This window comes from Thalassobellus sediminis (assembly GCF_044386045.1).
GTDB lineage: Bacteria > Bacteroidota > Bacteroidia > Flavobacteriales > Flavobacteriaceae > Thalassobellus > Thalassobellus sediminis.
Window position 1 is genome coordinate 57,672 of the sequence record NZ_JBISCD010000037.1, and the last position, 57,671, is coordinate 115,342.

General features: G+C 31.2%; 33 protein-coding genes (2 of these 33 cut by a window edge). 13 read left to right on the forward strand and 20 right to left on the reverse strand.

What is annotated here, in order from left to right; genetic code table 11:
• The 15 genes from ACH5TW_RS02275 to ACH5TW_RS02345 form a co-directional block, all read right to left on the reverse strand.
• Positions 1-575, reverse strand: the 5' portion of a protein-coding gene (locus ACH5TW_RS02275; protein WP_439334857.1) for a site-specific integrase. It extends 727 nt beyond the left edge of the window; the window shows 575 of its 1,302 coding nt (coding positions 1-575); it begins with the start codon at positions 573-575; its stop codon lies off the left edge, out of view.
• A gap of 353 nt (positions 576-928) precedes the next feature.
• Positions 929-2,251 carry a sugar porter family MFS transporter gene (locus tag ACH5TW_RS02280; RefSeq protein WP_439334858.1) on the reverse strand — a complete coding sequence of 441 codons (1,323 nt, stop codon included), beginning with the start codon at positions 2,249-2,251 and terminating at the stop codon, positions 929-931.
• A gap of 13 nt (positions 2,252-2,264) precedes the next feature.
• A complete protein-coding gene (locus ACH5TW_RS02285) occupies positions 2,265-3,491 on the reverse strand; it encodes a glycoside hydrolase family 88 protein (protein WP_439334859.1) in 1,227 nt (408 codons plus the stop codon).
• A gap of 379 nt (positions 3,492-3,870) precedes the next feature.
• Positions 3,871-5,487: a glycoside hydrolase family 43 protein gene (locus ACH5TW_RS02290; RefSeq protein ID WP_439334860.1), complete on the reverse strand. Its 1,617-nt coding sequence runs from the start codon at positions 5,485-5,487 to the stop codon at positions 3,871-3,873.
• Positions 5,488-5,512: 25 nt separating this feature from the next.
• Complete coding sequence (locus ACH5TW_RS02295; protein ID WP_439334861.1) at positions 5,513-6,676, reverse strand: BT3233 family polysaccharide utilization protein; 1,164 nt, start codon at positions 6,674-6,676, stop codon at positions 5,513-5,515.
• Positions 6,677-6,716: 40 nt separating this feature from the next.
• Positions 6,717-8,132, reverse strand: a complete 1,416-nt coding sequence (locus tag ACH5TW_RS02300) for a glycosyl hydrolase family 28 protein (RefSeq protein ID WP_439334862.1) — start codon at positions 8,130-8,132, stop codon at positions 6,717-6,719.
• A 2-nt stretch (positions 8,133-8,134) separates the two neighbouring features.
• On the reverse strand, positions 8,135-10,927 hold the full coding sequence (locus ACH5TW_RS02305) for an endo-acting ulvan lysase-like protein (RefSeq protein ID WP_439334863.1): 2,793 nt from the start codon (positions 10,925-10,927) through the stop codon (positions 8,135-8,137).
• A gap of 177 nt (positions 10,928-11,104) precedes the next feature.
• Positions 11,105-13,069 carry a glycoside hydrolase family 97 protein gene (locus ACH5TW_RS02310; protein ID WP_439334864.1) on the reverse strand — a complete coding sequence of 655 codons (1,965 nt, stop codon included), beginning with the start codon at positions 13,067-13,069 and terminating at the stop codon, positions 11,105-11,107.
• 261 nt (positions 13,070-13,330) lie between these two features.
• The gene (locus ACH5TW_RS02315; protein WP_439334865.1) at positions 13,331-14,191 is read right to left on the reverse strand and encodes a DUF4979 domain-containing protein; all 861 of its coding nucleotides are present in this window, start codon (positions 14,189-14,191) and stop codon (positions 13,331-13,333) included.
• A 246-nt stretch (positions 14,192-14,437) separates the two neighbouring features.
• Positions 14,438-15,703, reverse strand: coding sequence for an alginate lyase family protein (locus ACH5TW_RS02320; protein WP_439334866.1), 1,266 nt, complete (start codon positions 15,701-15,703; stop codon positions 14,438-14,440).
• A 219-nt stretch (positions 15,704-15,922) separates the two neighbouring features.
• Positions 15,923-17,551 carry a DUF4979 domain-containing protein gene (locus tag ACH5TW_RS02325; protein WP_439334867.1) on the reverse strand — a complete coding sequence of 543 codons (1,629 nt, stop codon included), beginning with the start codon at positions 17,549-17,551 and terminating at the stop codon, positions 15,923-15,925.
• 40 nt (positions 17,552-17,591) lie between these two features.
• On the reverse strand, positions 17,592-19,367 hold the full coding sequence (locus tag ACH5TW_RS02330; protein ID WP_439334868.1) for a RagB/SusD family nutrient uptake outer membrane protein: 1,776 nt from the start codon (positions 19,365-19,367) through the stop codon (positions 17,592-17,594).
• Between the two features lie 17 nt (positions 19,368-19,384).
• Positions 19,385-22,591, reverse strand: a complete 3,207-nt coding sequence (locus ACH5TW_RS02335) for a SusC/RagA family TonB-linked outer membrane protein (protein WP_439334869.1) — start codon at positions 22,589-22,591, stop codon at positions 19,385-19,387.
• Between the two features lie 330 nt (positions 22,592-22,921).
• Positions 22,922-27,139, reverse strand: coding sequence for a hybrid sensor histidine kinase/response regulator transcription factor (locus ACH5TW_RS02340; protein ID WP_439334870.1), 4,218 nt, complete (start codon positions 27,137-27,139; stop codon positions 22,922-22,924).
• Between the two features lie 494 nt (positions 27,140-27,633).
• Entirely contained in the window at positions 27,634-30,618 is a 2,985-nt protein-coding gene (locus tag ACH5TW_RS02345) for a LamG-like jellyroll fold domain-containing protein (RefSeq protein ID WP_439334871.1), read from the reverse strand.
• Between the two features lie 546 nt (positions 30,619-31,164).
• On the opposite strand from ACH5TW_RS02345, the gene ACH5TW_RS02350 reads away from it, so the two are divergent.
• Together ACH5TW_RS02350 and ACH5TW_RS02355 are read left to right on the forward strand one after the other, a co-directional pair.
• Positions 31,165-39,051 carry a DUF8693 domain-containing protein gene (locus ACH5TW_RS02350; protein WP_439334872.1) on the forward strand — a complete coding sequence of 2,629 codons (7,887 nt, stop codon included), beginning with the start codon at positions 31,165-31,167 and terminating at the stop codon, positions 39,049-39,051.
• 164 nt (positions 39,052-39,215) lie between these two features.
• A complete protein-coding gene (locus tag ACH5TW_RS02355) occupies positions 39,216-40,046 on the forward strand; it encodes a DUF8693 domain-containing protein (protein WP_439334873.1) in 831 nt (276 codons plus the stop codon).
• A gap of 83 nt (positions 40,047-40,129) precedes the next feature.
• On the opposite strand, the gene ACH5TW_RS02360 is transcribed toward ACH5TW_RS02355, so the two are convergent.
• The 5 genes from ACH5TW_RS02360 to ACH5TW_RS02380 all read right to left on the reverse strand — a co-directional run bounded on the left by ACH5TW_RS02360 (position 40,130) and on the right by ACH5TW_RS02380 (position 44,627).
• Entirely contained in the window at positions 40,130-40,465 is a 336-nt protein-coding gene (locus tag ACH5TW_RS02360; RefSeq protein ID WP_439334874.1) for an L-rhamnose mutarotase, read from the reverse strand.
• 96 nt (positions 40,466-40,561) lie between these two features.
• Positions 40,562-41,902: an L-fucose:H+ symporter permease gene (gene fucP, locus ACH5TW_RS02365; RefSeq protein ID WP_439334875.1), complete on the reverse strand. Its 1,341-nt coding sequence runs from the start codon at positions 41,900-41,902 to the stop codon at positions 40,562-40,564.
• A gap of 74 nt (positions 41,903-41,976) precedes the next feature.
• Complete coding sequence (locus ACH5TW_RS02370; protein ID WP_439334876.1) at positions 41,977-42,768, reverse strand: SDR family oxidoreductase; 792 nt, start codon at positions 42,766-42,768, stop codon at positions 41,977-41,979.
• A gap of 5 nt (positions 42,769-42,773) precedes the next feature.
• A complete protein-coding gene (locus ACH5TW_RS02375) occupies positions 42,774-43,604 on the reverse strand; it encodes an amidohydrolase family protein (protein WP_439334877.1) in 831 nt (276 codons plus the stop codon).
• Between the two features lie 12 nt (positions 43,605-43,616).
• Positions 43,617-44,627, reverse strand: coding sequence for a zinc-binding alcohol dehydrogenase family protein (locus ACH5TW_RS02380; RefSeq protein ID WP_439334878.1), 1,011 nt, complete (start codon positions 44,625-44,627; stop codon positions 43,617-43,619).
• 128 nt (positions 44,628-44,755) lie between these two features.
• Between ACH5TW_RS02380 and ACH5TW_RS02385 the strand changes: the two genes are divergently transcribed.
• The 11 genes from ACH5TW_RS02385 to ACH5TW_RS02435 all read left to right on the forward strand — a co-directional run.
• Positions 44,756-45,787, forward strand: a complete 1,032-nt coding sequence (locus ACH5TW_RS02385) for a LacI family DNA-binding transcriptional regulator (RefSeq protein WP_439334879.1) — start codon at positions 44,756-44,758, stop codon at positions 45,785-45,787.
• Positions 45,788-45,861: 74 nt separating this feature from the next.
• Positions 45,862-46,743, forward strand: coding sequence for an AraC family transcriptional regulator (locus ACH5TW_RS02390; RefSeq protein WP_439334880.1), 882 nt, complete (start codon positions 45,862-45,864; stop codon positions 46,741-46,743).
• Positions 46,744-46,905: 162 nt separating this feature from the next.
• On the forward strand, positions 46,906-47,688 hold the full coding sequence (locus ACH5TW_RS02395) for an SDR family NAD(P)-dependent oxidoreductase (RefSeq protein ID WP_439334881.1): 783 nt from the start codon (positions 46,906-46,908) through the stop codon (positions 47,686-47,688).
• A gap of 19 nt (positions 47,689-47,707) precedes the next feature.
• Positions 47,708-48,565: a fumarylacetoacetate hydrolase family protein gene (locus ACH5TW_RS02400; RefSeq protein ID WP_439334882.1), complete on the forward strand. Its 858-nt coding sequence runs from the start codon at positions 47,708-47,710 to the stop codon at positions 48,563-48,565.
• A 10-nt stretch (positions 48,566-48,575) separates the two neighbouring features.
• Positions 48,576-49,313: a (Fe-S)-binding protein gene (locus tag ACH5TW_RS02405; protein ID WP_439334883.1), complete on the forward strand. Its 738-nt coding sequence runs from the start codon at positions 48,576-48,578 to the stop codon at positions 49,311-49,313.
• Positions 49,314-49,323: 10 nt separating this feature from the next.
• Positions 49,324-50,700: a lactate utilization protein B gene (locus ACH5TW_RS02410; RefSeq protein ID WP_439334884.1), complete on the forward strand. Its 1,377-nt coding sequence runs from the start codon at positions 49,324-49,326 to the stop codon at positions 50,698-50,700.
• A gap of 3 nt (positions 50,701-50,703) precedes the next feature.
• Entirely contained in the window at positions 50,704-51,294 is a 591-nt protein-coding gene (locus tag ACH5TW_RS02415) for a LutC/YkgG family protein (RefSeq protein WP_439334885.1), read from the forward strand.
• A gap of 105 nt (positions 51,295-51,399) precedes the next feature.
• Positions 51,400-53,505: a bifunctional aldolase/short-chain dehydrogenase gene (locus tag ACH5TW_RS02420; RefSeq protein WP_439334886.1), complete on the forward strand. Its 2,106-nt coding sequence runs from the start codon at positions 51,400-51,402 to the stop codon at positions 53,503-53,505.
• Between the two features lie 172 nt (positions 53,506-53,677).
• Positions 53,678-54,958: a sugar isomerase gene (locus ACH5TW_RS02425; RefSeq protein ID WP_439334887.1), complete on the forward strand. Its 1,281-nt coding sequence runs from the start codon at positions 53,678-53,680 to the stop codon at positions 54,956-54,958.
• A gap of 1 nt (position 54,959) precedes the next feature.
• A complete protein-coding gene (locus tag ACH5TW_RS02430) occupies positions 54,960-56,330 on the forward strand; it encodes an FGGY-family carbohydrate kinase (protein ID WP_439334888.1) in 1,371 nt (456 codons plus the stop codon).
• Between the two features lie 56 nt (positions 56,331-56,386).
• Positions 56,387-57,671, forward strand: the 5' portion of a protein-coding gene (locus tag ACH5TW_RS02435; RefSeq protein ID WP_439334889.1) for a purine-cytosine permease family protein. It continues 128 nt past the right edge of the window; the window shows 1,285 of its 1,413 coding nt (coding positions 1-1,285); its start codon is at positions 56,387-56,389; the stop codon falls past the right edge of the window.

A 57,671-nucleotide genomic window follows, 5' to 3' on the forward strand; every position in this document is an offset into this window, starting at 1 on the left:
TTACCTACTGTACCTAAATTAATCTTCTGGTCTTGGGTTAAATAGTTTACAAACCTATCATAAAAGGTTAGATTTAAATCTGTGAATTTTAGTTTTGTTTTGAACTTCTTTTCATATTCGATTATTTTATTCTTAGTAGTTGTATATTTTGTAATAGTTCCAGAACTTACTGGCTTATTTTTACCCTTAATAATTCTTGATGGTGCTAACTCAATAAACCTTTCTACAAATGGGAGGAAAAATACCTGATCAATCGCATCATCATTTACAGGTCTGTTAAAATGATTAGCTATTTTAGTTTGAAGCCAATCTCTATCAATATAAACACCTTTAGAATTATCTGAATTAAATTCTGTAATTATAAAGTTTTCGAGTTCAAATAGATGTTGGTTTACTTCATCTTTGTAAGCTGCATCATTAGAGTTTTTTACTTTTTGCTTTGCAGAACTCCAATGATTTGGCAAAACTTTTAAATCTGTTGAAGCTGTATAATCAAATTTTCTTCCGTTTTTAAAACGTAATAGGACATTAGAATATCCTTTTGTACCTTTTACAAGGTAATTAATAGTAGCCATAATGTGATAACATTTTAAAAGTGAGCAATATAAAGATACAAAATTATCCCCACATTATCCCCACAATTACTATATTTATACATTATTCACTTAATTAAATTTTAATTATAAAAACAGTAAAAACCTTTATTAACAAGGGATTACAAAGGTTTTAGATAAGTATGTAATATATAGAAAAAGGGTTGGTGGGTTCCTCTTTCTCCGCGAAAAAACCCATAGCGAAAGTTATGGGTTTTTATTTTTATAAGATTGTTAAATGTTTTGTATTTCTATATTGTGTATTACAATATTTATAGTATTCTGAAAACTATACATTTTCTATTAACAGAAAAAATAATATAAAAAACTAAAAACTAGTCTTTTAAAACAACTCTTTGCAATTCTTCTAGAGTTTTTCTTTTGGTTTCAGGCATTAAAATTATTACAAACAATAATTGTAAAATCATCATGAATGCAAAAAAGGCAAAGACCCATCCTGCACCAATTGTAGAAAATAAAACAGGAACAAAAGAAGGTACTATAGCAGCTAAAACCCAATGTACCGAACTACCAAATGATTGGCCTGCACCCCTTAAATGGTTTGGAAATATTTCTGAAATAAACACCCATATTACAGTCCCTTGACCAATGGCATGTGCAGCAACAAATAAAAACAAAAATATAGGCATATAATTACCTTCCCAATTAAAGAAGAATGCCATGGAAACTAATGTTAAGGAAACAATATATCCAATAGACCCTATATACATTAGCTGTTTTCTTCCTAATTTATCAATAAGATTTATTCCTATTAGAGTAAAAATCATATTAACAACTCCAACACCTATACTACTTAAAAGCGCAGAGCTTTCTTCTAAACCTGCTTCTGCTAAAATTCTTGGAGCATAATACAATAATGCATTTATACCTGACAATTGATTGAAAAATGCAATTAAAAATGCTAAAATTATTGGAAACCTATATTTTTTTATAAATATATTCTCATTTAGAACAGTATTATCCATCTCTACTTTAATTTGAGCAATTAACTTATCTGAATCCTCATTAGGATTAATTTTTTCTAAAACCTGTTTTGCTTCTACTACCTTCAATTTTGTTAATAACCATCTAGGACTTTTTGGTAATGTAAATGACAATAACACATATATTAACGCAGGAATTGTTTCTATCCCTACCATCCAACGCCAATCATTATCACCTATTCCGTTAAACAAATAATTAGATCCAAAAGCTATTAGAATTCCAAAAACAATATTAAACTGATACAAACCAACTAACTTCCCTCTGTCTTTTGCTGGAGCAATTTCTGAGATATAAGCTGGAGCAGCTATAGTAGAGGCACCAACTCCTAAACCTCCTATAAATCTAAATATTGCAAAAGTAATAGCATCATTGGCAACACAAGAACCTATAGCGGAAACGGTATAAAAAACACCAATCCAAATTAAAGTATTTCTTCTTCCTAGTTTATTTGCAGGAATACCCCCAAAAAAGGCTCCTATTACTGTTCCCCAGAGCGCCATGCCTATAACTACTATACCATGAAAAGCATCGCTAGATCCCCAAAGTAGTTGTAACTTTTTTTCGGCACCAGATATAACAACGGTATCAAATCCAAATAAAAAACCAGCTAATGCTGCTGTTATAGACCAGATTAGTATTTTTTTATTATTCATAATCTACTTCTTTTTATTTTAATGGTGTTAATAATGGCTTACCCTCTATTATTTTTTTATACCTTAATAAAGCTTCTACATAGTAATAATCAGCATATATAATTGAATAATCTATTTCAGACCCTGCAGGTTTATGACCTGTTGAGTGCAATAAACAAGATGAGTTTACATTTTTACTTTGATAATTTTCAGAAAGTTCCATCAACATTTTTTCAGCTTTTTGAAAATATTCTTCTGATAGTTCTTTATCTTTTGTAAACGTTGACAACTCTAACAAAGCAGAAGCAACAATTGTTGCTGCAGAAGCATCTCTTTCTGTGTTTGGAATATTAGGTGAATTGAAATCCCAATAAGGAATTAAATCGTTTGGTAAATTTTCTAAATATACCTTAGTTGCCTTATGAGTAAAATCTAAAAACTTTAGATCCTTTGTTTCTCTATATACCATTGTATATCCATAAATGGCCCAAGCTTGACCTCTTGCCCACATACTATCATCACTATATCCTTGATGTGTAACACCTTTTATTTTTTTTCCTGTGTCTTTATCGTAAACAACAACATGGTAGGATGAGTAATCTGGTCTAAAATGATTTTCCATGGTAACATTAGCATGACTTACTGCCATATTATATAATGATTTATTACCACCATTTTTAGAAGCCCAAAACAAGAGTTCTAGGTTAATCATATTATCCATAATTGTATTATGTTGTGGCCACTCCATATTAGGGACTTCTCTAGGCCAAGATAAAATGGTCCCTACATTAGGATTAAAAAGAGTTGCAAGCGTATCTGCTGTGTTAAGAATTACATCTTTATATGCTTCGTTATGAGTTAACCTATAACCATTACCATAACTATTAAATACTTGAAAGCCTAAATCATGATCTAATGCCGGTGTTACTGACAAAGGCTTTAAATACATTGTAAATTTATCAGCCTCTTTTTTTAACTTTTTGCTTTCTGTAAATTCATATAAATACCAAAGTTCACCAGACCAAAATCCACTAGTCCAATCTTTATAATCTACATATCTCCAGTCTTTAGAATTGGGAGCGATATTTCTTGGAATATTACCTTCTGAAGAAATTAATTTTAATGCTTTAGAAGATTGATCAACACAATATTCTAATTGTTTATCTACATTAAAATTATTTGTTTGCGATTTAGACGTATTACACCCAGATATAAAAATTGCTAAAAAAATTACACCTAAAAATTTTAATTTAATATTCATATTGCACTTCAGTTTCATCAAATTTTTATTAATTTTTATGTTGGTAAAAATTGTATTTATAACTATTACCTTACAAGTATATTTGATAGTGTCAATATTATTAAGAATAAATCCACAAGCACATAAATTATGATTCAAACCATATAAATTATAGGTATAACTCCCTTAAAAAATAATTACAACCTGAAAAACAGCTATTTAGAAGACAACCTTTATTAATCATTAATCTTAATAATTAGATGTTTTTTATAAAACTTACATTCTATAAAATTTGCAAGTTTTATTTTTCCATAAAAAAAAGCACATATTAAATAAATATGCGCTTTTACTTTTATAATATCACCAAATTATTTTTTAGCAATACAAAACTATTAAGGTTTTATAATTTGTCTACTCTATACCAATCAAAATCTGCATAACCACCCATTCTCACATTTTTTTCACTTATAGCGAAAAATCCCACTTTAGCACTTATCCAAAGATCTTTTTCTGCAATAAAGCTAGTTCCAATTTTATTAAACTTTTCACCTTTTTCACTATAATAAAATAAACATGTTGCATCAGGAGCAGATACTTCCATTCTTAAATAAACAGTATTTGATTTTAATTCTTTTTCTGAAACTACTTTTTCTTCTATACCATTAATAGCATCTCTACATACTACTTGTTGAACCCAATATTTCTCATCATGATATGCAATTCCGACATATGCATAAGACTGTCCCATCATCAACAATCCTGCTCTTTTACCCGGTGTATTCCATTCTGTATTTAATGTAACTTTAGTTGTTGCTTTAAAATTTGGAGCAGGTAATTTTTGCAACAATAAACTTGGAACATTCCAAAGGTTAGGTTCTTCTTTTTTACTAATAGTAAACAATCTTAAATAGTTACTTCCTGGTATTTGAGCACTCCATTTTACAGAAGAATTAGCATACCATTGCCATTGTAAACCTGGTTTACCGTTTTTAAACTCATCACTTTCTTGTGGAGAAGATATAGCCATAGCTTGAACTGGCTTTTTATATGTAATTATAGGTTCTCCTACCCCATTTTCATCTATATCTTTTCCCATATTCGGCCAATTATTTTCCCACGATATTGGAGTTAACCAAAGTACTCTTCCATAAACAGCCTGATCTTGAAAATGAACAAACCAAGATGCTCCATCGGGAGAAATTACCCAAGCGCCTTGATGTGGTCCATTAATAGTTGTACTTCCTTGCTCTAATACAATTTTTTCTTCGTAAGGACCATAAATATTTTTAGATCGCAATGCTAACTGCCATCCAGTTTCTACACCTCCTGCTGGTGCTAAAATATAATAGTAGTCATCTTTTTTATATAATTTTGGTCCTTCTACTGTATGATTATTTTCATGGCCATCAAACACGTTTCTTCCTTCATCTAAAACTTTTGTTCCTTCGTTATTCATAGTTCGCATGGTTAACATGCTATTAATTCCTGCACGACTTCCTGCCCAAGCATGTATTAAATAGGTGTTTTCTCCATCCCATAAAGGACAAGGGTCTATAATACCTTTTCCTTCTAAAACTAATATAGGTTTTGACCACTTTCCATAGATATCACTTGTTTTAATCATGTATACACCAAAATCTGGATCGCCCCAATAAATATAAAACTCGTTGTTATGATACCTTAAGGAAGGCGCCCAAACACCTTTACTATGCTGAGGAACATCAAAAACTTCTTCTGGAATTAGCTTTTCTAAAGCATAACTTACAATTTTCCAATTTACCAAATCTTTAGAATGTAATATTGGTAAACCAGGAGTACAATTAAAACTACTCACAGTCATATAAAAATTATCCCCTACTCTAATTACATCTGGGTCTGAGTAATCTGCATATAATACAGGATTTGTATATGTTCCGTTTTCATTATCTGACTGCCATACTTTAGAGACATACTGTTGAGCAACAATAGACTGTATTGATATTACTAAAAGCAGAAAAAAAACTTTCCTTATTATCATTTTATTTTTTGTTGTCATTATTTACTTAATTATTTATAACAGACAAAACCAATGGAGATTTTACAATTTCTTTTTGTCTTTCTAACATATGATACCAATCATTAACATTAGCAACCTGACCACTTTTTGTCCAAGCAAAACCTGCATAATAACTAAGTGTATTACCTTTAGGGTGTGTAATAATTAATACCTGGCTTTGATCGGGTGTATTTGAATTATGATTTATTGATTCCTTTACCAATGCAGCATCTATAATTATGCCTTCACCTACAAAAGCATCATTAATAGGTTCCCAATGCATAAACAACCCTTTTTGGTTATTAAGTTTAACATCTCCTTTACCTTCATGTTTTGCTATTCCAATGGTATAATTTGGAACTTCATTTTCTGAATTTAATTTGATATTAAATTTCGAAAAATTACTACCTAAGTCTAAGGAAATTCTTTTGGTTTCTTTTACGTTATAATCACTCCATGATGCATAGTTTAATTCAAAAACTGTTCTTAAAGGTCCTGTTGCTATGGTTCTATAAGAAACAAAATTTTTAGAAACATATAAACTATCGTTTTCCCAAATACCAGTACCTCCAGCTCCTCTACTTTTCCCTACATGATAAGGATCATAACCTTCACCATGATCAATATGATAATACCCTTCTGATTCTAGATTTTTTGAATACCATTTATCAATAATAGAATAATCTACGCGTTTTAACCAAAGGTCTATACCACTAGATAATGTTCCTCCATATTCATTCTGTTCAATTCTTCGCTGTGCTTCAGGTCCATATGTTCTAAAAGCTACTTTGTCGTTTTCCCAAGTATAATCATCTGTTCTTTCTGGAACCAATCTAGAAAAGGTAATTGCTTTTGTTTCTTTAGGGTTTTGCAAACTATCAACAACAACCACATATTCTACAGAGGAATTTGCTGTTGTTTCTGCTTGAAAAAGTAATTGATCCATTACACCATCTTGATTGTTATCTATCCACTGCGTAGTTACATACTCTTGAGTTTCTTGCTTTTTTACTTTAAGGTTTTCTTTAGCAGTGTTTTTTAACAATACTGAAAGATTTTTAGCATCTAGACCAACAACTTCTTTTCTAAAAAAATCTAAATTGTTTTCTACTTTAACAATCACTTCTTGTTTTGTTAATTGGTTTTTACATGAAAAAAGTATCATTATCATTAAGAATACTGATATTTTAAAAGACATATTTTTAATCATTTTATTTTATAATTTTTATATTTTCAACAAAGTCTCCAACCATAATATTTTCAGATGAAAAATCTTTAAGATTTTCTTCATTTAAACTAATGTTTTCAAAAGAAACACCATCAATCATTCTGGTTGCATCATATCCTTGGATAATAGATGAATTGATACTACCTCCTGTATAACTAATGTTTTTAAAGATTATATTTTGAATTCCTTTACCTGGAGCAGCACTGTATTTATCATTATATAAAACCCTTAAATTAAAAAGCTGACCTTCTTGAATTGACTCAATTCTAATCTCTTCAAAGGTTACATTTCTTACCAAATTTTTGTCTGTAGCTACAATACTCATACAGCCTTGATAATTACGATCATCTTCATCATGCTCTAAAATATCAATATTATAGAAATGCATGTTTTCAATAATTTCACCTTCCTTTTCTGCATTTCCATGAATACCTATATTTATTGGGTGTGCTATATCTGCCCAAAGAATTGAATTTTTAATTTCGTAATTTCTAGCATCTCCGTAAAAATCCCAACGATGGCCGTAAATAGCAATGCAATCATCTGAATTCCTCATAAACACATTATCAATTTCTACATTAGAACAAGACATTAAATCAATACCATCACTCCATCCTTGATTGCTAAATGATTTTATGTTTTTAATTATTAATCCTTTTGTTTCACCACCATATATAGTATAATGTTTAGGATTTATAAAAATTAAACCATCTACCTCTATATTTTTAGAATGCCTTATTTCAACCCCTCTTTCTGGTTGCATTACAATACCTCTGCCTATAATTTTTACATCTTGAGCTTTATTAACTAAAAACTTTGCTTTTATAATGGCACCTCCATGCACATAAACCGTTTTTCCTGATGGAATATGATATACATCTCCTGGTTGATCTTTGGGTTTATGTATTCCTGGTCCAAAATAAATAACATTTGGATCTTTAGGATCTGGTCTGTTTTTTTCTATTGAGTTAGCAAAAACATGTAAGTTTTGCAATTTATCGCTGTTAAGTTCTAAGGAAATGTTTGTTGGTTTATCCAACATAAATGTGATTTCATTTCCATTCACAATAGGAATAACTCCAGATGATTTTGGTCTTATCTCAGCCTTATTTATCAATCCATTGTTCTTTCTAACCTTTATTTCTACTTTTTTATTAAAATCGAAATGAACCATAGAAGCTTTAGATTTTGTATCTAAATCTACTTCTACATTATATTCAAAAAGGTCTTTCCATTCTCCGTTTACTTCTCTAACTTGAACAGTAAAATCATCGTTATGAGCTGAATACTTATAGCCTCCAGGAACTTCATAAATAATGAGGTTTTCTTGTGCTGAAATTTGGTAGCATATAAATACAAAAATAATTCCTACTAGTTTATTTATTTTAACTATCCTCATTTTTAGTTTATAACCATTTTAATAGCTTGATAAGAAAGTACAGGAAGATTAAAAACTACCGATTTAGATTTTCTATCGTACTTACCAATATATTCTTTACCTGAAGCATCTGTTAACAATGCTTTTTTAATTTTATTCGATACTTTAACTTTTAAATCTGTTACACCTTCAGTAGAAAGAAACCATTGGTTATTTTCCTTTTTTAAGGAAGCTGAAGCTGGATTACCTTTAACTTCAAGTGTATATGTGGCATTAGAAATTGATTTTCCTTTTCCTAAAAACAAAGTAAAACCCTTGTTTTGACGGCTAATAACGGCATAAGTTCCTTTTACAAATAGTTGTTTTGTTGCCAATATATCATTAGTATCTGTATTAGAAAATACAAAATTTTCTTTACCAGTTTTTTCTATAACATGAATTCCTACGTTCTCTTTATTTCCAAAATAATCAACAGTTTTTATAGCTGTATCTCCATTTTCAGCTGGCTCATAAATGGCTACAAAAGGACGAGACCAAGCTTCTCCATTTTGTTTTACTACCAATGTTGGAATTGGATTATTATTCATTTCTTTTGGAAGTGGACCGTGACGAAAAGCTGTAGATTTTGGAGACATTACAGAAAATACTTCTCGGTTTTCCTCACCTTTAAACCATAAATTCATATTTACAGTACGATTTTCCATTTTTAATGAAAATTGTCCTTTAAAATCGGCATTGGTTTTGACTGATTCTTTATTCCACATATAATCATACGCCATTAAATCGCCATCTCCAAAAGCCAAAGAGGATGTTGGTTTTAATTTAAAAGGTTCATTATTAGCATTGGTTAAACTTAATTTATGTCCTAAATTATGGAAGAAATATTCATGTTTAACATCTTTATTTTCTTTTTGTTTAGAACGGAATATATCAATATAAAACCCACCTTCTTTGTTCTTAATAATTCCCAATACTCTACGTTGATCACTATGGGTTTCTGGTTCTAAAAAAACAACATCAGAAAAAGTGTATCCATTAAGATTTCCTTCTTTATTTTTACTCTTAGGATACATTCCTAACACTTTAAAAGCATGATTGCTTTTCATTTCAGGATATTTCGATTTTCCATTTACAATAACTGTGTTATGAGCGGGAAACTGTGTGTAATATTCAGCATATTCAATAGAAAAATAACTTGAACCATGTCCCATTTCTGGAGCTAATGGCAATCCTTTTCCATATAACTCCATGGCTATACCATTAGAATGCATATGATTACCTAAAGAACCTATTTGACTAATCATTAAGGCATCATTTTCTATATTTCCTTGACGTTGTACTAACCAACTTGTATTAGGAGCATAAAATAAAGGAGATGTAAAATCTGTTAATTTACCAATTTCAATATCTTTATCTAATTTTAAACCCTCATGTGAAAATAAATCTGAAATTTTTCTGCCTACAAAATCGCTTTCATATTCATGCTCATCATAAATTGTTTTAAGCATTTTAGTAAAGTAAATCTCGTCTTCTTGCTTGTTATACTTTTGAGCATTTTCTATTAAATACTTTATAGGTTCTGATCTAAGATGCTTATAATGCCCATCTCCAAAAGCTACTTTAAATTTATTAGGATATAAGTACTCTGGAGCCGTTATTACCGATTGTTTTAAAACAGGCATTTCTTTAATTAAATCGATATTAAAGTTACGGTCATAAAATTCAGCAAAATGAATAAAATCATTTAAAACATTCATTGAATAGCCAGGGCTTTCATTCCAAACACCAGTGTTATAATCATAACCATAATCCATCATTTTTTTCATTGACCACTGTCTCGTAGAAGTTTTATTCATAACCAGATTTAAATAGTAAGGTCCACCCTTACCATTTTCATAGTAGTCATTATTTTCTAATACTAATGCAATATTTGAAATATGAGCAGCTTGTAATAAGTTCCAATTGTTAAAACTTACCCCGTTTTTAATTATTAAATCTGCCCATTTTTGAAGTGTAGCAGCGAAAATTTTCAAACCATTAGGGTGACTCGTTTTGATATATTTATGCAAAAAATCATAGCACTGTGTCACTTCATTCAAAACATGTTCTTGTATGACTTCAAATTGCGTATAACTTACTAATGTTTGATGGTGGCCGTGACTTAAATCAATAGGTTCATTTAAATAATACACTCCTTTTAAATAGGTGTTTAATACATTATATGCTAAATCTGCATATTTTTTATCACCTTGATACCAATATAAAAAAGCAGCATCTCTTGCAATACTTAAAATTTCTCGGTTAATAGAAGCTGTAATCCCACTTGTCGAAGGTATAGCAGCCCATTCCCATGTATTAGTAGTCTTGTTATGAAGGTATAATCCTCTTGGATCATCCATATAAGGCTTTACATCTTCTAACTTGGGTCTTTTATAATCTGAAGGTGTACCTCTACCTCCAATAAATTTAACTGTAGGCACAGGCGCTTTTCCTTCGGCATGATCGTATTTCCCGCCGTTAATATATACTTGTGTTGATTTCGTGTTCCAATACATTTGCAACCTTGAAACCAACCATGTTGAATCTTTTTCAATTAAATTGATATATTTTTCTAACCTATTTTTTGTTTTATTAATAATCTGATAAGCCCATTTTTTATTTTCGACAAGTTTTTTAACATCATCTAACTCCATATTTTGTCCAAAAACACGAGGATGCAATTCTCCCATACTTTCAGGAACTGGTAATTCTTGAGCATTAGAATCTATATTAATTATTAATATCAATAATCCAATTAAAACAATAAGTCTTTTCATTATTATAAAATTCATTTTTACATTAAAAATAACAGCTGCTAGTAAAAACTACTAACAACTGCTATTAATTCTAAACAAAAACTCAAACAAAATAATATTATACTAACATTTTGTTTGAAAAGTAAACTCTAGCAAACTACTCTAGAACTTACAAAAAAACTAACTCAAACTATTTTCTTATATTTTTTTTATATGGATAGCTACACCTCCAGAAGCTAATAGGTTTAATTCTATTTTTTGTCCTTTTTTTACTTTTTGTTTTTTAACCCTCACCTTTGTCTTTGTTTTTATACTGGCATCGTCTAAATATAAAAAAGCTTCATAGCTAGTACCCTCATCTAAAAAGTCTAAACTAATTTCTAAACTTCTTGCATCATTATTTGTAATTGCACCTATAAACCAATCTTGACTAGACTTTCGGGCTATAGCTATATGCTTTCCTATTTCACCATTTAAAACTTTTGTTTCATCCCAAATTGTTGGAACAGCATCAAAAAATGCTATTTCTGGTTCTCCATTATAAGCACTAGGTTTATCATACCAGTATATAAATTGAATAGGACTATAAAAAACTACAGAAAGTGCCAATTGATGTGCATGTGTTGTTTTTATGCGGTTGTTATAATAGCATATAGTGTAATCTCCTGCGCCAGCTAAATAACGTGTAAAAGGCAAGGTTGTGTTATGCGTAGCATCTGGCATTTCTTCATTACCACGAATACCTTCTTGAGTCATTAAATTAGGGTAAGTTCTACTAAATCCTGTTGGGCGATACTCGTCATGAACATCAACCATTAATTGATATTCAGCAGCTTTCTTTATAGCATTATGCATCCAAGTTGTCCATTGACTAGAGCCTATTTGAACAAAACCAAACTTTACACCTTTAATACCCCACTTTCTACATTGGGTAAAAACTTCATCTAATTTATTCGTAAGTGCTCTTTGATTTATATATACAAAAATGCCAATATCTTTACTCGCTGCATAATTCACTAATTCTTGCATTTTAATATCTTTTGCAATGGTAATAGCATCTGAACTTACTTTCATTTCTGGACCGTACCAACCCGCATCTAAATGCACATATTGTAAATTACGTTGTGCTGCAAAATCTACACATTCTTTGGCTTCTTTTGTTGTTAAATTAGATCTAATAACTTTTCCAGGTTTAATCCATGAAGTGTTTTTTATCTGATTCGGGTTATTTAAATTTAAAACAATATCATTATTCTCTAATAATTCACCTGGTTTTTCTGCTACCATAATTACACGCCAAGGTGTTGAATATGGAGTTATTACATCAACTTTGTCATACATTGACAAAGTGATAGTATTAGGTTTAGCTTCACTTAACTTAAATTTACCTCTACTATAATCAATCATTTGAGCCTCCAAAAGTGCTACATGAAGTCCGTTTTCTAAATCTAATGTTAATGGACGTTCTGACTCGTCTGGCCAATTTTTTAATGGTAAATAACTATAAGGTCCTTGAGCCCAGGTTTCATAATAAGCCATGGTGTTATCAGGTAAGGTGTAACTAGTTTGTTCTCCTTCAATATGTAAAAACAATCCGTTAGAAGTTTCTGGAAAATGATAACGAAAAGCAACTCCTTCATTATAAACACGAACAATAATATCCATATTATAACTACGTCTCTTATCGTAACTCGTTCCATTTTCACCTTCTTCTAAATGTCCTTTTCCTCCATATTTATTAAAATGAAGTACTAATTGGTTATAATGATTCTTGACTACACTTCTTTCTCCATAAATTGGATTCCAAGAATTATGAACAGTTTCTCTATCAATAGATTTTAATTCTAAATTTTCACACCAAAATTTACTATGGTCGTTTTCTATTGCTAATGCAGATTCAAATAAGTTATTCTGTATAAGAATCCCTAATTCAGATTCTAAAATCACAGATTGTTTATTGAAGTTAACTTTATAGTACATTTGAGTAGTACCATCAACAGTTTTTTTTTGATAAAAACTAAAATTCAATTTCCCATTAGGTGATTGTATGGTTTCAGTATTTTGTAACCCATCAATATTTGTGTTTTTTACATTAGCATTTAATACCACTGTGAAAAACACAAAAAAGATATTTTTAATAGTTCTAAAAAGGGATTTTAACATTGTACCTAAAATTATTTAACTGTTAATTATTGCTGAAACTATTTATGCATAGTCTTTATAAGTGTCATACTCAAAAATTCAAAAAAACACTCTTATTTTTAAATAGGAAAAATATATATTCAATATTACTAAGAATAACTTGTTATAAGTATAAACTATCATTCATACCTTATAAAAAAGAACCCTTTTTTAATAAATTTAACAAAAAAGCAACACTAAATTTAGTGTTGCTTAAAAAAATACTATAAATAATATATAAAACTATTCAACAATTAATTTTGCTGTTCTATTCTCAATCATTACAAGATACATTCCTGATTTTAAGTTATGATTTATAGTTGTTAATTTAGAATTTGTTTTTAGCTGTTTTTGTAAAACTAATTCACCTATTATACTATACACTTTTACTTCTGTTGTTTCTTTTAAAAATCCTGTCTCTAAATTTATATTAAAAGAATTATTAACTGAAGGGTTTGGATATAATTTAAGAGTTTTGTTTTTAACCAAAACATCGTTAACTCCTAAAGTTTCATCATCATCAGAAGCTCCATCATCCATTGTATCTTTATATGCTTCTAAAGCTGTAACGTCTATAAAACTTGCAACCCAGTCTATTGTATAGTTTGTAGGATCTACAACATCTGCAATTGTAAATCCTATTCTAGAAATAGAAATATCTCCAGTTGTGTAATTAGCATCTCCACTAAAATCAAAGTAATAAATTAAATTCCCTTTAGCAGTTGTTATAGAACCAGTAGGATTATATTTACCTCCACCATTATTCATCCAAGCTCCAGCTGTTTCATTTCTTAGCTCGACTTTAAAAGCTCCAGTAGCTGGTTTATCTCCAATAAATTTAACCGCAATTATTTTATCTGTAGTAGAATTTATAGTATAAGTTGCATTGTCATTTTTTAAGTCAGCACGATATTTTCCATTACCTTGATCTCCCATAGTTACGATTAAATGACCTCCAGAAACTGAACTAGTTCCATTAGGTTTATCATCTACAAACCAATTTCCTAATGAAGCAAAATTTTGATTTATTCCTCCTTGAGCTGAAATAAAACTTGAGACGCATAGCATTAAAGCTATTAATAAAAAGTGTAAATGTTTTTTCATAATAAATATTTAGTTTAATTTTTAACCATAATTTAAGGTTATGGTTTTAACCTTCACAACCCAACTAAAAGACTACAAATAAGACTTTTAAGATTATAAAACAAACCTAACAATGAAAATAAAAAAGGGATATAAAACATAAGCCAAAGCCTATAAATTATATCCCTTTTTGCTTGTTTTTACAAAAAAAACACTTTTTAATACATAAAATATATTTAGGACTAATTAAACCTAACAATAAGATTATCAATCAATAGCGTAAAGTAAGGTTCCAAAACCTAAGGAATCGTAACCTCCACTATTAGGTCCATAATCTCCTCCTCCTCCTTCAGCACCATAAAAATCAACTGCTAATTTTAAATATGGAGAAGTAAGACCTCTTTTTACAACATATTGATAGTAAGGTAAAGCCCAAATAGGTCTTTTTTCACCTCTACCCTGCTCACTTATTTGGGTGTGATTAACATCATCACAGTTATTATAAGGTTCAAATGGTACGCCTAAACCTGCAACATTATACTTTGCTGCGTATTCTATAGCTTTTAAAATTTTATTATCGTCATATTCGAACAAATCATCACCTTGATTACTTGCCATTGCGGCAATTTCAGAAAAATAACCAACACAAAGTAAGGCGTGTCCTTGATCTCTTCCACTTTCTTGTAACTGACCCAACCCGTTTGGATGTATATAATAAATAGCTTTATTTAAATTTCCATTTCCACCACCCGTTTTTAAATATTTAATTGCATAATCATACATCTCCTCATTATCAGTTAAAACTCCTATAGAAATAACAGCCGCCAAATTAACTAAATCCCAGTTAGCCCAGTAATGACTAATACAAGTATTCCAATGGTTATCTAAAAAAGCCTTGTTAATTGGATAAAAGACATCTACAAGCCATTGTTTAAATGTATCAAAGTCTGAAGCAACCCAACCAGTATAAGACCTCATTATTTCTCCAGCATTGGCAAATTGATATCCATATATTCCTGCTCCTAATGCCCTATTACTATTACCTGTTATAGATTTACAGGTTGAAGCCCAAGCATTTAAAATGGCTATAGATTTGTCTGCATAAGCATTGTCTCCTGTGACTTTCCATCTAATAGCTAATTGAAATGCTGCTGCAGCATCATTAAAAGCTTTTGAATAATTATCTGGTTCTGGTTCTTCTCTTGATTTCCCGCCCCTTATTAACTTTACAACAGGACTAAAATTGTAGCTCAATTGTGCATGTGAATTACTGGTTAGTTTATTCCATCCTGATAACCATGGTTCTGCGCTGGCATTAACTTTCGTTTTAATTCTGTCAAAATCTGCATTCGTCACTAATAATCCAGGATGAACAAAGGTTTTTGGATCTGGATCTGGGTCTGGATCTGGGTCTGGATCAGGATCAGGGCTTGGGTTAACAATCTCAGAGCCTCCATCTGAGGAACAACTATAGTTAGTTAGCACCAAAAATGGAAGACAAATTAGCAATATTTTAAAAAAGTTTTTTTTCATAACGCATTCAATATTTTAATATTCTATAAAAATTAATTGATACTACAATTTTACATAAAACTAATTTTTGTTAATGTAAATTATTACCCAAAGAATATAAATTATATGTTTTTTTAAATTTATAGCAATATATAATTCTTAAGAGACAATATAAACTGAAAACAAAAATGGAACCATTTACTGGTTCCATTTTTATTGTAAAATAAATTACTTTATAGTTTAGTGAGTGGCAATATATGCTGCCAGTTCATCTACATTTCTAAAACTACTAATCCAAAATACCTCATAACCTGTTTCTTCTGTAGAAGTTATATCGGCTATTTTTAGTTGGAAAGATGCTAAATCTCCATCTTGAGTAAACCCTCCATCAATAGAACAATCATAATAAATTACATTATCATCTACAAAATCAGTTAAATAAGCATTATTTTGTGCTCCATTAAAACGGTCTAATTTTATATTTCCAGAACCAGGTACAGGAGCTCCAGTACCTGTAAAAGCTAATTTAAAAGCTAAAATTGGAAACTCTGTACTATAATGCCATTTTCCAGTTGGAGAACCCTCAGGAAATATCCCATCTTCTATAAACTTAAGATCAGAGCGACGTTTAGTTCCATCAAATTGTAACGCTTCAAAAGTTACTTTTAATTTACTATCTTCAACAACATTTGTAGCATTTTGTTGACCTACCCAATAGTCAGTTGCATTTGGATCATCAAATTCATATATAAATTTCCCGTAAGGTAAAACGGTGTATTCCATTAACTTTTCTAAACTTTCAAAAGACCTAACCCAATCAACTGAGTACCCAACTTCGTCTGTTGTTATATCTGCTATTTTCCATTGAAAAGTTGTTAAAGATGTACCTTCTGTTTGAGACAACTCTGCACCAGAACCAAACGTATTTCTGATATCATAATAATAGATATCACCTTGTAGAACACCATCCCAATTATTTGAACCATTTTTATATTTACCTAAATTAGTATCTAAAATAAAATTCCCACTCGAAGGCTTATTTATTTTAATAGCAATAATAGGAAATTTACCCGCATGTACATCTGCTCCTCCATCAAGTCTAAAATCAGCTCGTCTTTTACTTTGCGTTTGATCAAAAGTAACATTATATTGTCCTCCACTTACTTCAAAACTACCGTTACCCTGACTATTAATTATCCAACCTTCAGCATCATTATCTGTATTAAATTGGAAATCTAGACCAACAAATGGGTATGTAAATACTGGACCAGTTATTACAATATCATCAAATAATATATTAACGGCTCCTGTTTGACCTCCTTCTGGAACTGTTACTACAATTTCAGAATCATTAATAGAAATAATATCTGCAGTAATACCTCCTGCAAACTCTATAGTTAAAGCATTTGGGTCATTACCAAAATTTTCTCCAATAATGGATATTTGATCTCCTGCATTACCTTCTGAAACCGATAAACTATTAGCCTTAGCTCCTGGTAAAACATTGAAATTAGTTTCGGTAAGCTTATTATATGTCCAAACCTTAACAGTAATTGGAGTTTCTCCTGCAGAAACTCCTGAAGGTACTCTAACAACTATTTGATTATTTGTTAAACTAACAATCTCTTCTGCATTTGTAGCAACTTCACCAAAAAAGACAGTAACAGCTTTATTAAAAGTACCGAAATCGGTACCATTTATGGTTATTTTTTGACCTGGTTGTCCTGAAGTAGGACTAAAATCAGTAATTATAGGTTCTGGGTATTGATAAACACTTAGTTCATCATTATCTACACAACCAACAAAAAAGGTAATAAAACCAAATGCTAGCAATGTGAAAATATTTGTGATTATACGATTTTTTTTCATTTTTATAATTTTTTAAATTTCAAAATTATTTAATTATACATTACCAACCTGGATTCTGTTCTAAAGCAGGATTTAAGGCTCTTTGAGTTGATGGTATAGGAAACAAATAGTTCTTTCTTGCAAAATTTCTATTTACAGCTGGGTCTATAACAACAACCCTTCTCATACCAACTGCTGTTTGAATTGTTTTTTCACCCCAAACATATTTTGATGGATCATAAAGACTTGTATTACTTTCATAAATAGTGCCTTCAACTACAGCTCCTAAAACATCTTTATTAAGTTCTTCTTCTGCAACACCCCATCTCTTTAGATCGTTAAATCTATTGTTTTCTCCATACAATTCTACAGCTCTTTCTCTACGAATTTCATTTAGGATATCTAATCCATTAGAAGTAGCTAAAGCATTTGTTAAAGGAGCAACACCAGCACGAGCCCTTACTTTATTTATTGATAAATTTAAATTAGTATCTGAAATAGCACCGTCTCTTTCCATAAGTGCTTCAGCATATATTAAATATACTTCAGCCAATCTTAAATGAGGATAATTAAATCCTTCTTCTCTTGCAGCTCTATAAGTACCATAATTATAAGATCTAAATTTACGTGCAGAAATTCCAGATCCAGAAACGGTTCCTCCACCAGAACCTGGTAAGGCAATAGAACCATCCTCAGGTATGTTTTCACCAAAATATGCAGTCAGTCTAAAATCTCTATTTTGAAATTCGTCTGAAGTTTTATTATAACCTTGAAATAATGGTGATTTATCAATTGGTAAACCATCTGTACATAAAACCAGATCCATCATTTTTCTATTTGGAGATAATCTCTCAAAAACTGTATGACTAATCTGTTCTCCTGCTTGATATAAAGCAAAATCATAAATTCCTTGAATAATAAACTCATTATTGGAGCTCTTATCCAAACCTGCAGGGTTTGAACCAGAATCTTCAAGATTAAATAAATAATGATTACTTAAATTATTCAATTGGTCATTGCCATTCCAAAGTTGATACCCACCATTATCAATAACACTTTTACTTAATGTAATAGCCTCATTTAAATAAGCAGCAATATCACCAGACGGACCACCAGATCCTGTGAAGTCGGTTGTAGTTCCAACATATTTTTCCCAAGTAGCTTCATAAAGTAATACTTTAGCTTTGAAAGCTTGTGCACCCCATTTACTAATCTTTCCTTTATCGCTAGACGATATACTTTGCTCAATTGGTAATCCTAAAATTGCAGCATCTAAATCTTTAACTATTTGAGCAAATACTTCATATCTACTATTTCTAGCCCCATAAAGTTCTGGTGAATCTAAATCTACAACAGTCGTAACAATAGGAACACCTCCAAAACGCTGTAACAAGAAATAATGATGCCATGCTCTAAAGAAATGAGCAGTGGCTATAGACTGAGTAATTTCAGCTTTATCTCCAGCATAATCCTCTGCTTTTTGAAGTAAAATATTCACATCTCTTAAATAATAATAAGAGTTTGACCAATATTTATCATCATTTTGTATCAAATTAGCACCTCTTCCTTCTTCAAGTGGTAATCCTCTTAAATCTGAACCAAGTCCCATGAAATCAAAAATATTGCTATTAAAATTACTTGGTGTACCAGATGCTTTTCTAGGTCTCCAGCTTACCATTTGACTATAAAATTGGTTAGCTGCATTTTCAAATTGATCGGGTGTATTAAAATAAGCTGATTCTGTAACCGAATCTAAGGGATCGAGTTCTAAAAAATCTTTTTCGCAGCTAAATAATGCTAGAAAAAGAATTGTAATTGGAATTATAATTTTTTTCATAATAAATTTTTTTCAGATTAAAATGTTAAGTTTAAACCAACCGCGAATGTTCTTGAAAATGGATAAATACTTTGAGTACTCTCTCCAAATTCTGGATCATATCCATCTTTTAAACTAGTAAATTCAAAAAGGTCATTGCCTGAAAAGTAAAATCTAACTTTATCAAATCCGATTTTTTGAGTCAAATCTTTTGGAATGGTATAACCAATTACAATATTTTTCAATCGTAAATAACGATTATTCTGTAACATAAAATCATTATTAGCCCAGTTGTGAGCAGATCGCACTATGTTATTGGTCATTCTTGGATATACAGCTCCTGTGTTCTCTGGTGTCCATGTTTTCCCAAGGTAAGCTGTCGTTTGGTTTGTCCAAACTCTATAGAAAGGATATCTCATAAAACCTGTTCTCAATACATTTTGTTCTAAAACACCTTGAAAAAATGCTGTAAAATCGAAACCTTTATATGAAGCTCCTAGGTTAATACCATAAATATAATGAGGAGCAGCGTCTCCCATAAATACAGCATCACCAGTATCTTCTGCACCACCAACATCATCGATATAACCATTACCGTCTGCATCAATTTTTCGTGTATCACCAACTCTTATAGCTTGATTTGCATCAGATTGTATTGGAAGTTCTCCTTGATTTACTGATGTATATGTAGTATAGTAATCATCTACCTCATCCTGAGATTGAAAAAACCCATCAGTTTTATAAAGGAAATAGGAATCTAATGGATATCCTTCTCTTGCACTAACCTGTCCTGCTGAAAATGAAGTAGCTCCTTGCATACTTACCAAATTATTCTTACTATCCGACATATTAAGAGAAATATTATAAGAGAAATCTCCTTTATTTTCTCTCCATCCTATCATTGCTTCCCATCCTGTACTTTTTAAATGTCCACTATTTGACTTAGGAGCAGTTCCTCCTAATACCGATGGATAAATAACATCTATTAACATCCCATTATTATCTTTTTGATAATAATCAAAACTACCGGTTAATTTATTACTAAAAAGACCAAAATCTAAACCAATATTGCGCATTTTAACTGCTTCCCAGGTTCTTGTTCTACTTGTTAAACCATTTACTCTAGCTGTATTTTGTAGACCTGGTGTTACACCAAAAGGAAGTGATCCATTACCAATTCTTGATACGTAATCGTATAGACCAATACCTACTTGATTTCCTGAAGTACCATAACTTCCTCTTAATTTAAGATAATTAACAAAAGTGCCTTCTAAAAATTTCTCTGAAGAAATTAACCAACCAGCTGTAATACTTCCGAAATTTGAATATTTAAAATTTTCAGCAAATCTTGAAGATCCATCTCTACGACCTACTAATTCTAATAAATATTTCTCTTTAAAATTGTAATTAAATCTTGAAATAGTAGAATAAATACCCCAATGGTTTGCACCTCCACCATTTGTAATATTATCAATAGGAGCAATTCCTAAATCATAAACACCAAAATCTTCAATTCCTTTACGTTCTGCTCTTAACAACTTTTCTTTTTGTCTTTCAGCAGTTTGACCTAACATGAACTCAAAATTATGACCATTTTCTGTTGAAATTTTATAGTTTGCAAACACACCATAATTTTCATAAGTTCTATTTAATGTTTCTGCCTTAATTAATGATGTTGAGTTAATTCTTTCTGGTGAAATCTGTCCGTCCCATGTATAAGGCTGTACTGTTAATCTATATTCATCTACTCTCTTTTGCATATCGCTAAATGAAGCATTTGCTTTAATATCTAGACCATCTATAATATTATATGTGGCATTGAAGTTTAACTTCGTGAATTTATCTTGAACACTTCTTTTACCTCCATCAGTTGTTGCAGCTGTAGAATTTCTATTTCCTGCAATTCCAAAATTTGCATACCACTGACCATATGGATTATAAGCCGGAAAAAAAGGTGGATCGTAAGAACCTGCAGTAGCATCTAAACCTGTAGAGGGACCTGAAACATTTGAAAGTTGATATACAATACCACTTTCAATTTTTAATCTATCACTAACATCAAAATCATAATTAAAACGGATACTTTGTTGCTTTTGACCATCATATGCTGTTTTTAATGCACCTTTATTATCTGCTAAACCAGCTGATAACCTGTATCTTGATTTTTCACTACTGCCTGATAAACTTAAATTATGTTGATAAGCCTCACTATCTCCAAAAAGTTCATCAAACCTAGTTGCTCTACCTATAAATATATCACCCCAAAAGCGTGTAGAATAAATTCCTTCTTCTCCATTTTGTAAACGCTCAAGATTTTCTTGAGTATCCCATCCCCAATAATCACGAGTTGCACCATCTTGTTCTGCAGCTTCTAGCCAAAGTGATGCATACTCTTCCATAGAAGGTGATGGAGGGCGAATACCAATTGTACTATATCTATAGCTACCACTATATTCAACCTTAATTCCTCCTTTACCTTTTTTAGTAGTTACCAAAATAACACCATTAGATGCACGAGAACCATAAATTGAAGCAGAACCATCCTTAAGTACACTAATAGAGGCAATATCATCTGGGTTCATTTGATAAAACTCTGAATTACTAACAACTGGAGAACCATCAATAATAATTAAAGGACCACCTCCATTTACCGATGTTGCTCCACGTATTTGCAAAGAGACACCTTCATTCCCTGGTCTTGGAGAGCTTCGTGTAACTGTTAAACCTGGAGTTTGACCTTGTAATGATAGAGCAGGATTTGTAATTGCTCTATCTTCAAAAACTTCGGACTTAATTTGTTCGATAGCTCCTGTTAATGATTCTTTTTTCTTTGCTCCATAACCAACAATAACAACTTCATCTAAAGCTGCTACGTCTTCTTTTATAGACACATTAATAAAATCATCATTAGTAATTTTTACTTCTTTAGTTATATAACCTATATAACTAAAGACTAAAACATCTCCAATAGATGCGTTAATAGAAAAGTTTCCATCAAAATCTGTTGTTGCTCCTCTAGTGGTTCCTTTTACAATAACATTTACACCTGGCAAGGTTAAATTATCATCTTGTGATGATACATTTCCTTTAACAGTAATATTTTGAATATCATCTATTTTTGTAATAGTAGAATTCGCTGTACTTGCGTACAATTTAGCAGAAAAACCACAAATCAAAAATGCCATTATCCAAATGGTTCCTGATAAGGATTTCATTTTTAACTGATTGCTTTTTAATTCACTCATAAAATTGTAATTTAAATTTTCGTAATTAGTTTTAGTTGTTTTTACAGTTAATACAAAACTAAGTTTGTATTAGTCATTCTTATTTTCTTTTGCTATTAACATTTTTTCTGTTAATGGATAAGTTTCAATAAAAATAACTTGATATGTAAAGTCTTTTCATAATCAAAAATGTTTTAGTTATAATTAATAAAATTGACTTTAAGAAAACTTCTTAAAATCACTTTACAATTTTATCACAAAAGAAAGATTGAAAGTGTAAATTAAAATTCAAATTTGATTATTTATAACCCATTTCACTATAAAACATAGGGTAAACAGCTGAATACAAGACTATTTTTGAAGACCTTTAAGTTTTTGCTCTAAATATTCAGTTGGAGTTAATCCGTATAATTCTCGGAAAGTTTTACTAAAATAAGCTGTTGAATTAAAGCCAGACATATGAGTAATTTCTTTTATTGAATATTCATTTTTAAATAATAATTCTGAAGCATATTTTAAACGAATTGTTCTAATAAAACTACTAGGATTTTGACCTGTAATAGAATTTATTTTTCTATAAAACTGAGATCTACCAATACCTATTTCACTTAACAAATTATCTAATTTATAATCTGGATCTGATATATTATCTATTATGGCCTTAGTAGCTTTATCTAAAAGAGCCTCATCTAAACTATTAGAGGTTATTTCACTAGATGAAACAACACCTCCTATAGAAGCAAACTTATCTCTCAATCTTTTTTTAGCTTCTAATAAATTTCTAACTCTTGCTTTTAAAATACTTACATTAAAGGGTTTTGACAAATACTCATCTGCACCAGTATTATAGCCCTCTATTTGATCTTCTTCAAGACTTCTTGCTGTTAATAAAATAATTGGAATATGACAAATTTCAATTTCAGTTTTTACTAACCTACACAACTCAAACCCATCCATTTTTGGCATCATAACATCGCTTATGATTAAATCTGGATGGTGTTTTTTTACTTTTTCTAATCCATCTTTTCCATTTACAGCTTCAATTATTTTGAATGAATTACTAAATTCATAAACTAAATGTTTACGTAACTCCTTATTGTCTTCTACAACTAATATAACTTGCTTTTTCTTTCCATCTGAACTAGAATCTAAATCTTTAATTTGTTTATCTATAGTATCTGTGGAAACTCCAATTTCATACTCTGTAGAATGTATACTGTTTAAATCAAATTCATTTAAATACTTATTTCCACTAATTATTTCATTATTTTCATTTTTGAGATTTAATGGAAGTAAAACAGTAAAAATGGTTCCCTCTTTATACTTACTTTCTACAAATATTTCTCCACCATGTACTTTTACAAGACCTTGAGTAATATTCAAGCCAATTCCCATACCCGTTTTAGTGTTACCTGCATTAACAAATCTTCCAAAAACATCTTTTAGTTGTTCTTTTTTAAACCCTATACCTGTATCTTTTATTTCTATTTGAACAAAATCTTTAAAAGTTTTCTTATTCAAAATTTTTGAAAACAAATCTTTATTTTTTTCATTAGGGTTAGAAATTGAAAGTATTATTTTGCCTCCATTTTTAGTATATTTAATAGAATTAGAAATTAAATTAGTAATAATTTTTTCTACTTTATCAAAATCAAAGTTCATAGGTAATTCGTCAAAAGAACTTTTAAATTCATACTTTACTCCTTTTGATTCTGCCAAACCTTCAAACAACTTATAAATCCCATTACTAAATTTAACAATATCTCCATGTACCAATTTTAGATGAACTTTTCCCAAATCCATTTTTCTAAAGTCTAATAATTGATTAACTAAATAATATAATCTTCTGGCACTTCTTTGTAAAGTATAAGCATTTAATTTTACAATTTCAGGATTATTAAATGATGAAATAATTTTATCTACAGGGTTTAATATAAGCGTTAATGGTGTTCTTAATTCATGAGAAACATTAATAAAAAAACTTAATTTCATTTGATCTAACTCATGCTCTTTTTCCTCATTTATAATTTTTTTATAATAATACATCCCAAACCAAAGAATAGCTAAAAAAAACAACACATATAGTAAATAAGCCCACCAAGTTTTCCATATTGGAGGAGCAACATCTATATTTATAGATGTAATTTCTGCTTCTTCCCAATTTTCATTGAGCGAAGCCTTTACCTGAAAAACATAATTTCCTGGTGGAATACTGGAATAATTTGCAGACCTGTCTTCACCTGCCCTTATAAAATTTTCATGTAAACCTAACATTCTATATGAATATTTTACATGCTTTTGATTTTTATAATTGAACGCAACAAATTCAAAGGACAAAAAGCCTTGATTATATTTTAACTCTAATACATCTGTATTAGAAATAGAATTCTTTAAAATTATTTTGTCTTCTATTTTCTGCCCAACTTTCACCACTTCGTTGAACATTTTAAGCTTAGTTATAATAGGCTTAATAGATTTTGACTTAATTACTATATCTTTTGGTTTAAATATGTTAAAGCCATTTATTCCTCCTGCAATTATTCTACCGTCGCTGGTTTTATCTATAGACTTACTTTGAAATTCTACACCTTGTACTCCATCTTGAGTGTTGAAATTATAAAACGTATCTTCTTTAACTTGATATTTTGATAAACCACTTTTTGTTGTTATCCATAAATTAAAATCATCATCTTCCTGTATGGCTAAAACTAAATTATTTGGTAATCCTTGTGTTGTTGTATAGGATTTAACTAATTTTAATTCAGCATCTAATTGATACATTCCTATATCTGTTCCTAACCAAATATTCCCTAAATGATCTTCTGTTATAAAGTTTATACGATTCCCTTGTATTGGTTGTTCTTTTAATTCTAAAAAATCTATTTTATTTGGTATATAACGATCTAAATTATCTAAATTCACAATAGCTAAACCTTGTGAAGTTCCAACCAATAACCTGTTTTTGGAATCTATAAAAATAGAAAATACAAGATCACTAATTAAGCTTTTACTATTATTTTGCTCGTATTTAAATTTTGTAAATTTTTTTGTAATTGGATCAAATAAATTTAATCCTTCTGTTTGAGTACCAACCCAAAGTCTATGTTCTTTATCTTCAACAGCACACCAAACTATGTTTTGTCCTATTGAATGTGGATTATGGTTTTGATATTTATATTGTTCAAAACTTTCCGTTTTAGGGTTAAACTTATTTAAACCTCCATCCCAAGTACAAATCCATATAGATTTATCAAAACTTTCAGATAAATACACTATTTTATCAGAGCTTAAAGTATTTGGGTTATTAGAATCTGCTCTATAATGTTTGAAAACCTCTTTATTTTCATCAAATAAGTTAAGACCTCCTCCATCAATTCCTACCCAAATTCTATCATTACTATCTTGTAAAACTGATTGTGCAATCTTAGAACTTAAACCTTTTTTATTTCCTAATTCATAAAAATAATGTCCAAATGACGATTTAGATTGCACCAATTTACTTATTCCTTTATTATAAGATCCAAACCAAAAAATCCCGTCTTTATCTTCTAATATATTTGCAGGCTGATTATTTGGGAGAGAGAATGCATTTAATGGATTATAAACTATATGCTGTAAAAGCCCTTTGTTTTTATCAAAAAGAAATAAGCCATCACCATCGGTAGCAATCCAAATAATCCCCTTGTCATCTTGATAAATATCAAATATTTGAGCATTACTTTCTTCTGAAAAAACCTTTTTAAATTCGTTTTTTTGCCTGTCCCAAACAATTAATAAAGACATGTTACTTCCAAACCAGAAATCGCCTTCTTTATCTACAAGTAATTCCTTAATTACATGATTTAATAAATAAGAATTTGGAATGTTTATTTTTATTCTATTAAAATTATCTTTTTCTGAATTATACGCATTAAGAAAATCTCCTTCTGAAATTGCCCAAATAACGCCATTACTATCCTTTACTATTTTAGTAACGTTATTATTATCTATAGAATTAGAATTATTTTTATTATTTGAATAATGCTTAATATTAAAATCTGTATTCCTTACTTTTTCACCTTTACTATCTATATTTAATTTACCAATTCCTTTTTTTGTAGCTATCCATAGTAAATTTGTTTCACTATCAAAAAATAAATCACTAATTATATTACTTTGATCTACAAAATCGAACTCATCACTATGCAATGGAATTCTATAAAATATTTCTTTCTTTTTATCAAATACATTTAATCCATTGTTTGTTCCTATCCATAAATCCCCCATTCCATCCTCAACAATAGCATTAATTCTATTATTACTTATAGATGTAGTATCATTTAAAATTGGTCTGTATGTTTCAAACATATAGCCATCATACCTATTTAAGCCATCAATAGTTCCAAACCACATAAAACCTTCACTGTCTTGAAATATTTCTGTACAAGTACTGCTAGACAATCCTTTACTTGTGTCTAAATTTTCAAATTTAAGATTAGAATATTGAGAGAATCCTTGTGCAGAAAATAATATTAGAAGAATAAATAAAACTCTTCTAAATAGCTTACTTAAAATAAAATATTTGCACATATAGTTTTGAAAGGTAAAAATTGATCTTTTTATAAATCTATGGATAGTTAATAAATAAGTGCTAAAATACAATTTAAAATTTTTTAGTATAAAACTAAATAACTTAAAATCTTATTTAGGGAATAAAAAAATAAAATAGGTTTATCACATCAAATTAAAAAACTTATCGATTTTGAGCTTATCAAGATATTTATAAAGGAATAACACTAATACAAAATTTCATGTTTATTATGTATAATTAAGGCTTAATTATTAGTTGAAAGCATCTAATAAAGTATTATTTAAACTCTAATCTTCAACATAAATTTTCATTTTTAAATTAGTTATCGCTATTTATATGAGAACATTTTGATTCTTAAAAACTGGTAAAACATGATATTACTGATAAAACTTAAAGGTCATCGGAGCATATTTCTCCGCAAAAGCCTTATATGTAGATTTAAGGCTTTTTTTTAAAAACCATAATAAGTTAAAAAGTATTATGGCTTAATAATTTATTCAGCTACAATTTTTAAATTATCATTTAAACTATTCCCTTTAATATTAAGTATATATATTCCTGATAATTTTTTATTGGCAATATTAATGGTAAAACGCCCATCTCCATTACTATCTACTTTTTCTTTAATAATCAACTTACCTGTAATATCACTTAAAGTAGCAATTACAAAAGGTTGATTATAAGATGGAATTTTTATATTAATTTGTTTAGCAACAGGGTTAGGATGTACACTAATAGTGTTCTTATTCTTACTAAATTCATCATTGATCGAAAGCACATTATGATATATACTTGACACCTCTGATGCACTCAACGGATAATTAAATATTTTAAGCTCATCTATTTTTCCTTTATAAGGAGCAGGATCTGTTCCGTTTAACAATTCTATTTCTCCTATGTTCCCTAAAATTAAATCACTTACTTCTGCAATACCAGTAACGCCAGTTTCATTAAGATCACTTAAAAAACTACCATTTAAATAGACTCTTAATTTATGAGCTGCAATATCTCTCATAACAACCACATGTTCCCAATTACCTGTAAAAAATTGTCCACCACTTATTGATAATTCCTTTTTGGTAACATTATCATCTATTGCAAAACGAAATTCACTATTTTTAAATTCAACATTAAAACGTTTACCTGTTGCACCCGTATCTGTATTTTTAACAAACGACCCTTTACATAATAAATAAGAACTAGCTGAACCTGTTGGCAATAAGTAAGTTTCAGCATTCATCCAAAATGAAATAGTAAATGAATGTTTATCAAGATACAATTGATCTTGATTTGGAATACTAGACATAATAGCCGCATTTGTTGCTGTTGAAAAACTTATAGCATTGTTTGCTTTTCCTGACACTCTTACACTAGCATTATCATAATTTACATCTAACGCTCCGTGGTTTTGATAACTTGTAATATCTGTAATTTGACCGCCATCAAACGGTGCTTCATTAAACGGCCAATACCCTACTTCTCCTTCTGCAATTTCTGTAATAGTTCTAAAAGTCCATACATCTCCTGTAGTATTCCCTTTATTATTAGAAGCATCTATTCGCCAAAAGTAATTAGTCCCTGGAGTTAGTCCTTTAACTTCATAAGTAGCGCTTAAAACATCTGCCAACTTATTAAGATTAGATTCATCGTCACCAAAATAAACAGTATAAGTTTCTGTATTAGAACTTCCATTCCATTTTAAAACAAGATTGGTACTATTTAATTCTACAAAATTAAAATCCATAGCAGGTGTTGGATTCGTTGTCTTGTCTGGTGCAGATGGAATAGCAGGTGTTATTAATGAAGCTATAGCGCTATAAACAGATGAATCAGTAACGTTTGTAGCTTTAACTCGATAGTAATATTTAGTATTTGGAATTAGGTCTGTATCATCAAAACTTTTGCTATTTGCTTCTAGTGTTGTTATAACAGAAAAATTATTGCCATCAAGTGAACGCTCTAAAATATAATTATCTTCATTATCTGCGTTATCACTCCAGTTAACAGTTAAAGAACTACTTGGAGGCACTTCTACTGATGATGCATTCGTAAAATTAATATTAGATGGCGGTATAATAAATTCTGGCGGTGTATCATTTACTAAGCCATTAATATAAACTTCAATATTTAAATATGGAGCGTTAGTGCTGCTTACTGTTAAAGCATCGGCTGCACTATTTTTATCTAAACCATTGGTATCTTCCCAAGCATCTGGTATACCATCATTATCAGAATCTAAAGGTGAAGGTGCTCCATAAACATGTCCTAAACCACCATTAATAAATGGTAAATCGGATTCACGGTAAACATAAAAAGCTTCAGTTCCTTTAGACGCTAAATTATCTATCATTAAGCTATCAACTTGATCGCGTTTAGGAAACGACGCTCCTACATTTAACACAGCTTTATCAAAAGCCTCTTGCGCTGTTAATGGTGCGTTTTTCATAGGATAATCATAAGGTGAAGGTTGAATACTTAAAGCATCACCTGTTGGATAACCTGATAAATCCTCAGAAACTAACGTGCCATCTAATATACCATTCTTATTATTATCAAAATAATTACCAGAACCATATAAAAAGAAATTAGAATTACCTCTATTAAACGGTGTAAATACTGAATTACTGGTATAAGGACCTCCAATAAAATAGTTATTGATAATGTTTACTTCTGAAGTTCCAGCCGAATCACCACCCATAATATAGGCGTCTCCAGATTCTGTATGCCCATAAGTATTACCATAGTTTCCCCAATTATAAACCACATTATTTACAAACTCGTTAATCCCTTTTACTTTAGGGTTTCGGGTTTTGTTACTGATATATAAATTACCAATAATGCTAATCTTACCATCTGATGGTTGCATTAAACCACCTGCTGAATGATTGTGCCTATGTAAACCTTGACCTATTATAGAATTTTGAATGGTTATATTATCTGGACTTGTGCCTTTTCCATCCCAATTAATAGAAAATACTTCATCTGTTCCCCAACTAACCGTCATATGATCGAAAATCATGTTAGCTCCATTTGACAAACCAGATGCATCTTGATTTTTAGCCCCTCCTACATAGCGAATACGAATATACCGTGAAATAGTGTTGCTTGCTCCAGTAAATGTTACTCTTGGACCCGCTAATACAATACCTTCTCCTGTAGCTGTTTGTCCTGCAATAGTAGTGTTCTTTGCTACTACAATTTGAGATTGCAAATTAATAATCCCACCTACTTTAAATATAACAAAACGCCCTTCTTGACTTACAGCATCTCGAAATGATCCTGCTCCGCTATCGTTTAAATTGGTTACTAAATAAATTTGAGGATTTGCATGTCCTCTTGCACCTGTTGTATACCTACCAAAACCTGTAGCTTCTGGAAAAGCTAAAGTCTGTGCATTTAAATTTAAATTGAATAGAACAAATAAACTTGTGAGTACAAATTTAAATAATCGATTACATATTAATGCGCGTAGTTTCATGTAAATTGGTTATAGTTGGTTATTATTCATTTCCTATTCAAAACTAAAAGATTGAATTGAGAAAGGACTAACTTACCATAAATAAATTAGTTACAAAAAGGAATTTATTAAAATCAAAAAAAACATTAAATACGTTAAGTCCTTAATGCTTTTTATTAAGATGTGCTTAGCAAAAGGAAAAATAAAATTGACATTAATAATGCATTTCGTCGATTTTTTTTGCTTTTCATGGATGATTGTCGATTTTTATACTATATTTGTTCCGAAAAATAGTTTGCGAAGAGTTTATTAGCCCTTATAGTAGATGTTTTTTACATAAACTGTTTAAATAATTAATAATAACAATAAAAAAATATGTGTAGCTATGTAGAATAAAAGTGTATTTGGACGATTATATTTGTTATGTCCTCTCCTTTACTAATACTTTTACAGTCACCCTACATAATTGGTTAATAGCACTTTAAACCAAATCAAATTAATCTATTATTAAAATAATTTTTAATAATAGTAATTTATGTTTTTGCAATGCCCTAAAGTTAACTATTTATGAAGAAAATTATTTTTTACAAAATCTTCTTTTTGTTTTTTATATTACTATCTAGTAGTAATATAAATGCTCGTAATTTGAGTAATAACCCTACTCCTGCTACACCAATATATAATATACAATATAAAGTTGTTTCTTTTTTTGTTGAGTTGTTTGATGATGATGAAACGATAATTATAGATAATGATAAATCATCAATAGAAAAAACATCTATTACTTCGGTAGCTAATTGTATTGGTAATTATACTATCAATTTAGATGCAACTGGTAATGCTATACTAGACCCTGCAAATTTAAATAATGGAAGCACAGGAGGAGGTGCTTTAAGCTTTTCGGCAGATAGAACTAGTTTTAGTTGTGCTGATATTGGGTTATCTCCTATAACAATAACTTTAACAGTTACTGATACCAGTGATAATAGTACAGATACATGTACTACACAAGTTACTGTTGAAGATAATGTACCGCCTACGGCACTTTGTCAAAACATAACGATTCAACTAGATGCTGCTGGTAATGCTTCTATAGTTGCAGATGATATTGATGGTGGTTCTTCTGATAATTGTGGATTTACTTTAAGCGCATCTCAAACAGCTTTTACTTGTGCCAATTTAGGTGCTAACAATGTAACCCTTACGGTTAATGATGGTAATGGTCAAACTGATACTTGTGTTGCAGTAGTTACTGTTGAAGATAATGTACCGCCTACCATAACTTGCCCTGGAAACATATCAACAAATAATGATTCTGGAAACTGTTCTACTGTTGTAACTTATAATGTTACTTCTTCAGATAATTGTACAGGTGAAATAATTACTCAAACATTAGGATTGCCTTCTGGAAGTGCTTTTCCGGTTGGAACAACTACAAATACGTTTGTTGTAACTGACACCTCTGGAAACACCTCAACTTGTAGCTTCAATGTTACAATAACTGATACCGAAGATCCTACCATTTCATGCCCTAGTAATATTACACAAAACACAGATCCTGGACTTTGTTCAGCAATAATAAACTATACGATTCCTACTGGTACAGATAATTGTCCTGGAGCAATAACAACACAAACAGATGTTTCTGGATTAACTTCAGGCGATGCGTTTCCTCTAGGCGTTACAGTTATAGAATATACTGTTACTGATAATGCTAACAGACAAGTTTCTTGTAGCTTTACTGTTACAGTTATTGACAATGTAGATCCGGTTACACCTATATTAGCCGATATTACTGGTGAATGTACAGCAACTGCAACAGTACCACAAACTACAGATATTTGTGCAGGTGTTATAAACGGAACAACAACAGATCAATTAACATATTCAACACAAGGTACACATGTTATTAATTGGACATTTAATGATGGTAATGGTAATTTTATAACTGTACCTCAAAATGTTATAATTGAAGATACTACCGATCCAATTATCCCTAGCTTGCCTACGATTACTCATGGTTGTAGTTATTCACCTTCGGTACCAACAACAACCGATAATTGTTCGGGAACATTATTTGGATCTACTAACATCTCTTTTCCAATAACAACAACTACTACTATACCATGGGTATTTGACGATGGAAATGGAAATATTATAACTGCTAATCAAATTATTATTATTGATCCAATAACAATCTCTTTAGATTCAAAAAGTGATGTGCTTTGTTATCAAGGAAATGTAGGAGCAATAAACGTTAGCGTAACAGGAGGCACACCTAATTACACTTATTCTTGGGTTGGTCCTGGAGGGTTTACAAGTTCTTCTGAAGATATATCAAATTTAATTGCTGGAACATATGGTTTAACTCTTACAGATACTAATAATTGTAGTGCAACATATAATGTTGTAATTACCCAACCTACTAATCTTTCTGGAACTATAGCAAAAATAGAAATTACTTGTAAAGATGCTAATGATGGTGTTGCAACAATAAATCCATCAGGAGGTATTGGTCCATATACGTATGTTTGGAATACCGGTGAAACTTCTCAAACAATTAGTAATTTAGCTCCTGGTAATTATTGGGTTGATGTAACCGATGCTAATAATTGTACATCTAGAGTTACTACAACATATAGTAACCCAACGGAATTGATTACGAGTGGTTCATTTACACAACCTAGTTGTAATGGAGATTCAGACGGTACTGCAACAGTAACAGCCTCTGGAGGTACGGCTCCATATTTTTACTTATGGAGTAATAATGCTGGTGTAGGTTTAGCTAGTGTAGATACCGTAAGTAATTTACCTACTGGATTTTACTCAGTAACTGTTACTGATTCTAGTGGTTGTTCTGAAGTTGTATTTATTCAAGTTACAGAACCAGACGTGCTTACACATACCGTGTTAGGACAAGAAGGTTGTTTTGGAGGTACTGGTGGATCTGCTACTGCTGTTCCTAATGGTGGAACTGGTCCATTTACATACTTATGGAATACAGGAGCTACAACTCAAACAATAACAAATTTAATACCAGGAACATATTCAGTAACGGTTACTGATGTTAACGGATGTTTTTCTTCATCAGTTAGTGTTACTAATGCTTTACCAACTCAACTTGGAGTATCTGCTACAGGAATAAATACAACTGGCCCTGGACTATCTAATGGATCGGCTACTGCCAATCCTACTGGAGGAGACGAACCATATACTTATTTATGGGATGATGGACAAACCACACAAACAGCAACTGGATTAACTGATGGAACTTATACTGTGGTTGTAACTGATGAAAGCGGTTGTACTGCAACTACAAGTATTAATATTGGTGACCCTTTAGTCATATCAATGACGACTTCTAGCGAATGTATTGGAGAAGATGATGTAGAAACCATGACTATTGTGCCCGTAATTCAAGGAGGTCAAGCACCATATACTTATTCTTGGGATTTTGGTCTAGATGCCATACCAGCTACTGGCACTAATTCAGGAACACAATCAGTTGAATACGCTACAGCTGGTGATAAAATAATAACATTAACTGTATCAGATAATACAGGGCAGTCTGTTACCATAACACAAATACATAATATAAGAGTTTGTTTCGAGTATAATGTTGATTGCGACCGTTGTGTTTCCAATGATTACGATTTTACTGACTTTTTTATTGGAGATGAAAATGGTACACCCATTGAGCAATGTTCTGGTGGAGACGCATTACCTGTATATGTATGGTTTACGATAACAAGTAATGCACAACCTAAGTACAATTTATATGTAATAGCTGGATATCAAGTTACTGATCCTTTTACAGGATTAGCAACAACACAATCAGTTGAAGATTGTATTTATCCAGGTTCACCTGCTATTCCTATTCCAGATGGACAAGGAAGACTCTTATTAGATTCAGATTATATTTGTGGTAGTGAAATTGAAATTACAGGATTGTTATTTTCATGGAAACAGAGAGCACAAAATAGTTGTGGACCAGCTGCACCTAAATGTTTTTGTGCTGCAGGAGACCTTACAGTTGAAACACCTTTAACAGCTTTTATAAATGGTACAGATGCTTTATGTTTTGGAGACAATAGTGGTACAGCTACTGTAGAAGCATTTGGAGGAACAGAACCTTACTCTTATTTATGGTCTGATGGTCAAACGGGTGCAACTGCAACGGGCTTAATCGCTGGTGTATATACAGTAGTCGTTTCTGATGCTGATGGAACAACTCTACCTGCACTTTCTGTTACAATTGGACAACCAACAAGTTATCCTGATGTTACTGCTACTGCCGTTGATTTAAATGGTGTAAATGTCTCTTGTTTTGGAGATACAAATGGTTCTGCTACAGCGGTAGCATCTGGAGGCACACCTCCTTATACGTATCTGTGGTCTAATGGTCAAACTACTGCAACAGCAAGTAGTCTTGGTGTTGGAGATTATACAGTAACAGTAACTGATCTTAACGGTTGTATAATAACTGATACCGTTACTTTAATTGGTCCAGATGAAATTGTTTTATCTATAGCACCAACGGACCCGACATGTTTTGGTTTTAACAATGGTTCTGCAACAGCTTCTGTTACAAGTGGAGGAACAGCTCCATATTCCTATCAATGGAATAACGGAGATACTACTGCAACAGCTAATAATTTACAAGCAAACGTATCATATTCTGTAACTGTTACAGATGTAAATAATTGTACAAGTACAACCTCGATAACACTTTCTCAACCTCAACAATTAACTGTAGCAACCAGTAGAACAAATACAGAATGTTTTGGTGATTCTAGTGGAACAGGAACAGCTATTCCTAGTGGTGGAACTGCTCCTTATTCTTATTTATGGTTTGATGGCCAAACGACTCAAACTGCAACAGGATTACCTGCTGGTGGTCCATATACAGTAACTGTTACAGATGCTCAAGGGTGTCAACAAGGTGCACAAGTTATCATTTCTAATGCTCCTGTTATTACTGCTACTGCGTCTTCTAGCGATTTATTATGCTTTGGAGATACTAACGGTACAGTTAGTGTTATTGCTAATGGAGGTACACCAGGCTACACATATGCTTGGGATACAACTCCAGTGCAAACTACATCAACCGTTTCTGGCTTAGGAGCTGGTACCTATACTGTAACAATTACCGACAGTAAGAATTGTCAAGTTACTGCCAGTACAACAATAAGCGAACCTACAGAACTTACAGCTAGTATAACTGGACAAAACCTAAATTGTTTTGGTGATAATAGTGGTTCAGCAAGTGTTACTGTTTCTGGAGGCACAACACCATATACTATTACTTGGTCAGATGGTCAAACAGGTCTAACAGCAACTGGATTAAACGCTACTACTCATAATGTTTCTATTGTAGATGCTAATTTTTGTACTAGAAACTTACAAATATCTCTAAATCAGCCATTAGAAATCACAGATGCTAATGCTGGTGTCGATCAAACTCCATTGTGTGGTACTGAAAATATAACACTAGCTGCGAATAACCCTGCTGTTGGAGAAGGTTTATGGACTATTATATCAGGACCTATAGACGGGAATGAAGTTTTTTCTAATCCATCTAGCCCAAGTTCTAATTTTTATAGCCCTAATGAAGGAACTTATGTTTTACGATGGACAATTTCAGACAATATTAACTCATGTCCTAGTAAAACAGATGAGATGTCAGTGACTTTTAGCACATGTAGCAGTCTTGATTTTGATGGTATTGATGATAATGTCAATTTTAATAATAATTTTAACTTAAATTCTACGCCATTTAGTATTGAAGTCTGGATTAAATCTGAAACTACAAATACAAATACACAAACTATTTTATCTAAAAGGTTTGCTAATAATTTATCAACTGGTTATGATTTAAGGTTAGTAAACAATAAAATTTCATTCAATTGGAATGGTTCTGAATCTATTGCTTCAAACTATAATATAGATGGTAATAGGTGGTATCACATAACAGTTGCTTTTGATGGTTCAAATTATAATCTATATATAGATGGAATTTTATTAAAAACGACTACAGGCAATGCTCCTATTATTAATAATGCTGACTTTATTCTTGGAGCTATGGATCAAAATATAAATGCTCCTTTTAGGCCTGTAAACTATTTTTATGGATGGCTGGATGAATTAAAAATATGGAACATTGCTTTAAACGAAGATCAAATTCATCAAATGATGAACCAAGAAATCGAAAATAATGGAGCATTAGTTCGTGGTAGTATATTAAATGAAGATATAGCAGGATTAACTTGGAATAATTTAATAAGTTATTATCAAATGAACCAAAGTACAACAGATATTGCTAATGGCTATTTAATGCCAAATGCAGGATCTTCTCAAGGAAAGCTTATTAACATAACTACTTGGCAAGAGGAAACTGCACCACTTCCTTATTTTACTAAAAACTCTGGTACATGGATAGATACGAGTATAAGTACTCCATGGCAATGGGGTAATAGCGTTTGGGATTACCCTAATTCTAATGGAATAGGAAAAGACATAAATGATCTTGACCCAAGCCATCCAGCTAATTACAAAACACCTATAGATTGGAATATTGTTGTGTCCTCTCATAATTTATTATCTGAATCAAAAGACATTACCCTACTAGGTTTATTAATGGATACACCTAATACAAAATTAACAATTACAAGTCCTGGTGCTAATCAAGACGAAACTAATTCTGGACATGGGCTATGGATAACCCACTACTTAAAATTAGATGGAATTATTGATTTAGTTGGAGAATCTCAATTAATTCAAAAAAGATATACTGACTCACAAGTAAGTGAAAGCATTTTAGATGTTACAAGTGGTGGACATATAGAACAAGACCAACAAGGTTCAACCAATTATTTTAATTACAACTATTGGTCATCTCCAGTTAGCATAATAAATACAAGTAATAATAATGTAGATCATAATGTAAGTACAGTAATGTTTGACGGAACTAACTCTGCTACACCATTAACATTACAATGGACAAATAGTGCTTTTGCAAACCCTAGTACAAGTGGTAAGACTTTAAGTAGACGTTGGATATATGCATACGAAAATTATGCATCAAATACCTATGCCAAATGGAGATATTTAGGAGAAACTAGTAATTTCAAGGTTGGCTTAGGGTATACAATGAAAGGAAGTGGTGCCGCTAGTACATTACAAAATTATGTTTTTATAGGAAAACCCAACAATGGGACTATTACTTCACCTATTACTATAGGTAATGATGCCTTAATAGGAAATCCATATCCTTCTGCATTGGATGCTCAAGAATTTATTAAAGATAATATACCGCTACTAAATCCTAATGGTGGTGCAACTACAGCTAATCCAAATACTACAGGAAGTATTAACGGTTCCTTATATTTCTGGATTCATTTTGACTCTAATAACACCCATGTTTTAAAAGATTATGAAGGTGGATATGCTATATATACTCTTGCTGGTGGAATATCACCTCCAACTGGAGAAGTATATAATACAACTGATAATTTTTATATAAGTGGTTCAGGTAGTTCTAGTTTAATACCAGGAGATTATATTCCCGTTGGACAAGGATTCTTTACCAGTTCTGCTAGCACCAATAAAATTAGTAACAATATTAAGTTTGAGAATGACCAACGTGATTTTCAAAGAGAATCATCTACTAATTCTATATTTTTAAAATCTAGAAAAACAAAAAATAATAACGATAATTCGTCTAATACAATTTCTGGTAATGACAACCCTATCCAGCGAATAAGACTAATTTATAGTACTCCTGAAGGAGCAAGAAGGTATTTATTACTTGCCTTTACTCCAAATAATGAAGCTTCTGATAATTTTGATTATGGTTATGATGCCAAAGTTTTAGATAATAATCCTAATGACATGTTATTTCTAATTGATAATGAAAAATATGTTATACAAGGTGTTGGAGTATTTAATGACACCAAGCAATATCCAATTGGCTTATTTTCAAAAACAGGGGGCTCTATTGAAATAGCTGTTAGTGAGTTAGAAAATATGCCTGCTGACACAAAAGTTTATATTTATGATTCACTACTAGGAACTTACACCAAAATTAATGGAAATAATCAAAAATTTGAAACGTCATTAGATGTAGGTGATTATACTGATAGATTTTTTATAACCTTTGCAAAAGACAATAATTCTTTATCTGATGATGATATAATATTAGATAATGTAATTGTAAACTACTTAAAAAATAGTAAAGAGATATTTATTAAAATACCTAGTAATAATGAAGTAAAGCAAGTTTATTTAACAAATATGTTAGGTCAAACAATAAAAACATGGAATAAAACCAACTCTCCTTCATTATCTAATGAAATGAGAATTCCAGTTAGCAAGAGTATTTCTGAAGGAACTTATATTATTATTGTTCAAACACCAACTGGTAGCATGAATAAAAAAGTTGTTATTGATAAATAATTAATTACAAAAAAATATATTACGCTATTTTTGTAGGTTAAAACTTAATTATATACAAAAAAATGCATTTCATCGTTTTTTTATGTCGTTTTATAGTGTTTAATAGAAAGTAAATTTATATATTTGATATATAAATATTTATTGTCAATTAAACCCCAAATCTAATGACAAGAATTACAAACATATTCCTGATAATGCTTCTTTTTGTTTTTACTAACAGTATAGCAAAAACTAATAATGAAATAAATAATAGTAGTTTAAACGTTGCCTATAGTAATATACAACGCATACGTATTGATTTTAAAATGCCTAACGGCTTTACAAGACATCTATTATTAGCATTTACAAAAGACAATTCGGCTAGTGATGCTTATGATTATGGTTATGATGCCATAAATAAAGATGATTACCCATATGATTTAAATTGGCTAGTAGATAATCAACGATGTACTATCCAGGGTGTAGGATCATTTGATGAAAATAAAAAATATCCATTCTGGATGTTTATGTCACAAAATGGAAATATTGAAATAGCATTAGATACATTAGAAAACTTCGACTCTCCAATTGATATATTCATATACGATAGTTTACTTAACACATATACTCAAATCAATAGTTCAAATTATGCTTCTAATGTTGACAGTGGAGAATACTCAGATCGATTTTATATAACTTTCAAAAATGAAAGTAATGCAAATAGTGTAAATAGTAGTGTAGCTAAAAGCATATTGAATATTGAAGAAAGTAATATAGAGAAAACTAAAATTAGCTATTTAAGTAATTCTAAAGAATTATATGTAAATACAAATGCATTAACCAAAATTAAAAATATTAATGTTTATAATATGCATGGTCAAAATGTAATATCTGTTATAAAAATTAATTCTAAAACAATTAAAATCCCTATAAGAAAAATAAAGTCTAATTATGCAATAGTAAGCATAGAAACAGATCTAGGAAGACTTGTAAATAAGAAAGTTTATATTAATTAAAAGATTAACATTAACTTCTTATAATTTAAATTATTGTATAATCTTACATCAAAAATCACAACAAAAAATCAAATTAGATAACATTATTGGTTTAGTTTAAAAATTTGTTCTAAAAGCAACCATTTCTCTCCCTCTTTAGCCCAAGGTATCTTTTGTTGGTATTTCCACATTAAATCCTCCCATGCTTGTACATTAATATTAGAAGCATCATTTTTAGCTTTAACTTCAAATGAAAACGTATCATTGGCTTCAATAATCATAAATAATCTATTACCATTATTATAGATTTCCATGGTTTCAATTCCAGAATTCTTAATACTTTTAATGACTTCTGGCCAAACAGATTTATGATGTTTTTTATATTCTTCAATTAATATAGCATCATCTTTTAAATCACAAAAAAGGACAAACTTTTTCATCTGTTTATAATTATTTTTTGATTGGTCTGAAGTAACATTCATTTAATTATTTCTTTGAGTATTGAAAATTTGGTTATGAATGTTTCATGATATTTATTATATAATTTTTGTTTCATGCTTCTTAAATACATATATACCATACCAAGCTATATATACAAAACAAAGTAGTGGTAAAATAAAAGAAAAACTTACCTCAGATACTCCCATTATTGTAGTATCCGCAACACCATTTCCTCCTTTATCGATTATCATTCCTTGTAACATAGGCATTAAAGCACCTCCTACAATAGCCATTACTAATCCTGCAGATCCTACTTTAGATTGTTCTTCAGTTAAATCATTTAACGCAATACCATATATAGTTGGAAACATTAAAGACATACAGAAAGAAATACCAACTAAGCTATATAATCCAAACATACCCTGAATAAACATTGTGCCTGCTACAAAAACAACTGCTAATAAAGCAAAAAACATTAGCAATTTACCTGGGCTCATAAAACGCAACATAGCAGTTCCAACAATACGACCAACAGTAAATAATATAAAAGCTATAAACTGATAATCAAATACATCAATTTTTTCATAACCAACTACACCTACATTAGCTAAATCAATAGCTTCTGCATATTGATAGATATAAGTCCATGTCATGATTTGTGCACCTACATATAATATTTGAGCAAGTACCCCCAAAATATATTTACTATTACCTGCTAGCTTTGAAAAAGTACTACCTAAACTAGGCATGTTTACTTCTTCTTTAGATTGTGGCATCTTATTAACCAAAAACAAAACAAATACAGCCGAAATAACCAAGCCTAAAACAACATAAGGGTCACGAATCACAGCTAAATCAGCCATTCTTATCATAGCTCTTTTAGCTTCATCTAAAGCACTAAAATCGGTAATATCATCAGACTGTAAGTTATCATAAACAAAATATTTAGCAACCAACAAGCCAGCCAATAGCCCTATTGGATTTACTGATTGTGCTAAATTTAATCTTTGGGTAGCTGTTTCTTTTGCGCCCATAGCTAATATATATGGATTTGCTGCTGTTTCTAAAAAAGCTAAGCCAAAAGTTAACACATATAAACCTAAACAGAAAAACCAAAATTTTTCCGTAATAGCAGCTGGATAAAATAATAAAGCGCCTCCAGCATATAAACCTAAACCTATTAATACCCCTACTTTATATGAATATTTACGCATAAACATAGCCGCGGGTAATGCCATACAAAAATAGCCACCATAAAACGCCATTTGAACCCAAGAAGCTTGTGTATTTGATAATTCTAAAACCTTTTTAAATGCATTTACCATTGGGTCTGTTACTGCATTAGCAAAACCCCATAATGCAAATAAAGAAGTGACTAAAATAAAAGGAACAATAATGCTTTTTGAAACTACAGGAATCTTAGTTGATTTACTCATTCTTATCATTAATTAGTTAGTAAAGCAATATTACTAAAAAAGTATTGATAAAAAAACAAATGTTTAATATACACTTATTCTGTTAATAAAGCTCGGTCTAAATGAACATAGCCACCATCAACTGTAATGAATTGACCTGTAGTATGTGATGATATTTCAGAAATAGTAAACAAACATTGATTTGCGATTTCTGAAGGTGTTGTCATTCTGTTTTCCAAAGGTATTTTTTTTACAATAGATTGAAGTTTTTCCTCTCCGTTTTCCAACGTTTTAATCCAAGTATCGTAAGCAGGTGTCCAACTTTCGGCAATTACAATAGCATTTGAACGAATGCCATATTTAATTAAATCGACTGCCCATTCTCTTGTTAAGCCATAAACACCACCTTTAGCAGCTGCATAACCAGAGGTTTCTCCTTGCCCAGTTAGCGCTACTTTAGAACCAATATTTAAAATGTTTCCTTTAACTTTTTTAATCATAGGTAAACAATACTTCGTCATTGCAAAATAGCTAACCATATTTAATTTAATAGAATACATAAAATCGTCCATAGAAGCATTTAAACCTGCACCATCATTAACACCTACATTATTTATAAGCGCATCTACTCTACCGTATTTGTTTTCTATAACTTTTGTGGCTTGTTCTATTTGTTTATAATCAGATAAATCTGTTTTTACAAATAAAGCATCAATACCTTGTTCTTGTAATGCTTTTTCATATCCAAATCCACGATCGTTACGACACACAATTACAGGAATAGCTCCTTCTGCGGCTAAATGCTGTACAATGGTTTCTCCTATACTACCTTTAATTCCTGCAGCTCCAGTTACAACTACCACTTTTCCTTTTAAACCTAAATCCATGATACTTATTTTAAATTATAAAATTGAATAGCATTTCTCCCCATAATAGCTTCTTGTTCAGTTTCTGAAAGGTTTGCTATAAAATTTGTGACAATTGATTTTACTTGCGAATAATTTCCAGCCACCAAACACACCGGCCAGTCCGAACCAAACATAATACGTTTTGTTCCAAAAGCATTTAAAACTAAATCCATATAAGGCTCTAGCTGCTTTGGTGTCCAAGTATTATAATCTGCTTCAGTTATCATTCCAGAAAGTTTACAATACACATTTTCTTGCTTTGCAATTTCTTGCATAATTACGGCCCAACCATCAAAAAAATCATCTTTTATATAGGGTTTTGCAATATGATCGATTACAAATTTCTGATTTGGAAAACGTTTCACAAACTCTAAAGTTGCTCCTAATTGATGCGGAAAAATTAATACATCATAAGTAAAGCCATGTGATTCTAATTTTGAAATGCCTCTTAAAAAATCTGGACGTAACAAAAAATTAGGATCTGCTTCTTCTTGTACGACATGCCTAAAACCTTTCATTTTATTAAATGCACTGTATTTTTCTAAATCAGAATCAAGAGCATGTCCGCGCAAATCTACCCAACCAACTATGCCCTTAATAAAATTATTACTAGATGCTAAATCTAACAAAAAATCATTTTCAGCTATAGTTTGGTCTGCTTGAACTGCGACACATCCATCAATACCATTCTCATGATATACTTTTTCTAAATCTAATGGTAAAAAATCGCGACGAATAACAGCCATATCGTCATCAAGCCATTCGTGTTTAATAGGTTCATATTTCCAAAAATGTTGATGCGTATCTATTATCATTATAATATCTTTTTAATTAAAACTTACAGTTGCTTTTATAACGCCAGTTTCAGGCTTTAACCAACTATCAAATTGTGCTATCATATCTGTATAAGGTACAGAGTGCGTTATAAAAGAGTCTGTTGGAAATTGATTTAGCACACTTATAACATGTTCAAAATCTTCTGTGGTTGCATTTCTACTACACATTAAAGTCATTTCTTTAGCATGTACTGCTGGATGATTATAAGTTAATTCGCCTTTAGATAAACCAACTAAAACAAATCGGCCGCCATGCGACATATAACTAGGGCAAGCTTCTAAAGCAAATTTATTTCCAGACGCATCAAATACTGCTGTACATAAATCGCCATTTGTAATTTCAGAAATATCATTTACAGCATTATCTCCCGCTTTCACTATATAATCAACACCTATTTTTTCTTTAGCATATTGCAATCGTTGCTCATTCATATCAATGGCAATCACTTTTGCACCAGCAATTTGCGCTAATTTCATAATACCAATACCAATAGGTCCGCAACCAACAACAGCAACCGTTTCACCTGGTTTAATATTTGCTCTTCTAACTGCATGTGCTCCAATAGCTAAAGGTTCTACAATAGCCATTTCGTTATCAGATAAATTATTAGCAGGTAATAAAATATTAACAGGCACAGAAATTTGTTCTTGCATACCGCCATCTGCATGCACACCAAGTACGCGTATATTTGTGCAGCAATTTGGGTTTCCATTTTTACACGCTATACATTCTCCACAACTAACATAAGGCATCACTACAACTTTATCTCCTGCTTTAATACCTTTTTCATTAGTATCAATTTCTATGACTTCTGAAGCTAATTCATGACCTAAAATTCTAGGGTATGTAAAAAAAGCTTGATTTCCTCCATAAGCATGGATATCGGTTCCGCAGATACCTACTTTGCTAATTCTTAATAAAGCCTCTCCTGATTTTCTTATAGGTGCATCTTTTTCTTTTAAGATAAACTCACCTGGTTTTTCACAAACTATGTACTTCATGCTTCTATTTAATTGCTATTATTAATTCAATTATACAAATTGTTTTAAGACATAATTCCCTTTATTATTGTATTAGAAAAATAATAAATTATATTTGTTCAATCGATTGAACAAACTTATCCTTTTTTTTGAAAAATAAAAAGAAAATAACCATAAAAGATATTGCTAATGCTTTAAACATTACACCTTCTGCTGTATCAAAAGCTTTAAACAACCATCCTAGAATTAGCGATAAAACGAAAGCAGCAGTAAAGCAAATTGCAGAATCATTAAATTATCAACCAAACCACATAGCTACAGCTTTACGAAAAGGAAAAAGTAATTTAGTTGGTGTCATGATACCTAGAGCTAACAGTCATTTTTTCTCTTCAGTTGTTGAAAAAATCGAAAACGTTTTAAGTAAAGAGGGCTATAATATTATTATAACACAATCAAACGAATCGTTTACAAGAGAATGTAAAAATATTGAATCGCTGCTTTTAACTCAAGTGGATGGCATCATTGCATCAATGGCTAATGAAACAAAAACATTAGAGCATTTCGAAAAAATAAAATCTAATGGTGTTCCCTTAATTATGTTTGACCGTGGTGAAGACGCTTTAGCTGTTGATTATATTGGAATTGACGATTACCAGAGTAGTTTTAAAATTATTGAACACCTTAAAAATCAAGGATGCAAAAGAATTGCCCATATTGGAGGACATAATCATACTAGAATTTACAAAAACAGAATTGTAGGTTATAAGGATGCGCTTTTAAAATATAAGCTTCCAATTGCTGAAGAATTAATTTCTGAAAGCACTTTGTACATTGAAGATGGTCGGAAAATTATGAAAGAATTATTAGATCTTTCTGAAAGACCAGATGCTGTTTATGCGGCAGGCGATTTTGCGGCTATGGGAGCACTTCAAGTCATGGAAGAAAACAATATTCGGGTTCCAGAAGACATTGCGTTAGTTGGTTTTAGTAACGAAACCTTTACATCTTTTGTAAAACCTTCAATCTCCACTATCAATCAGCGTAGTGAAATTATAGGGCAATTAGCTGCCGAAACATTTTTAAAAAGAGTCAATACTCCTAATTGGAAACCAAAATTAAACAATACAATCATAGATTCTGAACTCATTATTAGAGATTCTTCTTTAAAAAAAATTGAATAAAAACTTAATACTATTTTTGCTTATATTTCATAATTAATATTAATTTAGTCTTTTAAGTATTATTAATATGTTTTATGAAACTTCATTTATTAGACAGAAGTAACCTAACAAACAGTTCATTTACAACGAAAGTAAATGAATATCCATACTTTTTAAAAATATGGCATTATCACCCAGAACTAGAACTTGTTGTTGTGCTAAAAAGTGAAGGCACCTGTTTTATTGGTGATAGCATTGAAAAATTTAGTGTTGGAGATATTGTACTCATAGGAAAAAATTTGCCGCACATGTGGTTGAACGATGAAGATTATTTTAAAAAAAGTCCGAAACAATCTGCTAAAGCCATCGCTATACATTTTAAACAAGATTATTTAGGCAGAACATTTTTTGAAACTCCAGAAATGATTCACCTTTTAGAACTTTTTGAGCGCTCGCGTTTTGGTCTAAAATTTCTTAATACAGACAAAAGTATCATTCATGATATTCAAAATATGCTGGAATTAGATGGTTTTGAAAAAACCATGTCTTTTTTACAAATACTCAATAAATTAGCGAAACATAAAGAGGTAAAACGCTTATCGAGTCTAGGTTTTATAAATTCTTTTAACGCTACTAAAAGTGATACGCAAGATAAGGTACAAGCTTATATTTTTAAAAATTTCAACAAAAACATAAGTCTAGAAGAAGCCGCTAAAATTGCACATATGAATGCTTCTGCGTTCAGCCGTTATTTCAAGCGTATTAATCGCAAAACATTTTCACGTTACGTATCAGAAATACGCATTGGCTATGCTTGTAAATTACTACTCGAAAACAAATTTAATATAGCTGCTGTTTGCTACGAGTCTGGTTTCAATAATATTTCAAACTTTAACAGGCAGTTTAAACTAATAATGTATTGTACGCCGTCGGTTTATGTAAAAAACCATAACGAAGAAGCTTTAAAATCAGATTGATACATTGCATTTAACATCAAAAACAACTTCCTAAAGCAAAAATAGTATCATAATTCATCAAATTTTAGGAAGACTCACTTACATATTCCTTGTACTATTGTATCAATGTTTAATCTACTTATTTAGATTCAACATTAATCATCAAAATAAATCATTATAAAAATGGCCAAATTCAGTTTAAAAAACAAAGTCGCTATTGTAACTGGTGGCGGAAGTGGCATAGGAAAAGCTATATCGCTAACCTTTGCTAAACAAGGTGCTAAAGTTCATATTTTAGATTTCAATATAGAAGCTGCAGAAGAAACTATTTCAGAAATAAAAGCTATTGATGCACAAGGAGAAGCTCATAAATGCGATGTTTCTAATCAACAAAATGTTGTTAATATTATTAATAACATTACCCAAAACGAAAAAATTGATATTCTAATAAATAATGCTGGTATTCCCCATATTGGAAATATTGAAAATGTTGAAGAAGGAGATTTAGATCGTTTATACAACGTCAATATCAAAGGTGTTTATAATTGTATAAAAGCCGCAATTCCTTCATTAAAAAGTAATGGTGGTGGTGTTATTTTAAATTTAGCATCTGTTGCTTCAACTGTTGGGATCAATGATAGATTTGCCTATTCAATGACTAAAGGTGCTGTTCTTACCATGACTTATTCTGTTGCTAAAGATTATATAAACGATGGAATTCGTTGTAACTGCATTGCTCCAGGAAGAGTACACACACCATTTGTTGATGGTTTTATAAAAAACAACTACCCTGGAAAAGAAGCCGAAATGTTTGATAAATTATCAAAAACCCAACCTATTGGTCGTATGGGAAGTACACAAGAAATAGCCGATTTAACCTTGTTCTTATGCTCTGATGAAGCAGGTTTTATTACAGGTTCAAACTACGCCATTGATGGCGGTTTTGTAACATTAAACGGAAATTAAGAATTTAAATATATAGAAGATGAAATTAATACGATTTGGAGACGTCAATAATGAAAAACCAGGTGTTCAATTAGCAAACGGAACAAGACTAGATGTATCGGCATTTGGAACCGATTATGATGAAGCTTTTTTTGGAAATAATGGTATTGAAAAATTAAAAACTTGGTTAGAGACAAATCAATCTAATTGTCCTGAAGTTGATGATAACGTACGTTTAGGAGCGCCTTTAACAAGACCTTCTAAAATTGTATGTATTGGTTTAAACTATGCGCAACATGCTGCCGAAGCTGGTATGGATGTTCCTAAAGAACCTGTATTATTTTTTAAAGCTACCTCTGCTATCGTTGGTCCTAATGATGATATCATGATTCCTAAAGGAAGTACTAAAACCGACTGGGAAGTTGAGTTATCTGTTGTAATTGGTAAAAAAGCATCTTATGTTGAAGAAGATGATGTTTTCGATCATATTGCGGGTTACGTATTACATAACGATGTTAGCGAACGTGCTTTTCAATTAGAACGTTCTGGACAATGGGTAAAAGGAAAAAGTTGCGACACCTTCGCTCCTATCGGACCTTTTATTGCTACTACCGATGAAATTAAAGACCCAAATAATTTAAACTTATGGTTAAAATTAAATGGTGAAGTAATGCAAAACAGTTCAACTTCCGACTTTATTTTTAACATTCAACAATCTATTAGTCATATTAGTCAATTTATGACTTTATTACCTGGAGATATTATTTCTACAGGAACGCCTTTTGGTGTTGGTCTTGGTTTAAAACCACCTGTATACTTAAAACCAGGCGATGTTGTAGAACTTGGTATTGAAGGTTTAGGTACTTCAAAACAAAATGTGGTAGCATATAAACAATAAAATAAAAATCATGCGAGTAGGCTTATTCATACCCTGTTATATTAATCAATTATACCCTCAAGTAGGAAAGGCTACTTTAGAGCTTTTAGAAAAATTAAACGTCGATGTGGTATATCCGTCAGGGCAAACCTGTTGCGGACAACCCATGGCAAATTCAGGGTATGAATACGAGTCTGAAGGTGCATGCAATAATTTTGTAGACAACTTTAAAGATTTTGATTATATAGTAACACCTTCTGGAAGTTGCGCCTATCACGTTAAAAAGCATTACAATATTATTCCGCAAACAGATGCTGTTACTAAGGTTCGTAATAATGTTTACGAATTATGTGATTTCATATTGAACGTTTTAGAAGTAAAAAATGTTGGAGCTTCGTTTCCTCATAAAGTAGGCGTTCATAAAAGTTGTCACGGACTAAGAGGATTAAGATTAGGCTCTTGTTCCGAAGTTGTTGGCGATTCTTTTTCATTCATAGAAACGCTTTTACAAGAAGTTAAAGGTACCGAATTAATGCCTGTAAAAAGAAGCGATGAATGTTGCGGATTTGGTGGCACATTTGCTGTTACCGAAGAAGCTATCTCTGTAAAAATGGGAAAAGATAAAATTAAAGACCACTTAGAAAGTGGCGTAGAAGTTATTACAGCTACAGATACCTCTTGCTTAATGCATTTAGAAGGTTTAGTAAACCGTAATAATCAACCCCTTAAAATTTTACATATTGCTGAAATTTTAAACAGTAACTTCTAATAAAACCACTATGAGTCATTCACAACTAGCCAGTATATTTAATAAAGATGAAAAAAGAGTCGATTGGCATGACAAAGCCTTATGGTTTGTTAGACATAAAAGAGATTTATCTGTTCACCAAGTAAAAGGTTGGGAGGAATTAAGAAACTTAGGGCATGGCATAAAAGCACATATGCTATCTAATCTAGATTCTTATTTAATTCAATTTGAAGAAAATGCCAAAAAAAATGGCATAGAAGTACATTGGGCTGCTAATGGAAAAGAACACAACCAAATAATACATAAAATTCTTAAAGACAACAACGCCAAAAAAGTTGTTAAAAGTAAATCGATGCTTACTGAAGAATGTCATTTAAATCCATTTTTAGAAGCTGATGATATTGAAGTTATTGATACTGATTTAGGTGAACGTATTGTACAATTAGCAAAAGAACCACCAAGTCATATTGTACTACCCGCTATTCATAAAAACAAGCATGAAGTAGATGAATTGTTTCAAGAACATTTAGGCACTAAACCTTGTGATGGTGACCCGCAGTATTTAACAGGTGAGGCTAGAAAGCATTTACGAGAAAAATTTATTGAAGCAGACGCCGCTATTACAGGTGTTAACTTTGCTATTGCAGATACTGGTGGATTTGTAGTTTGTACAAACGAAGGAAATGCCGATATGGGAGCACATTTAGCGCCTGTTCACATTGCTTGTATGGGTGTTGAAAAAATAATTCCGAAACAAGAACATTTATCTGTGTTTTTACGCTTATTAGCAAGATCTGCAACAGGGCAACCTATAACAACCTATTCATCGCATTTTAAAAAACCTAGAAAAGGTGCTAAAATGCATGTTGTTATTGTTGATAATGGGCGCTCAGAACAATTAAGCAGACCCGATTTTAGAGCGTCATTACACTGCATTCGTTGTGGTGCATGTATGAATACATGTCCAATTTACAGAAGAAGTGGTGGTCATAGTTACGATGCAACCATCCCAGGACCTATTGGTTCTATTTTATCGCCAGGAAAAGATTTAACAAAACACAGTTCTTTACCTTTTGCCTCTACCCTATGTGGTTCTTGTTCAGATGTGTGTCCTGTAAAAATTGATATTCATGCGCAATTATATAAGTGGCGACAAATAATTACAAAAGAAACACCACAGCCTTTTATTAAGAAGAAATCTATGGAAATGATGGGTAAAGTATTCTCAAAACCTGCTCAATTTGAAAAAGTTGGAAAAATAGCGCGTTGGTCTTTAAGAAGTTTACCTAAATCTATAATAAACTCAAAACCGAATGCTTGGGGGAAAGCTAGAGATTTACCAACAGGACCAAAACAAAGTTTTGATCAGTGGTATAATGAAAGAGAAAATAACAAGAAAAAAGATTAAATCATGGCAAGCAGAGATACAATTTTAGCTAGAATAAAGGCAAACAAACCAGAAGCTATTAGCTTACCTCAAATAGATGAAACTTTATTTGATGACGGATACGATTTAATTAAAGAATTCACTAAAAAAGTAGAAGTTGTAGGTGGTAATGTTTTAGAGGCCAAATCTAATCAAGATGTTATTAAACAAATAACAGAAATGATCCCTAATACTTCTGTTAATTTTTCGACATTATCAGACACTCAAGATTTCAATACTATTAATTTTGAAACCATAAAAAAGCCACAAGAGCTAGAAGATTTAGATATTCTAATTCTTGAAAGCGATTTAGGAGTTGCCGAAAATGGTGCTGTTTGGGTAACGGATAAAAGCCTTCCGATGAGAGCTTTACCCTTTATCACCAAGCATCTTGTCTTTGTACTTTCAAAAGAAAACATTAAACCATATATGCACCAAGCTTATCATAAACTTTCAGAATCTTCAACAGATTTTGGGGTATTTATTTCAGGTCCTTCAAAAACTGCTGATATTGAACAATCTCTAGTAATTGGAGCACATGGAGCCCTAAGTTTAACTATCTTTTTAAAAGCTTAAATAATTCAATTAAAAAAATCATTTTTTTCTAGAATTACAGTACAGTACAGGATAGAGATTTTTTAATGTTCATTTATTTTAGCACGAAATATTTTAATCATCCTCATGAATACAATTACAAAAAAATTTAATTACGTAGATTACTTATGGAATGAAGAAAAAGCAGCGTCTTTAAAAGACGATCAAGTTGCTTTATTTTTATACCGTTCAAACATATTAGGAGCCGATTTAAGAATCACCAATTACGGTGGTGGAAACACAAGCTGTAAAACCATAGAAAAAGACCCTTTAACAAACGAAGACGTTGAAGTTATGTGGGTAAAAGGTTCTGGTGGTGATATTGGAACTTTAACACGTGCAGGAATTGCTGGTTTATATACTGGTAGATTGCGCGATTTAAAAAATGTATATGGAGGTTTAGATGATGAAGACCGTATGGTTGGATTATTTAATCATTGTATTTATGATTTAGATAGTAAAGCACCATCTATTGATACACCGCTTCACGGATTATTACCTTTTGCACATATAGATCATTTACATCCAGATGCACTTATTGCTGTAGCAGCAGCAGAAGATAGCGAAAAAGTAACCAAAGAAATTTGGGGAGATACTATGGGGTGGGTGCCATGGCAACGCCCTGGTTTCGATTTAGGACTTCAGTTAGAAAAATGTTTAGCTGATAACCCTGGCATTAGAGGTATTGTTTTAGGGAGTCATGGTTTATTCACTTGGGGCGATACTTCTTATGAGTGTTATATGAATAGTTTAGAAGTTATTGAAACAGCTTCTGAATATATTGAGAAAAAAATCAAAGAAAAAGGTTCTGTTTTTGGTGGACAAAAAGTTCAAAGTCTTCCTCAAGAAGAACGTTTAGAAAAAGCAGCACAATTAATGCCTTTATTAAGAGGTTTATGCTCTTCAGAAAAAAGTATGATAGGTCATTTTTCTGATAATGATGTTGTTTTAGAATATATTAATAGTCATGATTTAGAACGATTAGCTCCTATGGGAACGTCTTGTCCAGATCATTTCTTACGTACAAAAATTCAACCATTAGTATTAACACTTGATACTAATGAAGATGTATCTGATTCTGATGCGATTCTTAAAAAATTAGAACCAGCATTTGCACAGTACAGACAAGAGTATGCAGATTATTATAACACTTGTAAAAAAGATAATAGTCCAGCAATGCGTGATCCTAACCCAGTAATTATTATTTACCCAGGAGTAGGTATGTTCAGTTTTGCAAAAAACAAACAAACAACGCGTGTTGCTAGTGAGTTTTACATTAACGCTATAAACGTCATGCGTGGTGCAGAAGCAATTACGTCATACACATCATTACCAAGACAAGAAGCTTTTGATATTGAATATTGGTTATTAGAAGAAGCTAAACTTTCTAGAATGCCAAAAGAGCAACCGTTATCTCGTAAAGTAGCTTTTGTTACTGGAGCTGGTGGTGGTATTGGCAAAGCTATTGCAGATAAATTAGCTGCCGAAGGTGCCAATGTAGTATTAACAGATATTAATGAAGATAGCTTAAAACAAGCTCATGCTACTTATAAAAGAGATGTATCTACATATGCTATTTGCGATGTAACCAATACAGAGTCTATTGCATCGGCTTACAAAAAGGCATGTATAGAGTTTGGTGGTGTAGATATTATAGTTCATAGTGCTGGATTAGCTATTTCTAAAGCCTTAGAAGATACCACTGATAAAGATTGGAACATCTTACAAAGTATTTTGGTAAAAGGTCAATTTGACTTAGCAAAACAATCTGCAGCCATTATGCGTAAACAAGGACTTGGAGGTGATTATATTGCCATTGCAAGTAAAAACGGATTGGTTGCTGGCCCTAACAATGTTGCTTACGGAACTGCCAAAGCTGCACAACAACACATGGTACGTTTATTAGCGGCAGAATTAGCAAAAGATAAAATTAGAGTGAATACAGTAAACCCAGATGGTGTTATTGTAGGAAGTAAAATATGGGAAGGTGCTTGGGCCGAAGGAAGAGCTAAAGCCAATGGAATTACTGTTGAAGAATTACCAGCTTTTTATGCAAAAAGAAATTTATTAAACGAAATCATCACTCCAGATGATATCGCAAATGGCGTATTTACTTTAGTAGGCATATTAGATAAATCTACAGGAAACATAATTAATGTTGATGGTGGAATGGCTAATGCATTTGTACGCTAACAAAATTTGAGTTAGTTTTAGTTTATAAAAAACTTCCATAGCATATGGACACATATATATGGAAGTTTTTTTTAACAATCTATACTCAAACAAAGCATTCACAATTAAATATTGAAATCTAAATAATTGAATGAATGCTTCAAATGACCAATAAAGACAATAGATAAAACTCATGAAAATAGAACAAAGTCATATTCAAGACACTAATAATAAAGACCTTAAGTCTCATCAAGATCATTTCGATTTCTTATCAAATAGCTTAACTAACAAAGGTGTTAATGTTAATAGCATTATAAAAAAACTACAAGATTTTCAAGTAGCTATTCCAAGTTGGGCATTGGGTGCTGGAGGTACACGTTTTGGTCGTTTTTCTTTTTACGGAGAACCTTCAAACTTAGAGCAAAAAATTCAAGATGTTGGTATTCTTCATTCATTAACCCAAACGGCTGGGGCAGTTTCTCTTCATATTCCTTGGGATATTCCTGAAGATTATAATGCGATAAAAGAATTAGCCGGTTCGTTAGATATTAAATTTGATGCTGTAAACTCAAATACGTTTCAAGATCAAGTAAATGCTAAAGAAAGTTACAAATACGGATCTTTAAGTAATACAAGTGAGGCTGTAAGACAACAGGCTATTCAACATAATTTAGATGTTATTAATATTGGAGACAAACTAGGTTCTAAAAGCTTAACAGTTTGGTTAGCAGATGGATCTTGTTTTCCAGGGCAAAATAACTTTCAAACAGCGCTTCAAAACACAGAAAACAGTTTAAAAGATATTTATAAAGGCTTACCTAACGATTGGAGCATGCTTATAGAATACAAACCTTACGAGCCAAACTTTTACAGTACTGTAATTCAAGATTGGGGAACATCGTTTATGTTAGCAAATGCTTGTGGAGAGAAAGCATATTCTTTAGTAGATTTAGGACATCATTTACCTAACAGTAATATTGAACAAATTGTTTCAATTTTAATGTCTAAAGGTAAACTAGGTGGTTTCCACTTTAATGATAGCAAATATGGTGATGACGATTTAACTGTTGGGAGTATCAAACCTTATGCCCTATTCTTAATTTTTAACGAACTGGTTTATGGTATGCAAAACAATCCACAAAATCCTGATTTAGCGTGGATGATTGATGCAAGTCATAATGTAAAAGATCCTTTAGAAGATTTAATTCAATCTCTTGAAGCCATTCAAGAAGCTTATGCTAAAGCGCTTTTAATTGATCAAGATGAATTAAAGTCTGCTCAATTAAACAATGATGTTGTTAAATGTCAAGAAATATTACAAAACGCCTACAGAACAGATGTAAGACCTCTTTTAGAAAAAGCTAGATTAGAAAGTGGTGGTGCTTTAAGCCCAATAAATGCATATCGTTCTCTAGATGTTAGAAATGAATTAATTAAAGAAAGAGGTAAAAACACTGTAGCTACAGGATTATAATATGATAAATGTAACAGCGGTTTTTGATATTGGTAAAACCAATAAAAAATTCTTTCTTTTTGATAAAGATTACAAAGAAGTATATAAAGAATACACTCATTTTGATGAAATTGAAGATGAAGATGGTTATCCTACCGAAAACTTACCTGCGCTTCAAGCATGGTTAAAAAAAGTATTTGAAAGTATTCTTGAGGCTTCAGAATTTAATGTACAAGCTATTAATTTTTCAACCTATGGTGCTAGCTTTGTTCATCTGGATGAAAATGGAGACGTTCTTACACCGCTGTACAACTATACAAAACCTATTGATCAAAGTGTTATTGATTCTTTTATTGAAAAATACGGACCTAGAGAATCTTTTTTAAACACGACTGGGTGTTTCGATTTAAGTCTTTTAAACTCTGGTTTACAACTTTATTGGATAAAACATACAAAACCAGAAGTTTTTAAAAAGATTAAGCATTCACTACACTTACCACAATACCTTAGTTATATTTTCACAGGTATACCTTTAAGTGAATATACTAGCATTGGTTGTCATACAGCGTTATGGGATTATACTAAAAAAGATTATCACTTATGGGTATATAAAGAAGGTTTAAATAATATACTACCAACAATAGTATCTACTGAAACGAGTATTAACATGAACTATAATGGAAAACGCATCAAAATTGGTGTTGGTATTCATGATAGTTCTTCTGCTCTACTACCTTATGTTCGTAGTGTAAAGAAAAAATTTGTTTTGGTTTCTACAGGTACTTGGAGTATTACTTTAAACCCCTTTACAGAGCATCCTATTTTAAATGAAAACCAAAACAAAGATTCCATAAATTATATGCGAATTAATGGTAAAGCGGTAAAGGCAACTCGTTTATTTTTAGGTAACGAGTATAAAATACAAGTAGGTAAATTAGATAAGCATTTTGGTGTTTCTGAAGATTATCATCGCCATGTAAAATTTAATTATGATACATATTTTGAAATCGTAAAAGATTTTAATCACATGTTTAAATGGGAAAGTATTGCTGATATTGATATGCCTTCTGAAACAAAGATAACACACAATAACTTTGAAGATGCTTACCACCAACTTATGACAGAACTTGTGCTTTTACAAATTAAAAGTATTAAAGATGTTATTGGTAATGATAATATAAAACGATTATATGTAGATGGTGGTTTTAGTGATAATGACCTTTTCGTTAAATTACTATCACATCACTTTAGAAATATGAAATTAAGAACTACAGATTCTTCTTTAGGATCTGCTTTAGGTGCTGCCATTTCAATTTCAGACAAAAAATTAAATTCCAAATTTCTAAAAAAGAATTACTCACTAAAGAAGCATGTACCCTTTATAATTAAATAACCGAAATAAAATCACCACATACACCACATAACCCAACCAAACTAAATAAGACAACTATGACACAATACCACAAAGAAGAAGAAATAATGGAAGAGATTGCTGGCGGTGAATTTGAAAGAACTCCTGTTCCACAATCAAAATTAAAAGGCTGGAAAAGCTTCCTTGGCATGTACGCAGGTGAACATGCCGCTGGGACAGAATTTATGATAGGTCCTTTGTTTTTAACCGCAGGTGTTAGTGCTTTCGATTTAATAATTGGCCTTTTATTAGGTAACTTATTAGCTGTTTTATCTTGGAGATTTTTAACAGCAGAAATTGCTGTTAAAAACAGATTAACTCTTTATTTTCAACTAGAAAAAATATGTGGTAAAAACCTAGTTACAGGTTATAATTTAGCAAACGGCATTCTTTTTTGCTTCTTAGCAGGTTCTATGATAACGGTTTCTGCAACAGCAGTTGGAATCCCTTTTGATATGCCAATGCCAAAACTTGATGATACCATGCCAAATGGTATGACGTGGATTATTATTGTTTTAGTAATTGGTGCTGTAATTTCTATTATTGCAGCAAGAGGATACGATACAGTATCTAAAGCAGCAAATTGGATGTCTCCAATAATTGTAATAGCATTTGTAGCTTGCGGTATTGTTGCATTAAGTCAATTAGGAGTTTCAAGTTTTTCTGAATTTTGGGATATTTGGGGTGAAGGAAAAGATCCGTTTCCTGGACAAATAAAATATACTTTTTGGCACGTTTTAATTTGGTCATGGTTTGCTAATGCAGCTATGCATATTGGAATGTCTGACCTGTCTGTTTTCAGATTTGCAAAAAAGGCAAGTTCTGGATGGACAACTGCTGGAGGTATGTATGTTGGTCATTATATGGCTTGGATTTCAGCTTGCTTATTATATGCTGTTTATTTAAAGTCTCCAGAAGCTATATCGTTCTTATCAAATGGTGAAGCCCCTCCAGTTGCTCCAGGTCCATTAGCCTATAATGCCATTGGTGTTTTTGGAATTATAGCTGTTGTTTTAGCTGGATGGACTACAGCAAACCCTACTATTTATAGAGCTGGCTTAGCATTTCAAGCTATTATACCAAAAGTATCTACGTTTTGGGTTACTATAATTGCTGGTACTGTAGCAACAATAGCTGGATTATTTCCTGCATTTGCAATGAAATTATTAGGTTTTGTTGCTTTATACGGATTTATCTTAGCGCCTTTTGGAGCCGTTATAGTATTTGAACATTTTTTCCATAAAAAATATGGTATTATTAAAAATTATGCAGAACATGCAAACATAAAATTCAACAAGTCTGTTCTATTTGCTTGGGCAATCA

What these genes read in the sequence shown, in the direction of transcription:
- ACH5TW_RS02415 (WP_439334885.1), top strand. Translation starts at nt 50,704, where the DNA reads ATGGCAAGCAGAGATACAATTTTAGCTAGAATAAAGGCAAACAAACCA.
- ACH5TW_RS02395 (WP_439334881.1), top strand. Translation starts at nt 46,906, where the DNA reads ATGGCCAAATTCAGTTTAAAAAACAAAGTCGCTATTGTAACTGGTGGC.
- ACH5TW_RS02400 (WP_439334882.1), top strand. Translation starts at nt 47,708, where the DNA reads ATGAAATTAATACGATTTGGAGACGTCAATAATGAAAAACCAGGTGTT.
- ACH5TW_RS02285 (WP_439334859.1), bottom strand. Translation starts at nt 3,491, where the DNA reads ATGAATATTAAATTAAAATTTTTAGGTGTAATTTTTTTAGCAATTTTT.
- ACH5TW_RS02330 (WP_439334868.1), bottom strand. Translation starts at nt 19,367, where the DNA reads ATGAAAAAAATTATAATTCCAATTACAATTCTTTTTCTAGCATTATTT.
- ACH5TW_RS02370 (WP_439334876.1), bottom strand. Translation starts at nt 42,768, where the DNA reads ATGGATTTAGGTTTAAAAGGAAAAGTGGTAGTTGTAACTGGAGCTGCA.
- ACH5TW_RS02290 (WP_439334860.1), bottom strand. Translation starts at nt 5,487, where the DNA reads ATGATAATAAGGAAAGTTTTTTTTCTGCTTTTAGTAATATCAATACAG.
- ACH5TW_RS02295 (WP_439334861.1), bottom strand. Translation starts at nt 6,676, where the DNA reads ATGATAATGATACTTTTTTCATGTAAAAACCAATTAACAAAACAAGAA.
- ACH5TW_RS02430 (WP_439334888.1), top strand. Translation starts at nt 54,960, where the DNA reads ATGATAAATGTAACAGCGGTTTTTGATATTGGTAAAACCAATAAAAAA.
- ACH5TW_RS02310 (WP_439334864.1), bottom strand. Translation starts at nt 13,069, where the DNA reads ATGTTAAAATCCCTTTTTAGAACTATTAAAAATATCTTTTTTGTGTTT.
- ACH5TW_RS02350 (WP_439334872.1), top strand. Translation starts at nt 31,165, where the DNA reads ATGAAGAAAATTATTTTTTACAAAATCTTCTTTTTGTTTTTTATATTA.
- ACH5TW_RS02320 (WP_439334866.1), bottom strand. Translation starts at nt 15,703, where the DNA reads ATGAAAAAAAACTTTTTTAAAATATTGCTAATTTGTCTTCCATTTTTG.
- ACH5TW_RS02410 (WP_439334884.1), top strand. Translation starts at nt 49,324, where the DNA reads ATGAGTCATTCACAACTAGCCAGTATATTTAATAAAGATGAAAAAAGA.
- ACH5TW_RS02405 (WP_439334883.1), top strand. Translation starts at nt 48,576, where the DNA reads ATGCGAGTAGGCTTATTCATACCCTGTTATATTAATCAATTATACCCT.
- ACH5TW_RS02425 (WP_439334887.1), top strand. Translation starts at nt 53,678, where the DNA reads ATGAAAATAGAACAAAGTCATATTCAAGACACTAATAATAAAGACCTT.
- fucP (WP_439334875.1), bottom strand. Translation starts at nt 41,902, where the DNA reads ATGAGTAAATCAACTAAGATTCCTGTAGTTTCAAAAAGCATTATTGTT.
- ACH5TW_RS02340 (WP_439334870.1), bottom strand. Translation starts at nt 27,139, where the DNA reads ATGTGCAAATATTTTATTTTAAGTAAGCTATTTAGAAGAGTTTTATTT.
- ACH5TW_RS02345 (WP_439334871.1), bottom strand. Translation starts at nt 30,618, where the DNA reads ATGAAACTACGCGCATTAATATGTAATCGATTATTTAAATTTGTACTC.
- ACH5TW_RS02355 (WP_439334873.1), top strand. Translation starts at nt 39,216, where the DNA reads ATGACAAGAATTACAAACATATTCCTGATAATGCTTCTTTTTGTTTTT.
- ACH5TW_RS02325 (WP_439334867.1), bottom strand. Translation starts at nt 17,551, where the DNA reads ATGAAAAAAAATCGTATAATCACAAATATTTTCACATTGCTAGCATTT.
- ACH5TW_RS02380 (WP_439334878.1), bottom strand. Translation starts at nt 44,627, where the DNA reads ATGAAGTACATAGTTTGTGAAAAACCAGGTGAGTTTATCTTAAAAGAA.
- ACH5TW_RS02360 (WP_439334874.1), bottom strand. Translation starts at nt 40,465, where the DNA reads ATGAAAAAGTTTGTCCTTTTTTGTGATTTAAAAGATGATGCTATATTA.
- ACH5TW_RS02305 (WP_439334863.1), bottom strand. Translation starts at nt 10,927, where the DNA reads ATGAAAAGACTTATTGTTTTAATTGGATTATTGATATTAATAATTAAT.
- ACH5TW_RS02335 (WP_439334869.1), bottom strand. Translation starts at nt 22,591, where the DNA reads ATGAGTGAATTAAAAAGCAATCAGTTAAAAATGAAATCCTTATCAGGA.
- ACH5TW_RS02420 (WP_439334886.1), top strand. Translation starts at nt 51,400, where the DNA reads ATGAATACAATTACAAAAAAATTTAATTACGTAGATTACTTATGGAAT.
- ACH5TW_RS02300 (WP_439334862.1), bottom strand. Translation starts at nt 8,132, where the DNA reads ATGAGGATAGTTAAAATAAATAAACTAGTAGGAATTATTTTTGTATTT.
- ACH5TW_RS02315 (WP_439334865.1), bottom strand. Translation starts at nt 14,191, where the DNA reads ATGAAAAAACATTTACACTTTTTATTAATAGCTTTAATGCTATGCGTC.
- ACH5TW_RS02375 (WP_439334877.1), bottom strand. Translation starts at nt 43,604, where the DNA reads ATGATAATAGATACGCATCAACATTTTTGGAAATATGAACCTATTAAA.
- ACH5TW_RS02390 (WP_439334880.1), top strand. Translation starts at nt 45,862, where the DNA reads ATGAAACTTCATTTATTAGACAGAAGTAACCTAACAAACAGTTCATTT.
- ACH5TW_RS02280 (WP_439334858.1), bottom strand. Translation starts at nt 2,251, where the DNA reads ATGAATAATAAAAAAATACTAATCTGGTCTATAACAGCAGCATTAGCT.